The organism is Gaoshiqia sediminis, assembly GCF_025907915.1.
GTDB lineage: Bacteria > Bacteroidota > Bacteroidia > Bacteroidales > Prolixibacteraceae > Gaoshiqia > Gaoshiqia sediminis.
On record NZ_JAPAAF010000038.1, the window covers coordinates 1 to 43,071 of the forward strand.

The following is a 43,071-nucleotide window of genomic DNA, read 5'->3' on the forward strand; positions in this document are numbered from 1 at the left end:
ACATGACGATACGCTATTCGAAACATCGTGCTTCTCTTTTTGTATAAATACAGGCAATGGGGTAAGGAATATTTTCTGTATTTTAACCTATTGCTTGAAAAATAAAATGAGACCATTTATCCGATTGTTGTATGTGCTAATTATTGTTCTTGTTGCGTTGTTACAAGGGACAGGGCAACCTTCCTATCTGTTTCATCATTTGAGTACGGAAGAGGGGCTTTCGAACAGCAATGTCAGAACAATTTTGAAAGACAGTTATGGGTTTTTATGGATAGGTACCGAGTCCGGGTTAAACCGCTATGACGGTTATGGGTTTAAAGTATATACCGAAAACCCGGATGGCGACAACACATTATTGCCAAACGATATCCTTGGGCTACAAGAAGATGGGCTGGGTAACATCTGGATAAACAGTGTTTACGGCTACACTGCATACAACCGGAAAAAAGACAGTTTTGTCACTGATATTGTCAAATTGCTGCAAGGCCTGGGCATGCAGGTAGATCGTAACTACAAGGTATATGTTGACAAAAAACAAGACTTATGGGTATTGAGCGGTCAACGGGCATTTTTCTACGATACCAGCAAAAAAGCATTGAAAGTTTTTGGGATAAAAGTACCTGTAGGTGAAATAGTAACTACAGAACTGAGTGATGATGGGGAATGTTTGTATGGCCTGTTGAAGTCAGGAATTCTGTGGCAGATAAATAAATTCACAGGGGAGCAGACTTTCATTGATTTGCATGAATATTTTAAACCCGAAATCCTTGACCAATACACCCAGATATACGTAGATAGCCGAAGTGGAATTTGGTTGTATTCCTGGAAAACCGATGAGATTATTTACAGGGAGAAAACAACACCGGAGTGGAAAATATTGGTGTTGAGTTCTTCGGTTAAAATCCAGAGCAATGGCGTATTGGATATCGTGGATGATGGAAACGGACGTGTGTGGATAGGAACTGACCATAAGGGATTGTTTATCTTCGACAGGGCCAATGAAAGCATGATTAATCTGTTGCACGATCCGGGAGCGAATTCTTCGATTGCATCAAACAATGTTAGTTGCCTGTTTATGGACAACAACGGGATTATCTGGATGGGGCACAACAAAAAAGGAATTTCATTTTATCATGACAGCTTTGATAAGTTTATAAACATTGTACATCCTGAATGTAAAGATATCAGTACAATATTTGAGGACCGGCAAGGAAATGTCTGGTTAGGCACTGATGGCAATGGATTGTTTCTGGCTGAAAATATACGAAAAGGTGAAATTAGAAAACTGCCCATGCCCAATCATGCGATTGTCTCTTTACTGGAAGACCGGAAAGGCAGGATTTGGATTGGAACATACCTGAGCGGTCTGTTTTGTTATGAAAATGGACATTTTCGCCATTATACTAAAGAAAATAGCAAACTGGCTTCCAACGATATCTGGAATTTAACGGAAGATCGGTACGGAAACCTCTGGATCGGTTCTCTCGGGGGTGGCATTCAATGTCTTCGATCGGATAAGGAAAGTTTTGATTCTCTTATTCATGTTAGTGAAGAAGTGAAACATCCATTATCAGTACATTATGATGGCAACGACAAATTATACGTCGGTACCGTTTTTGGACTCTATCTGATTGACATTACTACAGGTAACCAAACCATGTATATGGGGAATTTTCAGTGGGACCAACAGTACAAACAACTTTTGATAGGCAGTGTATATAAAGACGAGAAAGATAATATATGGCTGGGACACTCAACGGGAATGACCTTATGGGACATAAAGAAAGATACGCTCTATTACCTTGACAAAGAGAGTGGTCTGTGTGACAATATCGTCCGGGGTATTACGGAGGACAGTAATGGTAAAATATGGGTAACAACCAGCAACGGCTTATCTGTTTTTTCAACCGAGCGTGATATTCATGGCTCGATGAATATTACCAACAGAAATTTTTCTACCAAAGACGGACTTAAGTCCAATTATTTTAACAATCATTCTATTTGCCAACTTCAAAATGGCGATATTCTTTTAGGAGGAACAGAGGGATATACCATCGTCAATCCGAATAAACTGGCGGAAAAGGACCAACGTCCTGCCAAGGTAATCTTTACCGGCTTGAGTTTGGCCAATAATGAGATTCGGGTAGATTCCCTTTACAACGGGGTAAAGTTGTTAGAGCATTCTATGGAATATACGTCAAAATTAACGTTTAGCTATAACGATAAGCTGATCGCGTTACATTTCGCTACCGGAGATTTGCTGAATGCTGACAAAGTGAGATATGCTTACAGGATGGATGGCTTCAACGATCAATGGCTTCCAACGCAGGAGAACAAAATTGTATTTTCTTCATTAAACCCGGGCAGCTACAAGCTTTTTATTAAAGCCTGCAACAGTGATGGGGTCTGGAACGACGAAGCGGTTGTTTTGGATATTACTGTTACGCCGCCTTTCTATTTGTCAAATTGGGCAATAACATTCTACATTTTCTTTGTTATTGGCCTTGTCATTTTTATTATTTATCGTACCCGAAAACATCACCATGCCAAGCTCGAACGGCAACGGGGGCAATTAAAGCGCGAACAGGAAGCAAAACTTATCGAGATGAAATTAAGGTTCTTTACCAATATAAGTCACGATTTACGCACGCCACTTACGCTTATCCTCACTCCTTTGCAAACGATATTAAGTGGCGTATTGGACGATGGTTTGCGCAAAAAACTTAACACGGTAAACAAAAATGCTGAACAATTGCTCCAATTGATCAATACGTTGCTTGACTTTCGCAAATTGGATGTGGGTGCCGAAACTTTGCGATTGCAGGCGGGCGATTTTGTGCATTTCATCAGAGAGTTATGTCATCCTTTTCAGGCTTATGCTATCGACCGTCACATGAAATTTACTTTTTCAACCGAAATGGAAATGCTGTCGATGCAATTCGATCCGGATAAAGTACAGAAAATAATCCTGAACCTGCTTTCCAACGCCTTTAAATATACTCCGGATGGTGGAAGTATTAAAATCCGTATTTATCAAGAGGGTGATCGAGTATGTGTCAGCGTGTCGGATACAGGTCAGGGTATTAGTAATGCGGACAAGGAACATATTTTTGAACGGTTCTATCAGGCCTCTCAGAAGCAAGAGAAAACCGGTAGCGGGATCGGCTTGCACATTGTAAGTGAATACGCCCGCATGCATGGAGGAGCTGTTATGGTTACGGATAACGAGCCGCAAGGCAGTGTGTTTACCCTTAAGCTCCCGGTTCAGGAAGTCGGCATTACTGAAGAATTTCCCCCCGAAACGGTACAGTACGAAGAGCCATTCGAACAAGATGGAGATCAGCGCCTTCCCGCAAAGCCTGTCTTGTTGCTGGTTGATGACAACAGGGACTTTTGTGAGTTTATGGCCGATAGCCTGTCGGATGAATACGCCGTATTGTTGGCCTATAATGGGCAGGAAGCCGCGGAACAACTCAGGAAAAACGACGTTAACATTGTTGTAAGTGATGTGATGATGCCCGTTATGAGCGGAACAGAACTTTGCGCTCGGATAAAAAACAACATCGAGTGGTCGCATATCCCGGTGATCTTACTGACTGCCCGTACCGCGGAAGAATACCAGCTTGAAGGTTTGGAATTAGGTGCAGATGACTATCTCACCAAACCTTTCAATTTTAGTTTGCTAAAACTGCGCATTCGTAAGTTCCTGGAATGGACAGAAAAGTGCCACATCTCGTTTAGCCAAAAAATGGATGTTTCCCCGGGTGAAATCACGATCACCCCATTAGATGAGAAACTAATTGAAAAAGCGATCAATGTAGTGGAAGAACATATTAGCGACACGGAATTTTCAGTTGAGGAACTCGGGGCCGCAGTAGGCCTAAGCAGGAGCCACTTATATAAAAAACTGATGAGCATTACAGGCAAAGGCCCGGCCGAGTTTATCCGTACCATTCGGCTTAAACGCGGAAGGCAGCTCTTAGGGAAAAGTCAGTTGCAAATAGCTGAAATTGCGTATGCTGTTGGATTTAACTCACCCAAAAGGTTTTCTATCAATTTTAAGAATGAGTTTGGCATTTCGCCATCAGATTATCTTCGTGGCCAGGAAAATAAGACGGGGACAGATACTGATACTCCACAGTGAACACGATGACCTTTTTTATGGTTGTAAATCTGACTAATTTTAGTGTGTTGAATGAACCAATTACTTAAGAATAGAGAATTACAATTATTTGCTAAAATGAAATTGGGGAGTATAGAGTCGTTTAACTATTTCTTCGATTACTATTACTCCGGGTTATGCCTTTATGCCAACGCGTATATTCGGGATATGAGCGCTTCTGAAGAATTGGTGCAGGATGTGTTTGTACGTTTTTGGGAAAAACGACGGAATATCGAAATAGAAAGCTCAGTCCGGTTTTATTTGTTCAAAACAGTGTACAATCAATGTTTAAACCTGCTGAAACATAAAAAAGTTGAACAGAAATACAGACAACAAAAAATCTCCCATGCCGAAAACCTGTACGAGGAGCAATGGAGCTTGTTTAATGAGTCAGAGCTTCGTCAGGTTTTAGACCAGGCAATTTCAAAATTACCCGAAAGGTGCCGGGAGGTTTTTGAGCTGAGCCGGTTTGAAAATCTGAAAAATAAAGAAATTGCCGAAAAACTTGGGATAACGGAAAAGACCGTTGAGAACCAAATCACCAAAGCATTAAAAATTTTAAGAAAAGAATTGAAGGATTTCCTGCCTTTGTTCCTGATGTATATGTCCTAATCAAGAGTACCTGACTCCACCTTTTTTCAAATTAATTAAAAAAATACTTGCCGGCATGGGGGGTAGCTAAAAGTTAGTTGTCTGTTATTACGAAATGCAGTCAATATGAATAGTGAATATCCCTCGATAGAAAAACTAACTGATTATCTGAATGGAGGATTGTCCATTGAAGAATCTGAGGAAATAAGAGCCTGGTTCGATCAATCAGCCGAGAGAAAAAAAGAATTGGACCACCTGGAAATTATCTGGGGGTTAGCTGAACGGCTGAACCGAATGGAGCAAATAGACAAACAAAAGGCAAAGAAGAAAATAGATTCCCGAATAACCCCTGCTAAAGATCAATGGAAGGTTTTCATACACTATTTTCAGAAAGCAGCGGCAGTTCTCATTTTACCAATCTTGTTGTTAGGTGCCTATCTGTTTTTTCAAAACGGAAATATCCGGTTATCAGAACAGGAATTTGTTGCGGCATACGGAACCCGTTCCGAACTAGTCCTTCCCGATGGCTCTAAAGTTTGGTTAAATTCAGGAAGTAAGCTAAAATACGGGCAGGATTTTAACTTGGATAATCGGAGAGTGTTTTTAACCGGTGAGGCTTTCTTTGAAATTTCGGCTAATAAATCTAAACCTTTTGATGTGGTTACAGGACAGTTTACCGTAAGGGCTGTAGGAACGGAGTTTAATGTTTTCTCGTATGAAGAGAATGAGTTCGAGACTTCACTGGAGGAGGGGCAAACCGAAGTATTCCTGTCGGGTACCAATGATCCTGATGACTCGAAGCTGAAGATGAGGCCAGGTCAACGGGTTGTATTTGATAAACACGAGGAAAGATTGGTCCTTTCAGAGGTGGATGTGAGCCAGTTCTCATCGTGGAGAGATGGGAAATTATCCTTCAAAAATACGCCTGTAAGCGAGGTGATTACGAAAATGGAAAGATGGTTTAATGTTGATATTGAATTAAAAGACACTGAATTATTGAACTACCGTTATACCGCTGTTTTTGAAAATGAGACTGTGTTGCAGGCATTGGAAATGCTCAGCTTCTCCTCTCCCATAAAGTACAAAATAGTTCCTGGCGAAAAGCGACAGGACGGTACCCATGCAAAAAGTAAAATTGAAATCAGTATTCGAAATTAAATCTGCAATTATCTAAAAACATCTTGAAGCCTATGACGAATCACTAAAACTAAGACTAAAAAAAGCAGGAAAGTGTTGGCCCACAATCCTGCTGTAATTTAATCCTTGTTTCCTGATCGTTCAAAAAAAGGAAACAAATACTTATTAATCAAATCAGTTCAAATTTATGGAAAAAAAGTTAATTCTCGCAGGGAGACGAAAATCCCCCGCGATTAAACAATGGATGTTAGTTATGAAGATAACAGTCTTTCTTATCGTCTTTTGTGTTGCTTCGGCGATGGCCGGTAATGGTCATTCCCAGGAAGCAAAGCTCACCGTTCAACTGAGGAATGCAACTCTCGGTGAAATTCTCAATAATATTGAGGACAACACCAATTATTACTTCATGTATAATAATGAGTTGATCGATCTCTCAAAAAAGGTGGACATTGATGTGCAGAACAAATCTCTGGAGGAAGTTCTAACCATGTTGTTTGAGGAAACAGGGATCAAATATAAGATTTACAATCGGCAGGTTGTTTTGTCCCCAACAACTGGAAAAGATACCGATTTTTCTTCCCTGCAGCAGGTACAGAATGTTTCCGGCAAGGTTACCGATTCTTCGGGCGAACCGCTCCCCGGCGTAACGGTTGTTTTAAAAGGCACTACCCAGGGAACAATCACCGATCTGAACGGAAATTACTCACTTCCGAACATCCCCGGGGATGGCGTTTTGGTGTTTTCATTTGTGGGGATGAAAATGACTGAAGTACCAGTTGCAGGTCAGAGTTCAATTGATGTTACCATGCAGGAAGAAGCCATCGGGCTTGAAGAGGTTGTCGCTGTTGGCTATGGGGTCCAAAAGAAAAAATTGGTGACCGGTGCTACTACTCAAGTGAAGGGTGAGGAATTGGCCAAAATGAATACGACAAGCCCATTGCAGGCTTTACAGGGAAAAACTCCCGGCGTGAATATTTCATCTACTTCCGGCCAGCCGGGGGCAGCTATGAAAGTAACTGTTCGTGGTTTAGGTACCATTGGAAATTCACAACCATTGTATATTATTGATGGGGTTGAAGGTGATATTACTACTTTGAATTTATCGGATATTGAATCTATTGATGTTCTAAAAGACGCAGCTTCTGCTGCTATTTATGGTTCGCAGGCAGCAAACGGTGTTATCTTGGTCACAACCAAACAAGGTGGAAAAGGTAAAGGACAAGTTTCGTTTGACGCTTATTATGGCGTTCAGAATGTTGAGCGTAAAGTTCCGTTGTTGAATGCACAGGAATATAAAATGATCATGGACGAACAACAGATTAACTCTGGTCTCGATCCGTTCGATTGGGCAACAAAGGGGGATCTCGCCGATACAGACTGGATGGGACAAATGATAAAAGATAATGCAAAGACCCAAAATTACTCTCTTAATATTAATGGTGGTTCAGATGTTTCAACTTATGCAATGTCATTAAGCTATACTTCACAGGAAGGTGTTGTTGGCGGTTCAGCAGTTTCGAACTATGAACGATACGGATTTCGATTGAATACAGAGCACAAAGTATATAAAGACGTACTCACAGTCGGTGAACATCTGAACTTAAATTTTATTGACAATATAGGTATCAGCGACGGAAATATTTGGGGTAACTCATTGCGTGGCGCTTTTAATGTTTCCCCGTTAGCGCCGGTATATAGTGACAATAATATTTATGACAGTCCTTATAACGATACAAGCAATTCGTTATGGAGTAAGACGGAAGGTAACCCCTATGCATCGATGATGACAAACTATAGTCTGAATAGGAACCAAAAGCTTTTAGGCGATATTTACGCGGAACTTCAACCGGTTAAGAATTTGAGAATAAAATCGATTTTCGGGGTCAATTACAAATCGGGTAATTACCGAAGTTTTAAGCCATTATATCAATTCTCAATTTATTCGTATAATAATGATCATGAGACTGTTAGCCAGAATATGAACAGCGGGCTTACGCTAACCTGGACAAATACTGTTGGTTATGATTTTAAAATAAATGACGATCATGCATTCAATGCATTAGTCGGGACAGAGGCTGTAAAATATGATGGTGTAAGTATGTCGGGCAGTAACTGGAACCTTGTACCGCAGCTGGATGATTTTGAACATGCCTATTTGGATAATGCAACAGGAAAAGCTTATCTAGATACTGACGGAACAACTGTTGTAGAAACACGTTCAGTTGGAGGAAGCCCGGATGTGGAATATCGTCGCCTTTCTTATTTTGGAAGGTTAGGATATAACTACAAGGAAAAATATATATTGAATGCAACATTGAGGGCAGACGGTTCTTCAAAATTTGCTACGGGTAACCACTGGGGATATTTCCCGTCAGTTTCTGCCGGGTGGACAGTTAGCGACGAGTCTTTTATGGCTTCAACAAGTTCCTGGCTCAATCAGTTAAAATTGCGTGCAAGTTGGGGACAAGTTGGTAACCAGAACATCCCTGATTTCAGATATGCTTCGTTGATTAGTACTTCAACAGCGGTTAGTGGTAGCAATCCGGCTGCTTTTTACGTTTTTGGTAATGCAGGGGTAAATACAGCCGGTGCTTATCAAGGGAAGTTATCAAACCAAAAACTGAAGTGGGAAACATCGGAACAGACTGACTTTGGTTTTGATTCCCGCCTTTTGAAGGGGCGTTTGGCAGTAAGCGGGGATTTCTATATTAAATCCACAAAGGATTGGTTGGTACAAGCGCCTGTGCCGGCAACTGCCGGTGCAGAGGCTCCATGGATTAATGGTGGTAGTGTGAAAAACAAGGGAGTTGAACTGTCTGTTAACTGGACCGATCATATTGGTGAATTTAGATACAACCTTGGCGTAAATGGCGCATACAATAAGAATATTGTAGGTGTAATTCCAACATCTGATGGAATGATTCATGGACAGACCAACATGCTTTATGCTAACTCCGAAGAGTTTTATCGTGCAGAAGAAGGACATGCCATTGGCTATTTCTGGGGTTATCAAACCGATGGACTTTTCCAGAATGAAGAGGATATTGCAGCCTGGAGAGCTGCCGGAAAAGGAATTTTGCAGTCTGAAGTTATGGCAGGTGATGTGAAATTTGTTGACCAGAATATGGATGGCGTTATTAATACAGAAGATAAAGTCGATTTAGGTAACGGTATGCCTAAAGTAACAGGTGGTTTTAATATGGGCTTTCAGTATAAAAACTTTGACTTTAGCATGAATGCCACTTTTGCAATGGGGAATAAAATTGTACAATCGTATGGTCAAACCGGGCAACAGTCAAATTATACGACCGCAATTTTGCAGCGCTGGACTGGGGAAGGTACTTCAAACCGTATTCCACGTGTAACTGTAAATAACATTAACTGGGTTTTCTCTGATTTGTATGTACACGACGGGGATTATTTGCGAATAAGCAATATTAACCTGGGCTATGACTTTTCAAAACTCATTAATTTAAGAATGGTCAGCCAGTGCCGTTTATATTGTTCTGTACAGAATGCGTTTACATTTACCAAGTACAATGGTATGGATCCGGAGATTGGATATGGTGTGGAATCTTGGGTTTCCGGTGTTGATTTAGGATACTATCCCCGTCCCAGAACGGTAATGGTTGGAGTTAATCTTAAATTCTAAAAAAAATTAAACGAAAATTATTATGAAGAGATTAAAATTAAATATACTGCTTGCGGGGGTAATGGCCCTGGGCCTTCTTCCGTCATGTTCAGACAGCTTTTTGGATGTGGAGCCTAAAACCCAGCTTCTGGACGCAAACTTTTTCAAAACACAGGCTGACGCTGAAATGGCATTGGTGGGGTGTTACGATGGTTACCAGCTAACAAGCTCAGGTTTCCCGATTTACCTGGTTTCTGAAGTGGCCTCTGATGAATGCTTTGGTGGTACCGGGGCTAACGACGGCAGAGGTTACCAGGTAATTGACCGAATTGATAAAAGTCAATCGCCGGCAGATGTCGACATTTTTAATAATACCTGGATTCAGTATTATAAAAGTATTTTCCGTTGTAACAGACTGTTGCAAAAACTTCCCGATGTCGCAAAATGGGATTCCGGCGATGCTTCAACGGATTCCATTGCAAAGAACCGTATTGCAGGTGAAGCACGTTTCTTACGTGGATTAATGTACTTTGACCTGGTCCGTCTTTTTGAAAGGGTTCCGCTGCTGACAGTACCTACTACTGAATATGTGCCACAGGCAGATCCTTTTGATACTTATAAACAGATCGTTGAGGATCTGAAATTTGCCGTAGCAAATATCCCTGCTGATGCATATCCAAAAGCCCAGGCCGCAACCAATGATGGGCGTGCTACCCGTTATGCAGCCGAAGCATTATTGGCCCGTGTTTACCTTTTTTATACCGGATACTACGGTAAAGATGATCTTGGGGTAACCAAACAAGAAGTGTTGGCCGGGCTTGAAGATGTCATTTCAAGCAACGAATTCGAGCTTGTTCCTGATTATAAAAAGCTGTGGCCTGCCGCAAGTTATGTTCCCAATGTTGAGGATAATACGTTGGATAAATCGGCTTATGCAGGTAAAGGCAACATCGAAGTTGTATTCTCTCAAAAATTCAACGGTACATCAGATTGGAATGGTATGGTCGATGGAAATGGCTGGCTTGTGATGATGGGAATGCGCGGCACAAACTTCTCTCCTTACGGAAAAGGCTGGGGCGCTTGTACCGTAAACCCGCAATTGGTTAATGCTTATGCTTCCGGCGATACCCGTCGTACTGCTTCGATTATCGACCTGGTTGGCGAAGATATCGAAAGTTCTTTCAATATTGACGATCAACGTTCGTACACCGGATACACCGTTAAGAAATATACTCCTACCGTGCTTCCGGATAATAAAACGTTCGATTTAGGCGGTATCAAAGATTTCCAGATTTCGCAGGATCAGGACTACGTTCAAATCCGTTATGCCGATGTACTGCTTATGGCAGCTGAACTTGGTTCGCCAAGCGCTTTGGAGTACTTCAATGCCGTTCACACCCGCGCGGGCTTAGATGCGGTAGCTTCAGTTTCCTTGAGTGATATCATGACGGAACGCAAATTTGAGTTTGCTTTCGAAGGTATCCGGTATTGGGATTTGTTGCGTACCGGGATTGATAATGCAGCCACTGCAATTGCTGCTGCTGCTCAGGATGTTAAGAGTGGCGGTGTTACTGAAAATATCACGTATGACGTGAATGAAATTAAAGCCACCAGAGGGTTTATGCAGATTCCGAATACTCAGATAACGCTTTCGAACGGAACGTTGACTCAAAATTCAGGATGGTAAAAATTAAACTTTAAATGATGATTGTTATGAACAAGATATTAAAACTATTTTCGAGATTGGCTTTGGTGTCAATTGTGTTCGCAGCATGTACGCCTGATGAATATGAGTTGCAGGCACCATTGGCTAAAAGCGAAGTGAAGTTCTCGGTGACGGCGGATCCGCAAAATCCCAATAAACTTTATCTGAAAAGCGAGACCCCAAATGCCCAGCCCTATTGGGTAACCCCGGTCGGTACATCCATTAAATTGAATGAGACCATCGTTATCCCTTTTGGAGGCGATTACACAATTACTTACAGTGTTGAGACTGCCGGAGGTATTGTAACTGCTGATCCTTATACGTTTACTATAACTACGGTAGATGAAGATTATGTAAGTGATCCGATGTGGACTTATCTTACCGGTGGTATCGGCCAATCGAAAACCTGGGTTATGGATTTGGATGCTAACGGTGTAAGTAAGTATTTTACAAGTCCATTTTACTTTGGTGGTACCGGATGGGAATGGGATCCAAATTTTTCAGATATTGGCTGGTCTGGAGTTAGTGCCGGTGATTATGGAACTATGACTTTTGATTTGATTGGGAACGCGAATTTTACCTGTGACAATAAAATGTTCCCTGATTTATCAGGCACCGGTAAGTTTATGTTGTATCCGGGTACGAGCGAGTTGATAACTTACGGCGCACAGGTTATCCACGACAAAGCGCAAGGTGGTGGTGTCGCAAACTGGAATGCAAGAATGACAATCAAAAGTCTTGATGCGGATCACATGCAATTGATTGCGAAGAAAGACCCGAACAATTGGTTAATCTATAACTATATCACAAAGGATTATTACGATTCTCATTAATGTACTTTAGTAGAACTCCTTTTTACTAGTACTATATCCCCCGGGACAAAGCGTTTCCGGGGGATATTTTTTTATCGATCGCTCCCTTTCTTTTTTCCCGCAGGACCTTAACACGAAACTAGTCCCCAAACAAGCGGGAGAAGCGCGTTCTAAGGGGCATTTTCTCATCTGTAAAAATGACCACCAATGACCACCAATGACAAAAAGTTCTAACTCTAACCTTACTGACACTCCTGTTGGTGGCTCCCGAGATCATGTCTGGTTTTCCCGTGACGATGTTGGGCTTAAACCGCTGCTGACTGCTTCGGAAAACACATAGATACCCCCAATGCAATACATGGCGAACCCCCTGCCTTAAATATTGACATTACTTTTGATCGTCTGTAAAAGCCTGATTGACTATGGACTCTAATTTTTTAAACTAATCTATTCATTATGAAATTAAAATCGCGTATACGCATTAAATGGCTGCATGGAGGACTAAGGTGCCTTCTGGCCATAGTGCTGATGAACTTTATTGTGTTGCCCGGTTACGGGCAGAAGGTCCCCATCTCGGGGACGGTTAAATCCGGTTCCGACGGGAGTTCCCTTATTGGTGTTACAATTCGGTTGAAAGGTACAGCCACGGGCACAGTAACCAATGCGCAGGGAACTTATTCACTTGAAGCGGAAAACGGGCAAACGCTTGTTTTTTCGTATATCGGCTTTGAAAGTCAAGAGGTTGAGATTGGAGAAAAAAAAGTGATCAATGTTACCCTAATGGAAGACACAAAGTCTGTTGATGAAGTGGTGGTTATTGGTTACGGTTCGGTAAAACGAAAAGATGTTACCGGTTCGGTATCATCTGTTAAGGCCGAAGACATCAGCCGATCTCAGCCGGTAACCGTTGAACAATCCCTCCAGGGAAGGATACCGGGTATGGTGGTAATGCAGTCGTCCGGGCAGCCGGGTGGCGGAGTTTCCGTGCAAATCCGCGGGGTAACCGGTTTCGGTGGAACCGGTCCGTTGTATGTATTGGACGGGGTGGAACTTCAGGGCATTGCTTCCATTGGAGGCGGAACGAACCCCCTGGCCGGGATAAACCCATCGGATATTGAATCGGTTGACGTGTTGAAAGACGCTTCGGCCACAGCGATTTATGGTGCAAAAGGTACCGATGGCGTCATCATTATTACAACAAAAAGGGGCAGGATAGCGCCGCCAAAAATCTCCTATGAATTTACAACCGGCATTCAACAGTTAACGAAGAAACTTCCGGTGATGAACCTGCGGGAATTCGCAACCTTTGTAAACGAGCGGAATGCCGGTATTGGCTGGGGCTTCGATACCCGGCCCGAGTTGGCTAATCCCGAATATTTGGGCGAGGGTACCGATTGGCAGGACGAACTTTTCCGGAACGCACCTACCTCAACACACACCCTTACCGTGAGTGGTGGCGATACCCGGACCCAATACCTGTTGTCGGGGGCATACCAAAACGAGGAAGGGATTGCCCTGGGATCTAAGTTTGAGCGGCTTTCCTTCCGCTTAAACCTGGATAATAAAACGACGGAGTGGTTAAAAATCGGGACCAACCTGCAGCTTGTGAACATTGATGAGAACATCAACAGCACCACCTCCAGCGTAATCCGCGCTGCATTGGAGCAAACTCCCAACATCGCCGTGCAGAATGCTGATGGCAGTTGGGGAGGATCCGCCAGTACGGTTGGCTGGGTACAACGGCTGGTGAACCCTTACGCGATAGCGAAAATTAATACGGACAAGGCAAACCGGAAACAGGTTTTCGGTTCCCTTTATGCTGAGGTTACCTTTGCCAAAGGCTTGGTGTTGCGAAACGAAGCTTCCGGTAATTTCACCATTGCTACCCACGATGTGTTTCGTCCAACTTACACCATGGGGAACCTGGTAAGATTGACGAATGATGGTTCTTCCCAGTTCAATCAGGGCATGTATACCTCATTAAAGAATTACTTGACTTATTCCCACCTGTTTGCCAATAAGTACAGTTTAACTGCCATGGCAGGGCATGAGTCGTCATTGGACAAATCGGAAATGTTAAGCGCAGAGCGCAGTAATTTTGCATCAAATAATGTGACGGTAGTTAGTGGCGGCGACCCTACTACGGCAAAAAATGCGGGAACGAAAGGACATAATTCCAACGAAGCGTACTTTGGCCGTTTAAACCTGGGAATCAACGATAAATACTTGCTTACCGGTAACATTCGCGAGGATGGCGCTTCCATATATGCAGAAGATAATCGTTGGATTTTGTCTTATTCGGGAGCTTTGGCCTGGAAAATAAATAATGAGGGCTTTTTAAAAGGCGCGAAAGGCGTGAATGAACTGAAACTGCGTTTGGGCTATGGCTTGACAAACAGACAAGCTGGCCGGGCCTATGCATACACGTCAACACTGGCCACAGTCCCTACTGGTGTCAGTACCATATCACAGCTTACCCAGAATATGGCCAGCCCGGATTTGGAATGGGAACAAACCAAAAGTTCCAATATTGGTCTTGACGGAACATTCTTTAACTGGCGGTTGAACTTTTCGGTCGATTTTTACCTAAAGGAAACAGATGGCCTGGCTATGCAGACTTCGCTGCCGATGTACTCGGGAACTGCTGTCGGTTGGAGTCCCGGCAAGCTGGATGCCCCGTGGGTAAACGTGGGATCAATGGAAAACAAAGGGTTTGATTTCAGGATCAGTTCCACCAATATTAAAGGAAGGAATTTTACCTGGAAAACAGACCTGACCGTGTCGCGAAATTTCAACAAGGTCTTAAAACTCAATGCTGACGGGGCCCCGATCATGGGGCAATACAGTAAAACGGTTGTTGGAAGATCGATCGGTGATTTTTATGGTTATATTGTTGAAGGCGTGTTTGCCAACGCGGTTGATGTTTTTGGCGACGAAGCAAAAGGTATTGAGCCTCACGCCCGGCCAGTAAAGAACGACGAAATATTGGATTTCGCGAACGCTTCAGGAAGTATTTGGTATGGCGACCTCATGTTTAAAGATATTAATGGCGACGGTGCTATTGACGAAAATGACCAAACCTATCTTGGATCCCCAATCCCCAAGGTGCAACTGGGGTTAAACAATGCATTCACCTATAAGAATTTTGATTTGAATGTGTTTTTCAATGCAAGCATTGGCAATAAAGTATTTAACCAGTTGCGCGTTACTGCCGAGAATCCGATCTCGAGTTACGGTTATTTCCGGTCGTTAAGTAATTATGCCAGACTTGCGTTAATTGATCCCGAGGGCTCGGATACTGACCCTTACAATGTCATTGTTACTAACCCGGACACGGATATTCCGGGGGTCCGGAATGACCAGACAAACGGTAATTTGAGGTTCTCTGACAAATTTATCGAAGACGGGTCTTTCGTGAGATGTAAGAACATTTCATTGGGATATACCTTTTCCGAGAACCTGCTGAGAAGATTGTCCATCCATTCCTTGCGGGTTTACGCCAATGTGACCAACGCATTTATCATTACGAAGTACTCGGGCATGGACCCGGAAGTCGGATCGTGGGACCCGATCAATGCTGGTATTGACAACGGTTACTACCCTCAGGCACGGAGGTTTACATTTGGATTAAACGTAACATTATCGAAATAAAAAACTAATGATATGAAACTGAAATCAAAAATATTATATCTGGCGCTTGCTGTTGCCGGGTTATTCACATCCTGCAGTGAGGACTTTCTGGATCGTCCCCCACTGTCGGAGATCAGTTCGGAGAACTTTTATCAAACCTTTTCTGATTTGAAGTTGGCAACCGCAGCCCTGTATGCTGGTTCGCCCTGGGCAGAATGGACCTATAGCAGCTATTTGACCATAGGCGACGTGATGAGCGGGAATATGGTACTTGGGTGGAACGATGACGCTATTCAGCTCAATACATTCTCGGTAACCGGATTAAACGGCGCGGTAATCGCAAACTGGAGAAGCATGTACAAGGTCATTGCACATTGTAATACCACTATTAAAGCGATCAATGAAAAGACGCCCGAATCGGTTCCGGAAGCAGAAAAGAACGCAGCCCTTGCCGAAGCAAGATTTATCCGTGGCTATGCCTATTACAACCTGGCCTTGTTATGGGGTGATGTTCCGATCATCGAAGACAATACCGAACTGATCAGTTCTCCGTTGGTTCCCAGACATCAGGTAAACGATGTTTTCCGGTTTGTTGCCGAAGACCTGACATTTGCCGTTAATCATCTGCCCGCCGCGTTTGGTTCAGCCTGGGAACGCGGAAGGGTCACTACCTGGTCGGCTCAAGGTTTGTTGGCCAAAGTTTATTTGTCGTGGTCGGGCCTGAACCCGCAAAATGGCGGACAACGCGACCAGGAACTTTTAGACATCGCGAAATTATTGGCGGGCAGTGTTTGTAAAAACAGCGGCCTGGAATTGATAGAAAATTATGCCGATCTGTTCAAAACAGAGAATAATTACAATGAGGAAGCCTTGTTTGCACTGCGGTGGGACCCCAGTGTTGGTGGGTGGCTTGCTGGGAATATGCTGCAGATCTACTCTTCCGGTGGCCCTGAAATTTCTGCTGAAGGAGCGGCCGGTTGGTTTGGTATTCGGCCTACTTACGATATGTACCTCCAGTACTCAGAGGATGATTCTGTCAGGCGCAAAGCAACCTTCATGCTCAAGGACGATTATTACCCAGAGTTAAACGCTGCCGGAGGCGGGTTTACCTACACCGGAGATTCCGGTATAAAGAAACACGTCATTGGCACCAAGAAGGACAACAACGTTCCAATCATGACGTTGACTTCTTCTGCCGAACACAATGCCCTGTTGCGGCTTGCCGACGTGTACCTGGTGTATGCCGAAGCGATACTTGGCAACAATGCATCAACCTCGGATGCCGATGCGCTGATGTACTTTAATAAAGTCCGTACCCGGGCAGGGCTTGATCCGGTAACTTCGATTGATGCTGATATCTTGCTTAAAGAAAGACGGATCGAGCTGGCTGCCGAAAGTCAGTACTGGGCTGATTTGGTAAGCCTTTCTTACTACAATCCCTCAAAGGCTATCGGTATTTTGAATGGAGGAGCCGGACGACGGGTTACCTTCACGTATAACGCTGGTGTTGCAACGCCAGGGGATCCGTTTGGCGTGATTACGCCGGCGACGGTCAATTCGTTCAGGCTCCCGATACCATCGTCTGAAATAACGGCCAACCCAAAATTATTAGATGCGCCGGTACCTTATTTTTGATTAAATTAAAAAGATACAATTATGAAAAAGATATTATTCAATCGAATTCATTTTTTTGTCCTTTCTTGCTTGGTGCTTGTTGTTATGCAATTAAGCTCTTGTAAAGAAGAGGTTCAGGACGCCGCCCCGGTTATCACAGCCGTGCGTAATTATGCTCCCGCACCTGATGATACGTTAGTAACAGGTATCAACCCGGGACAATGGATTGTAATTCACGGATCCAATCTAGCAGGCGCTGTTGGCATAAGTTTTAACGGCATGGCCGCTGATATACTACCAGAACTGTTTTCGGACAACACCGCTGTTGTACAAGTTCCGGATGCGGTACCATTTTTCAATGTTGCTCCCGATGTGTTGAATACGATAGATTACGTGACCACGGCAGGCTCAACAGTTTATCGATTTGATGTAATTCCGTTGCCGGTTGCCATCACAGGCAATTCGTTGCTCGCACGCAATGTGGTGGGAGATTCGATTTTTGTTTATGGTACTAATTTGTTCTTAGTTGAAAACCTAACCATAGCAGATGTAGAGATAGCGCCGCTAAAAACCGTGAGCGATGGTAGTTCTATCGGATTTGTATTTCCGGTTATTGATGCACCACAACCTTGGGAAGCAGTGGTTGTGGCGAAATCAGGCACTTATACGTTTACGATTTCTGTTGAACCGAAAATTTTGGCTGTCTCTAATGCAAATCCGGCAGAGGGTGATTCGGTAAAAGTGTATGGCATAAATTTGAACGGCGTTTCCAGCGTTAGTTTTGGCGGTGCCTCTATTACGGATTACACCGAAGATCCTGATGGTTTTTATGTTGCTTTTAAAGCGCCTAACCAGTGGAGTTACGCAAGCGGTCCGCTAAGCATTGAGGCTACTTATGGCACGGCTACCACTCCTTATCCAGTTAATACTCAAAATGGGGTTACTGAAGGTCTCTTAGCCAATGTGGAGTGGGGAGACTATTTTAGCTGGGGATGGTGGGGAGATGTTTCCCTTACTGTGAATAATGTTGCAAGTAGTGGTGGTTGGATGACTGTAAGGTCTGATTTTGATGGAACCTTCGGAACAAACAACTCTATGTTTTTGTCGTTTAATACACCTGTATTGGATGGTGGCGCTAGTAAGTACTGCCCCTTAGGTGGTAATATTAACCAATGGGTACCTGAAGCGAATACTACAGATCCTGTTGAAAATTGGGCGCTTCAATTTGAATTAAGTGTGGCTCATCCCTGGAATGGAGGTACGCTTTATTTTAAAACCGAGTTTGCAGGCGAAAGCTATGTAGCCCGTTACGAACCCTGGAAAATTTCTGCTACAAAAACAGTTGATTATGAAACAGACGGTTGGCAAACCGTAACCCTCCCTCTTACTTTATTCAGGCAAAAAGACGCAAACGGCGAGTTAGGATTAGGAGAGCCGCTTGCAAGTTTAAAAATGTTGTTAGGGTCTTCTGGTAACACAAAATATGATCTTACTCTTAAAAATTTCAGTGGTACACCAACTAAAACGGGTTTTTATGGCGCTATTGATAATATAAGGGTAGTAAAAATCAAATAGCATTGTGGATATAACGCAAATAGCAGTTTTATAGCGATCGAATATGACCTACGGGGTGCAATGAAAATTGAATTACCCCGTAGGTGTTAAAAATCAAATTATTATAGTATGAAAAACAGATTTTATCATAAAGCATTGTTTTTTCTCAGTGCACTTGTGCTACTGTTCTCTTGTAAAGATACGGAGACCGTAGATCCTGTACTGACTGTTTCCGAGAAGGAAATTACCATTGTGGCAGAAGGCGGGGAGGCAACGATAACCGTAGACTGTAACGACGAGTGGAATGTCAATAATTCAGCCGCCTGGTTACAGGTGGACTTCACTTCCGGTAGTAGTGGTACCGCTACCATTACAATCACAACAGCGGTTAACAACACCGGGGCCAACCGCTCGGTTATATTGCATATTAACTCGTCAAACGGCCAGTCCCGCCGGGTTAAGGTTATACAGGCGGCTTTAATATACCCAATCTACAACTTAACGCCCAAAGAACCCGATGCTACCGGTATGAGCAGTACTGCAATGGAGCTCGCGGCCAAAATGGGATTGGGCTGGAACATCGGCAACACCATGGAAGCTCCCGGAGGAGAAACGGGTTGGGGCAACCCTGCCATTACCGAAGATTATATTAAGTTTGTAAAACAGCAAGGGTTTAACGCTATCCGCCTCCCGGTTGCATGGGATTGGAATTGGGATAAGGATTATTATGGGGATAATTACCATATTGAAGATCGCGCGAAAGCCCGTATTAAAACCGAATGGCTTGACCGCGTAAAAGAAGTGGTTGGCTACTGTGTGGACAATGACATGTACGTTTTGCTCAACATCCACTGGGATGGCGGATGGCTGGAGAACAACTGCGTCCCGGCAAAAATGGATTCGGTTAATGCTAAACAAAAAGCCTACTGGGAGCAAATTGCCACCGCTTTGCGCGATTTTGATGAGCACCTGATGTTTGCCAGCGCCAACGAACCGAATGCAAGTAACGCCGAGCAAATGGAAGTTTTGCTGTCGTATCATCAGACCTTTGTAAACGCGGTTCGCTCCACCGGTGGACGAAACACCTACAGGTCGCTCGTTATCCAAGGGTCGCATCAGTACCTTGACGCGAGCAAGTTCCCTACGGACCCAACCCCTAATCGCCTGATGTATGAAGAGCACAACTATACCCCGTCACAATTCACTTTTCTCAGCGAAGATGTAAGCTGGGGCAATATGGTTTACTACTGGGGAGAGGGGCATCATTCCACCATTGAGCCCGACCGGAACCCAACCTATGGAGAAGAGGCTGCCCACATTGAATTTTTCCAAAAAATGAAGAGTGAGTTTATTGATAAAGGTATTCCCGTGCTGATGGGAGAGTATGGCGCTTACCGGCGAAATAACAGCGAACATGTTCCCTTGGACCTGGAAACACACGAGGCTTCGGTTGACTATTGGACAACTTTTGTGACCAAACAGGCCATAGCCCATGGTGTGATACCCTTCTGGTGGGATACCGGCGGCGCTTTGGACCGAACCAACTTAACGGTAAAAGACCAACGGACAATAGATGCCATTATGGCAGCTATTGCGGAATAGCTATCCGGCAAATATTTTTGGTTGTACCTTTGCCAGGTATTACTGGGAATGCTTTAATGAATAAAGGTGCTGGCTGGAATTAAAAAGCTGGAAAAAAATTGGCATTTTGAGTAGAGAAAGAGAGTTTGCCGCCGGGTTTCCCGTTGGCAAACTTTTTACTATTTGGTCAATATTCTGATTCGTAACGATTTAAAACTGTGATAATGAATTTGATGAGAATAACTATTTTTTTTGCATGTATGATCTGCTTTTCTATTGCAGGCGCCGCTCAAGGATATCAAAACCCCGTGATCCCGGGTTTTCATCCCGATCCAAGTGTCTGCAAAGCAGGCGATGACTTTTATTTGGTGACCAGTAGTTTTGAGTACTTTCCGGGTGTGCCAATTTTTCACAGTAAGGATTTGGTAAACTGGGAGCAAATCGGGCACTGTTTGACGCGTCCGTCACAATTAGAATTAGAGAAAACCAGGCCTTCGGGTGGCATTTACGCACCGACGATCCGTTATCATGACGGTACATTTTATATGATTACAACAAACGTATCGGATAAAGGCAACTTTATTGTTCATACAGATGATCCCGCAGGCGAATGGTCGGACCCTGTTTGGTTAAAGCAGGGGGGGATTGACCCTTCCTTATATTTTGAAGGCGACAAATGTTACCTCACCTCTAATCCCGGTAATTGTATCTACTTGTCGGAGATTAACCCGATGACGGGTGAACAACTTTCCGAAAGCAGGGCCATTTGGACGGGTACCGGGGGCCGCTATCCTGAGGCCCCGCATATTTACAAAAAGGACGGCTGGTATTACCTGCTGATTTCGGAAGGTGGGACCGAGTATGGACACAAAGTAACGATTGCGCGGAGCAAAAATATTGACGGGCCGTACGAATCGAATCCTGCCAATCCCATTTTAACACACATGAATGTAAATGCTCAAAATAACCCAATCCAGGGCACCGGGCATGCCGATCTCGTTCAGGCCAACGACGGTTCCTGGTGGATCGTGTTCCTCGCTTTTCGTCCGCAGTCCGGGCTTCACCACATGCTGGGCCGGGAAACTTTTCTGGCCCCGGTAAGATGGGACAAGAACGCGTGGCCGGTTGTAAATGGCGATGGAACGGTTGATTTAAACATGGATGTTCCCACGTTGCCGTTGCAGCCATTCCCGCAGGTATCTTACAACACCGAATTCGATGAAGATAAATTGGGGTTTGAATGGAATTATTTAAGAAACCCAAAAAGCGAAAATTATTCATTAAGCGCAAGAAAAGGCTATTTACGCTTAAAGGCAACGCCAGTATCGCTGGACGATCTTGATTCGCCGACTTTTGTTGGCCGCAGGCAGGAGCACATCGACTTAACCGCTACTGTGAAAATGGATCTTTTCGATGCACAAAAAGGAGACGAATCAGGCATCACTGTATTTATGAACAACGAATCCCATTATGACCTGTTTTTAAAGCAAACCGCTACCGGGAAACGTGTATTGGTTTTACGCTACCGTTTGGGGGCATTGTCCCATACCGCTTGTGAGGTCGTAATGCCAAAAGGCAACGTATATCTGCAGGTTCATGGCGATAAAGATTATTATTCATTTGCATATTCGACTGACGGTAAGAATTTCGAAACTTTGGACAAAGTAAATGTACGTTACATCAGTTCTGAAACGGTAGGCGGGTTTACCGGGATTTACCTGGGACTGTATGCAACTTCGGCCAGTAAAACCTCAAAGGCCTATGCCGACTTCGACAAGTTTGTGTATGTGCCCAATGAGTCAGGCCAATAGTGATATTGTGAGACCGGGAGAAAGATCAAGGACAACTACGAAAGAGAAAAGAAACAGCGATTCATAAAAGGGCTGGGAGAAAAATATCGTTTGACCAAAGATGAAAATACGGAAACATTATTCATGAAAAAGCATGGTAAATACCGTTTCTTTTCCAGGCGTTGACTTGACTCTTAAACTGCCGCCATGCAGACGCATGATTTGACGGGAAAGACTGAGCCCAATGCCCGACCCGTGTTCGCGCGTGGTGAAAAACGGGACAAAAATCTCATCGATCAGGTCTTGCGGGATGCCGGGGCCATTGTCTTTCACCGATATTTCAACCTGGCCCTTTCGGTTTTGGAAGGCTGTCAGTTCTATCTCGGCCGGATCGATTTCTCCCAGTGCCTCTTCCGAATTTTTTACCAAATTGATCAATACCTGCGACACCAATTTCTCATCGGCCAGGACTTTTAGTTCGGAATTTTCTGTCTTCACCGAAAACCTGATGTGGCCATCAGGTAAGTTAGCTTTGCGGAGCAGGATTATTTTTTCAAGCAAGTCATTTACCGGTATTAGTGTTTTGTTTGGTTTTGGCAGCCGGGTCAGTTGCCGGTACGATTCAACAAAACTGATCAGTCCTTTTCCTTGTTCACGGATTACGGTGAGTCCGCGAATCGTATTTTGGATCATCTTCTCATTTACCTCGTCTGTTGAAATCGGAACGCCGTCTCTTTGATAGTAATTGCTAAGGCTTTCCGATAACGATGTTACAGGGGCAATGGAGTTCATGATCTCGTGGGTCAGCACCCGGATGAGCTTCAACCACGAATCCAGTTCCTTTTCGTCCAGCTCCTGGTTGATGTCCTGCACCGAGAGCAGGGTTAGCTGCTCGTTTTGGCTGATAAACGGACTTGCTTTGATCAGTAAGGTTGTAGGCCCCCGGCTTCCGGTGAAACTAATCAGTTTTTGCTCGTGTTGCTGGACTTTCTTAAATGCGCTGACCAGTTTTTCATCAATTTTTTCCAACTGCTTGAGGTGGGTGAATTGCTCCATCCCGAATAATCTTTTCAGGCTGCTATTGGCATGTAACACAAATCCTTTTTCATTACAGGTAAAAATACCAGTGCCCACATGCTCAATCAATGCCCTGAAATACTGCTCCTGCCGGTGGGTTTCTATTTTTATTTGTTGAATGTACTGGTTTACCTGGCTCAGTTTCTTATTCAGTTCGTAGATGATCTTGTCGTTTCTTTTGGATGGGAAAGCCTGGCTAAAATCTTCATTTTTGATTGCCTCAAAAAAGTAGTTGATTCGTTCATTAACCTGGTTTTGATAACGAAGAAGATTGCTGATCTGGAAAATCAGCAGAACACCAAAACTGATACTGAAAATAAGGGACACACTTGCAAATACCGACCAGCCCAATCCAAATGCAACAATTGCAATTAGCAGTATCCGGCAAAAAATATTGAAAAGGAATGAATATCTCATCAAAGGCCGAATTTTTTCATTTTATTATATAGCGTTTGCCGGGTAATGCCGAGTTGGTCGGCAGCAGCGCTTACGTTGCCCGGGGTTTTCTCCAAGGCAAGCATGATCAGTCGTTTCTCCATTTCTTCCAGTTTCAGGGTGTCATTCTCTGTTTTATTCCCGCTAACCGGACGCAAAAAGAAATCATCAGCTTTCAGCACGTTGTTTTCGCTTAAAATGACCGCTTTCTCGATACTGTGCTCCAACTCGCGGATATTTCCCGGCCAGTTGTATTTCAGCAGTTTTTCCTGGGCCTGGTTGTTGAACTTTAGCGATGGTTTATCGTATTTGTAAGCATATTTTTTCAGAAAGAAATCTGCCAGTACCAGGATGTCGTTTCCCCGTTCGCGCAATGGCGGGATTTCAATCTGGATCGTGTTGATCCGGTACAGCAAGTCTTCGCGGAATAAGCCTTTTTCAACCAGCTCCGAGAGATTTTTGTTGGTGGCACAAATTAGCCGGATGTCAACCGGGATAGGCTGGTTGGAGCCAATGCGGGTGATTTCGCGGTTTTGCAGGGCGGCCAGCAATTTGGCCTGAAGGTGAAAGGACAGATTGCCGATCTCGTCTAAAAAAAGTGTGCCTTTGTTGGCCACTTCAAATTTCCCGGCGCGGTTTTCCCGGGCATCGGTAAAGGCACCTTTCACATGGCCAAACAGCTCGCTTTCGAACAGCGATTCACTCACGGCCCCCATATCAACACTCACCATCATCTCGCTGCTTCGGTTCGACAAACGGTGAATTTCCCTGGCAACCAGTTCTTTCCCTGTCCCGTTTTCGCCGGTTATCAGGATGTTGGTGTCGGTTTTGGCAACCTTTCGCACGATGGATAAAACCTGCATCAGCTCGGGCGATGATCCGATGATGAACTTTTCATCCTGATTGATCACTTTCTTGAGTTCTTTCTCCCTTAATTTCAAGTTTTTTACCTCCTGGCGTGACATGCTTAGTTGGATGGCCGATTTTACCGTTGCCAACATTTTTGAATTTTCCCATGGTTTCAACACAAAATCGGTAGCGCCTGATTTCAACGCTTTTACCGCCAGTTCAACATCTCCGTAAGCAGTAATCAGCACAACCGAAATTTCCGGGTGGTTTTCTTTAATCTGCTGAAGCCAATATATTCCTTCGTTTCCGGTATTGACACCGGCCTTAAAATTCATATCCAGCAGTACCAAATGATAAGGCGCCTTGCGAAGTTCACTGATTAACAGGTTTGGATTGGATAAACATTCTACTTTGTCGAACTCGGGCGAAAGCAAGATTTCAAGCGCACTCAGTACACTTTTGTTGTCGTCAACTACCAGGATGTTTCCTTTGGGCATTTTTATTTCAAAATTAGCGAGAGCGTGATTCAGAGTCAATGAAGTGTCAATTTTTTTTACGATTTTTTGCCAATTATTTTTACATGTTTTCTGGTTTTGGTTTTTAATGTGCATATATTCAGCTTGTTATTGTTCTGGCAAAGGGTTGGTATAGCTAGTAATTGAAAAGACAGATTAACCAACATTTAAACAGGACAAGAATATGAAAACAGAAGTCGAAAACAGAGAGAGGTCGGTAGAATACGCAATTGTTATTCGAATGCTGACTGTAATAGCAAGTATTGTTTTGGTAAGCTATACTGTAAGCGCACAAGAACTTTGGGAACAATTACTGACTCACAACAGCTTTGGGGAAATAGCCATTTTAATGGCTGAGGAACATGAAACTGCATTAACTGTTAGCCTCGGAGAGTTGAACCCAGAAAAACCAACGACAAATTTAGCTGCAAGTTTTTTCAGGGAACCGGTAGTTGATGAATGCCTCGAGCTGGAAAGCTGGATGACCGATGACGTGTACTTTGGAGCCTGTAATTTCATGTTTCAAATCGAACCGGAACCGGCTCTTGACATTGAAAGTTGGATGACCGATGAAGCTTATTTTGGAAATCCATACGCAGATGAGGCAGACAGAGAACTGGAGTTGGAAGCCTGGATGACCAACGATAGCTACTGGACCGCGAAACAACATGGTAACTGATGAATCAATAACCGCTAAATCGTTCAAGGATGTCAATGAATTAGACAAAAGGTTGTCAAATAATTTTACAACTCCTTGTCTTTTTGAGTTACTAAAATGCTCAATGTTAGTGAATTGAAATTTTGGCATTGAATTGGAGAACGGTTTTGTAACAGAAATCAAGAAGATGAAACAAACATATATCATATTATTGCACGTATTCATGATAGCCGTTGCCGGTTCAATCCATGCCCAGGAAAGCTGGACGCTGAATCAATGCATCGAATATGCACTTAACAACAACCTGGATCATCGGTTGTACGAACTGGACGAACAGATGGCAAAAGTGGATGCAACACAATCGAAATTGAATTTGCTGCCTTCGCTTTCAATATCTTCCTCGGCCGGTACCAGTTATGGCCGCTCTATCGATCCAAATACCAACGGCGTGATCAATACCGAGTTCTTCAACAACAGCAACAGCTTAAATTCATCGATTGGTTTATTCAACGGGTTTACTCAACAGAACAGGATTGCATATTCGAAGTTCAGGTTGCAGGCTTCCCGGTATCAAAGAGTTAATTTCCAGGATGATCTGGCATTCGGTATTTCAATGGCTTATTATGATGTGGTATATTTTGAGGGTGTTGTCGAGATTGTACGAGAGCAACTCAAGTTGTCGGAATTTAACTTGAAGAAAACAGAAACACAAATAGCAACAGGATTGAAAGCCAAAACCGATTTGGCCGAAATGCAGGCAACCTACGAAAGAGAAAAGCTCAGCCTCATTCAGTCTGAAAACAATTTAGAAGAAGCAAAACTGAATCTTGGCCGGCAAATGAACTTGCCGGCCGGGCAGTTGATCCGCATCGTGAGTGATGCAGGGGAGCCAGTTGATACCCAAAATCTTCGGTTGTCGTCTGACTCTCTTTTTGCTTCGTTTGTTCAGATTTCGCCCTATGTGAAAATGTCTGAAGCAAACCTTGACGCTGCCGGAAAAAATATAGCCATGGTCCGTGGTCAATATTTTCCTTCTGTTTATTTAAGAGCTTCGGTAAATACAGGTTATTCCGATACTTACCGCGATCAGGACGGGAAAACCTTTTCATTTTCCGATCAGATCGATAATAACATGAGCCAGTATGTAGGGGCATCTGTCACGATCCCCATTTTTGGGCGCAACCAGGTACGAAGTGAGGTCCGTAAAGCCAAATTGTACCGGGACGATGCACTTGCCGAGGTCGAAAAATCCAAACAAGCAGTGTATTACGAATTGATTAACAATACCCGCGAATTGCAGGCCCTGTTTGCTGAATATGTTCAAACCAAAAAACAAGTTGAAGCGGATGAGTTGGCCTACCAGGTTGCCCGTCGGAAATATGATGAAGGATTGATTGATGTGATTGAATTGCTTGCTGTAAAAAGTCGTTTAAGCGAAGCGCAAGGGCATCTTCTCCTTACCGGATTGCAGTGGAAAATTAAAGACAAGGTACTCGAATTCTATAAGGGAATTAGGTTCTGGGAATAATTTTACCCAACCCAATCGTTACAATAAAATCAATAAATACAGCATTTTAAAAAACAGTTTCGTATGTCAATGGACAGAGTCATAGAAAAGAAAAAAGGAATTAAACTTAAGTACATTTTTGGGGGAGTTGGAGTGCTTGTCCTGGTGTTTTTGGTATATACTATATTCTTCACGGAACACCAGTCGGTTTACCGCGCAGAAAAAGACAAGCTGACCGTGAGTACCGTGGAGGATGGTCTGTTTAATGATTATATCACCGTAATTGGCCAGGTTGAACCCATCACGACCATTTATCTGGATGCCATTGAGGGTGGTCGGGTTGAAGAACGTTTAATTGAAGAAGGCGCCATGGTGGAAAAGGGCGATGTGATCCTGAAATTGGAGAACAAACAACTTTATCAAACCATCCTGAACAGCGAAGCCGCACTGGCCGAGAAAGAAAACTACCTCCGAAACACGCGGATCGGGTTTGAAACAGAACTCATTCAGTCGCGCAAAAATTTGCTGGACAATACTTACCGGCTCACTCGTAAAAAGAGGACATTTGAGCAATACGAAAAATTGTTCAGCGAAGAACTGATTTCGAAAGAAGATCACCTGCAGGCAAAAGAAGATTATGAATATGAAGTGAAAATGCTGGAAATTAACAAACTAAAATCCCGGAATGATTCGATGATCCGGGTTACATCGATGAAAACACTTGAAACCGACCTGCAAAAAATGCGTCAAATGCTGGAACTGGTTAGGGAAAGATTGGATAATCTGAATGTGAAAGCACCTGTTGACGGACAGTTGGGCATGTTGGATGCTGAGGTTGGACAATCCATCAACCAGGGACAGCGCATTGGGATGGTTCATGTATTGACAAACTATAAAGTGAACGCCAAAATTGACGAACATTACATCGACCGCGTCCGGCGCGATCTGAAGGCCACTTTCGATCGGAATGCGACCAGTTACCGGCTGAATGTGAAGAAAGTATATCCCGAGGTGAGGGAAGGACAGTTTAAAATAGATATGGTTTTTGAAGGAGAAAAGCCTGACAATATCCGGGCCGGACAAACTTACCATGTCAAATTGGAACTGGGCCAGTCCGAAAAAGCAGTTTTGTTACCGCGCGGTGGCTTTTTTCAAAGTACCGGTGGCCAATGGGTTTTTGTGCTCAGCGAAAACGGGACCGAAGCTACCCGCCGCCCTGTCCGGATAGGAAAGCAGAATCCGCAATATTACGAAGTGCTTGAAGGGCTACAGCCAGGAGAACAGGTCATAACGTCGAGTTATGAATTATTTGGCAATAACGATAAAATTGTGTTTAAATAATCGATTCTTTTAACCGAAAATCACTTCAGGAGAAACTGATCAGGTAACAAGACAATAAAACTAAAAAACGCAAAAGGAAGGTATTAAAATGATAAAAACAGTCAATTTAACCAAAGTATTTCGCACGGAAGAAATTGAAACCAGTGCGTTGAATCAAGTGAGCCTTCATGTGCAGAAAGGCGAGTTTGTAGCCATAATGGGGCCGTCAGGTTGTGGCAAGTCTACCTTGCTCAACATTATCGGCTTGCTCGATAACCCTTCGGATGGCGACTATTATTTCGATGGGAAAGAAGTTGGCCGACTGAAAGAGCGGAACCGAACCCAGCTTCGAAAAGGGAACATTGGCTTTGTGTTCCAAAGTTTTAACCTGATTGATGAGTTAAATGTGTATGAAAATGTTGAGCTGCCACTCATCTACCTGAAGATGAGTACCAGGGAAAGGAAAGACCGGGTTGAAACGGTGTTGGAGCGGATGAAGATCAGCCATCGCCGTAAACACTTTCCGCAGCAACTTTCCGGCGGGCAGCAGCAACGCGTAGCTATTGCCCGGGCTGTGGTTGCCAATCCCAAGTTGATCCTGGCTGATGAGCCAACCGGTAACCTCGACTCCAAAAACGGATTGGAAGTGATGAACCTGCTCACGGAACTCAACCGCGAAGGGACTACAATCGTCATGGTGACCCACTCGTTGCATGACTCCGAATTTGCCCATCGCGTGGTGAACTTGTTCGACGGCCAGATCATCACCGAAGAAGTGAAACGTCAAATGGCCGATATGCTGCTTTAATAGGCACGAGCTTAAATCAAAAAATGGAAGCGATGTTCCGGACAATTATAAAAATATCGGTGCGCAATCTGTTGAAACACAAAGTTTATTTATTGGTTAATGTGTTTGGGCTTGCATTGGGTTTTACGGCATTTATTCTTATCGGCTTGTTTATTCAGTTTGAGCTGAGTTGGGACAAAACAAACGAACATTATGACCGTCTTTACCGGGTGCAACGGCATTATTCCAAAACCAGGTATGCTATGGACGGGAACGATATTTCTCCCCACAGCCGGGCCATTACCGCGCAACTGTTGGAAAATCAATTCCCGGAATTTGAGAAGGTGACCGTGATTCGGGAGAATGGCGGAAAATTTCTGTCCGCAGTTGCCGACCGGCAAATTTACGTGGATGGTGGTATTTGTGCCGACAGTTGCTATCTCGATGTCTTCACATATCAGTTTATTGACGGAACCCGGAACGGTGCTTTGGGTGAACCTTTTTCTATATTGTTGTCAAAGACGTTGGCCGACAAACTATTCCCCGGTGAAAGGGCAATGGGAAGGACCGTAACGATTGAGAAGAAATTCGATTTAAAGGTGGTTGGAGTTTATGAAGATCTGCCTGAAAATACCACTATCCGCCCCGATTATATTGTATCTTTTTCAACCCTGGCACATACCGACAGGATAACCAGAAGAGATATCCGTACGGGTGATTGTATGACCTTTGCGTTACTTAAGCCCGGTGTGGAATATAAAAGCGCCGAAAGTAAAATCAAATCGGTTTTCGCCGGGTACCGGGGAGTTGAATTTGAAGAACTCCAACTGTGTCCGATGAAAAAAGTTTATCTGGATTTTAACGGCAACGGTCATTATTATGTCGTGTTGGTTTTGTATGGCTTAATCGGCGTATTTATCCTGATCATGTCGGCCTTTAACTACATCAATTTAAATACCGCCAATGCTGCCACACGAGGAAAGGAAGTGGCCGTGAAGAAAGTAAGCGGAAGTAGCCGGGGTACGCTTATCGTGCAATTCCTGGGTGAAACCATGCTGATCTCTCTGCTTGCACTTGGTTTGGCATTTTTGCTGGTTGTGGTTTTTCTTCCTGTTTTTGCTGACATTTCGGGAAGACAGCTTGAATTTATCTGGGCAACAGATTGGGAATTTGCTGCGCTTTCCGTGCTGATTTCATTGAGTGTGGGCATCTTGTCGGGCATTTATCCGGCCCTGATTTTATCTTCAAACAAGATTGTATCCTTATTTAAAGGCGATTTGTACAGCCATCATCATGAAAAATTTAACCTGAAAAAAATACTGGTTACGACACAGTTTGCTATTTCTGTTTTCCTTATTTCGATAACGATTTCCTTTTCGTTGCAAATCCGTTTCCTACTAAGCAAGGACCTTGGTTTTAACAAAGAAAACATGATTTATACCAAGATGTCGGTTTCCAAAAGCGGAACAAGTTTCAGCCAGCTTCGTGACCGGATTTTACAGCATCCCGAAATTTTCGATGCCTCCATGTCGAAGCATATCCCTTTTGTGAGTTTTGGGGGTGGGATGACCAACTGGGAGGGCGGTGACCAGGAAGAAAAAATCAGTTGCCGGTTCAATACGGTGAGTTATGATTTTGTGAGGAATATGGGCATTTTCCTCATTGCCGGACGCGACTTTTCCCGCGATTTCCCGGGAGATATCGGCAATGCCTGCCTGATCAACGAATCGGCGGCCAAATGTTTTGACTGGGACGATCCGATCGGAAAAAGACTGAAAGATAACCGACTGTCAGTTGTCGGGGTGGTCAGCGATTTTATCTATAAAGATATGCACAATGGCATTGAACCCTCCATCCTGATATTGGCCTCCGAAGAAATTACCGGAACCTGGACTTTTGCATTCCGGGTCGACCCAAATAAATACCAACAAGCGAAAGCAATTTTAGAACACGAATTTTCATTGGCTTTCCCGAATGATCCATTTGAGTTTAACGAATTATTAATGGCATTTGAAAATGAAAACACGTTTCAGATATATCGTGCTATCAACCGGACCATTTTATTTTTCACCCTATTCAATATTTTCCTTGCCATAATCGGTTTGTTGGGCCTGGTTTCGTTCACTGTTTTCCGCCGGACAAAAGAAATTGGGGTGCGCAAAATCAACGGGAGTTCATCATTGAATATCTTTTGCATGTTGAGCTATGAGTATTTTATTTTGGCGTTTTACGCGATGGTAATCGCCATTCCTGCATCCTGGTGGGTGTACGAATGGATTCCAAGCGCTTATAAATTACATATTCAAGCCTGGGTGTTTGCTTTGGGCGGCGGAATCCTGATGATTATTATTTTGCTAACAACCAGTTACCAAACAATTCTGGCCGCAACACGAAATCCGGTGGAGGCGCTGCGGTACGAATAAAAAATCAAGAGTATGAATTTTATTTATCATACAAAAACGGCATTCAGGGCAATCATACATAATTGGAAACCCACCATTTTACTGGTTATTTCAATGAGCATAGGTCTGGTTACATTTATCCTGGTTTCGGCCTATGTTACGTATGAGCAAGTTTATGACAAGGACTTTCCCGATTCGGAAAATATTTTCAGGATTGTAACGGATGTATATTCACACGGTGAACTCATAATATCGAAGCCGGAATGCGAACGCGCACTTGGAACCGTCTTAACGGAAAACTTTCCGGAAGTGCTTGACGCAGGTTTTTTGGCGGGGACCAACAATCCTCAATACAAAATCGGGGAGAACATTTTTAATGACCAACATGTGTATCATGCCTCACCCAGATTTCTGGATATTTTCTCCATCCGGCTCTTGCAGGGAAATCCGTCAGAGGTATTGCGTCAACCCTACACGGTACTCTTATCCGAAGCGACAGCCAGAAAGTATTTTGGCAATGAAAATCCGGTTGGGAAAACAATTCTGAAATATCCGGCTTTTGAGTACCGGGTGGAAGGGGTTTTCCGGGATATTTCTGAGCAGGCCCATTTTCGGGCAAACATGCTTTTGTCCTTTCATGATCAAATGCACTTGCCTCCCCCGGTAAAAGATCTGTGGGGCGAAACCGTTTTTTATACTTATCTGAAAATTAAGCCGGGAACTGACCTGTCCGATTTGGAAAACAAAATGAACCAACTGGTTTTGTCTCACAAAAAGGGTGATTTCGAAGAAAGCAATTTACTGCATCAATATCATCTGCAGGCATTACACGATATCCACCTGCATTCGCATTTGAGCGATGAGCTGCAACCCAATGCGCATGCCAGCTATGTATATTTATTGCTGGTTATCAGTCTTCTGGTTGTTGTGGCAGCAGGATTGAATTACGTTCATTTTTCATTTGCAAAATCGCTGAATAATGCAGTTAACACTGCCTTGAGGAAAGTAGTAGGGGCCTCCTGTTCCACACTTGTATGGCAATCGTTTTTAGAGTCATTAATTATTCATGTGGCATCGATAGCGGTAGCTTTGGTGGTTTGTTTTTTACTCGCCCCGTATATTCAGCATCAGTTTCAAATAACGGTTGATTTTTCTTTCCGCAACCAACTGTTTTGGATCGGACTGGCAGTTATTCTTTCGCTCAGTGCGATTGCCAACGGAATTATTTCGGGACTATTAATCGGACGGTACAACAGCCTGGAACTATTCCGGCTAAAATATACACCGTTGGCTTCGGGTATTTCTTTTCGTCAACTATTTGTGGCAGTTCAGTTTGTCATCGTCATTTTCATTATAGTGGCTATTCTTGGAATCAATAAACAGCTCATTTTTTTGAAAGAGAAAGGCACAGGAATGAATATTGAAAATACCTTGGTTGTTAAAATTCCGCAAAACATGCGCAGGACTTCCTCCCGGATAAATAACTTGGATGTGTTTGAACAGGAAATGATTCGGAACCCTAATGTCCAGGGAATTACACAGAGTAGCCGGATTCCGGGCGAGTTGCCAGCATTTAACTTCAGTTTTTCAGAAAAAGGTACGGGTAGGAGCGGAAAGGCAGCGGTGTTAGTCACCGGCCTTGATTATTTTAAGATATTCCAGATTTCGTTTCTTGCAGGTGAAGATTTGGGAGCAAGCACTAATAGAAACGCAGGATGTATAATTAATCAGTCGTGCCTTGCCGCTCTGGGTTATAACAACCCGGAGGGAGCAGTTGGCAAAATCCTGAACCTGCAGGATGAAAGCGGTTTCCAAAATCTGGAGCTGGTAGTCAAAGGTGTATGTGCCGATTTTAATTTCCGGGGTATGCGGGAAAAGCCAGGTCCAATGATCTTTTTCGACTGGACGGAAAACATGGTATGGGGCAATTATCTGGTTAAACTCCATAGCAACAACCAGGCTTCTGTCATTCCGTTTATTCATGAAAAGTTTAGGGCTACCTTTCCGAATTTTCCTTTTGAATACTTGGTTTTGGAAGATTTTTACAATCAGCAGTTCTATCGTGAAAAGCATTTGCTGATAATGCTGCAGGCCTTTGTTTTGGTGGCTATTGTAATCAGCACAATCAATTTGTTTGCGATGGCTTGGTTTATCGCTATTGCCCGTACTAAGGAAATCGGCATCCGCAAAGTGAACGGCGCGCGGGTAACCGAAGTGATTTTAATGCTGAACCGCGATTTTGTGAAATGGGTCGCTATTGCCTTTGTAATTGCTATCCCCTTGGCATACTTTGCCATGAAAAAGTGGCTCGAAAACTTTGCGTACAAAACCGAACTTAGCTGGTGGATTTTTGCTTTGGCTGGTTTGTTGGCTCTGGGAATTGCTTTGCTGACGGTGAGCTGGCAAAGCTGGAAAGCGGCGACGAGAAATCCGGTGGAGGCGCTGCGATATGAATAACAAGTTCGTTAACATCTAGGTTGTAAACCTGAACTTCCTGAAAATCTTCTTCCGAAATCAACGAAAACACAAAGTTGTTTCGGGTATAATTTTAACAGCCATACTGGTGTCCATCCCGGTTTCCTGGTATGGGTATAAAAACTGGTTTTTGTCAAATTACATTCACCGGATTGAATTTAGTTGGTGGTTTTTTCTACTTCCGGTTCTGGTTCTTTCTTCAGTGATTGCCATTGTTGTTATTCTTTTGGCAACCCGTGTGCTTCGGGCCAATCTGAATGAGGTGCTTCAATGTGAATGAATGGGTAGATAAGTAGATAAGGATGTAATTTCGATCAGGTGCCGTTCTTCGGGTACTACACCGTATTTAACCTGAAACAAACCGAGGGGATTGATGAAAGCAAAATTCCGGCAACAGACGCTTGTGATCACGATTTTGACACGATTGCCCAGGCTGAAGAGTTAATAGAGTGCTGGACCGATTTACCCGAGATCAGGCTCGATCAGTCTCATGCCTTCTATTGACCAGCAGGAGACTATATTGGGATGAACAACCCACGTAATTTCTTTCATGATGAACAATTCTACTCAGTTTTTTACCATGAGCAGAAGGAATTAGTGGCTGAATCAGGAGCAGCTTATCTGTGCTACCTGACCGGAATCCAACAGGCACCCATTGATTACAATGCTGCTTCCTGAATGGCGGCTGTAGGGGGAACCAATCCCAATCCATTCTTCGAAACAGCGCGAGTCAAAAAACACTAATTTCGGAAGCCGCCCGACTCCAAGAATTCGATCTTTACCAAATGTATTTATATGATTTGCAAACCGAGGCAGGTGAAACCTATTCCGTAGTGATTAAATAATTGATTCTGAAATTCTTCTAGCTGGAGAACTTCAGCCTCGCTTTTGCCAGTGCCAAAACTCTTGATTACCCAGTACCGGACATGGCTTTTATCGATGACCTGTACTCTAATGGATCCCGTCTTTGTTCGCTTACATCGAACAGAAATGAGCACAGAATAGCGGAGGGACACCCAAAATATTTTTATAGCTGTAATCGGCTTATTATCAGTGTTATGAATGACGTTAGAGAAAATGAGGAAAACAGGAAACAGGCCATCTCGATAAAACAATTGAGATGGCCTGTTTGATTTGAACCCTTTAGTGGAATTAATTGTGGTTTAGAGAATTGCAAATCTTTTTATTGATTTCACGCAGCCGATCTACTTCCAGCTTAATCACTTTCCGGTCGTAGGTCATCAGCCCGTTTATTTCACCCTCAACATCCGTTGTTTGCGTGTAAACGGCAGCTGAGAACCCGGCTTTGATGAGTTTCAGTAGTTCTTCGCCATATTTTACGTATTCATCGGTTACTTCTTTTGAGTTTTTAAACTGAACATAGCCCCAGTTACGATCGGTTGCCCAAAGGTGACCTTCCAAGGCAAGTCCGATTCCTCCGTATTCGCCCAAAACGGTTGCCCGTTGTGCATCATACAAAAACATGTTTGGTCCCGGATAGTGGTGCAGGTCTAGCATGTCTCCAACCTGGTAGTGGTTTCCTCCGCTGGCCGGGTTTACAATCCGGCTTGGGTCGTATGCTTTTGTCCATTCCACAATTTCGGCGGTTTTAAACTGTCCCCACGCTTCGTTAAACGGCACCCAGCATACTACCGATGGATTGGAATACAGGTAATCCATAATGCCTTTCCACTCTGCCCGGTAATTGGCTTCGGATTCGGCACTGCGGATAAGTTCGTTCCCGTTGAAATAGTTGCGTGGTTGCCACTGAGGAGAGCGGCCCCCATTGGGCATATCCTGCCAAACCAGAATTCCCAGCTGGTCGCAGTGAGTGTACCAGCGGGCCGGCTCAACTTTTACGTGCTTGCGGATCATGTTGTACCCGAACTCTTTGGTCTTGACGATATCGTATTTCAGGGCTTCATCCGAGGGAGCTGTGTATAAACCATCGGGCCACCAGCCTTGATCGAGTGGTCCAAACTGGAACAGATCGTTGTTGTTCAATTGCAACCGGACAATGCCGTTGCCATCCCGTTTAGTAGAGATTTTCCGCATGGCGAAATAACTTTCAACCGCATCCGTCACTTTCCCAGCCGAAACTAATGACACTTTGATGTCATACAGGAAGGGAGAATCGGGGCTCCAAAGTTTGGCATCGGGCAGGGCAATCACAGTTTTTTGGCCGGTAGCGGATTTCGCAGTGGCAATCTTTGAATTGCCGTCAAATACCTGAACTTCGTAATAGTCTGCCTCGTTTGTTCCGCACGTTTGCACATCGATGGTTACCTGGTTATTGTCGATGTCGGCTGTAGAGCGGATGTTGTTGATGTGTTTTCCGGCTACCGGTTCCAACCAAACGGTTTGCCATATACCCGTTACCGGCGTGTACCAAATTCCTTCAGGGCGACTGACTTGTTTCCCACGGGGTTGATACCCTTTATCTGATGGGTCCCACACTTTCACTACCAGTTTTTGTTCCCCTGATTTTTTAAGGAAAGGAGTAATGTCGAACGAAAAAGGTATATAGCCTCCTTCGTGTGAGCCAATTTTGATGTCGTTTAGCCAGATATCCGACCGCCAGTCAACAGCACCGAAATGGAGCAGGATGTTTTTGTTTTTCCAGTCTGTGGGAACGGTGAAACTGCGTTTATACCAGAGTTCGTTCGCATCGGTAACTGTTTTTTGCACACCCGACAAGCTGGATTCAACAGCGAATGGTACCAGGATATTTCCGTCAAAGGCTGCAGGTTCTGCTGATCCTGTTTTAACAATGGCATATTCCCAAAGTCCGTTCAGGTTTTTCCAATCACCGCGTTCTAGCATAGGACGCGGGTATTCCGGGAGCACGTTGTTCACATCGATTTGTTCGGCCCATTCCGTTTTAATTTTTTCTCCGGCGGGTTGCCACTGCGCAAAAACTCCGGATAGGATCAGGCTGAATACACTCAGTAGTACTGATTTTTTCATGTTAAATGGTTTACTATTAATTAAATTGTATTGTGCTACTTCTAAAAGATAGCCCTTTTCACTCACCTATTATTACAACTTAATTATCCTTTTTGCTCATGCTGCATGCTGAATTTGGAACAGACAAGATTATTTCATTATCTTTTTTATATTTGTTCGTTTGTTGTAAATTCAAGTAAAACAGTGTTTTATGAAATATGGATGAGTTGTATTTTTGCATTATCGTCCAAAAAGAACTTGTGTTGATTAAAAAAATGCAACAGTCGGGTGAGTGTTTCTAGAAGGAAAAATGTATAACCTATACATCAGGTTTATCCATGGGGTGCTGGGTGTGTGGATGATTTCATTTTATGAAGGAACGATTGACTGGTGCTCATTGGGGAAGATAAAATTTTCTGTTGCTCGATAGTTTTCATTGATAAGGTTTTAGAAAATATGATTAGTTTAGATGCCAATGCAATTGTTCCGGAATAAATCGGCTTTGCATTGGTTTTCTTTTCTTGAAATAGACGGATTACCTGATTTGGGGCAAAAAAATAATAGTTTGGAATTTTAACAATTCATGAATACAGAATTTAAAAGATTGGTTTTGGTGTTATTCCTGGGAATGCTTGCAGGATGCGGACTAATAACGGACAAAAGTTCTGAAGGCTATCAAAACCCTGTTTTGCCGGGTGATAATCCAAATCCTTCAGTGGTGTTAATTGGTGATACTTATTATGCTTCTGCTACTAGTAATGAGTGGTCGCCGCTATTCCCTATTTATAAATCAGACGATTTAAATAATTGGAAGCTTGTTTCCTATGTCTTTCCGGGAGGAGCACCTGATTGGGCACAGCAGAATTTTTTTGCACCGGAGCTTTCGTACGACGAGAAACAAGGAAAGTTGTATGTCTATTATACGGGGCGTGATAAATCAAACCATAAAATAACCATAGCCGTAGCCAGCGCCGATTCACCGGAAGGGCCTTTTACAGATCATGGCCCTTTGATGATCTCCGACAATATAGAAACCATAGATGCTTTTGAAATAAGAGATGATAATGGTGATTTGTACCTGATTTGGAAAGAGGTGTATTTTCCCGGGAAACCTTCTGTTATTTACGCGCAACCCATAACTGAGGATCGAAGACGGGTTTATGGACAAAAACAAGAACTGATACGAAATGACCAGGAATGGGAAGAAGCTATTGTTGAAGGCCCATGTATTTTCAAGCGAGACGATTTTTTCTATTTATTTTATTCAGCCGGAAATTGTTGTGATATAGCCTGTAACTATAAAATTGGAGTTGCCCGTTCGAAAAATTTGCTGGGCCCTTGGGAGAAGTACGAAGCAAACCCGATTTTAAGTGATAATGAAACCTGGAAATGTCCGGGTACAGGCGATGTATTTAAACAAGGGCGTAATTATTTCTTTCTTTTTCACTCCTATAAAACTATTGGTGGAGATTACATTGGTCGGGAAGGTTTATTGGAGAAAATCTATTGGACCGACGATGATTGGCCATACTTTATGTTTAAAAGTAAATTGGATTCAGAAAATCACCGGATAGATTATTTCGATGATTTTTCGAAGGCATTGAATCCTTGCTGGCAGTGGAGAGCCACTCAAACACTGAGTTATGCAACAGGAGAAAATGGGTTGATGTTGGCTGCTTCTACCGAGAACGATCTGCTTGGTAACTTGCTTGCACAGCCTGTAAAATCTATGGATTTTGAAGTAACAGCCACGCTCGATTTAAGTAACAGTGGACAGGATGTAAACGGCGGCATTTTGTTGATTGGTGCAACCCATAATGGCTTTGGAGCACCTATGGCCGGCTTGGGAATTACAGCCGGTCACGATCTAATTGAGGTTTGGATCACATCGGGAAATGAAAAACATATATTCGAAGCGGTACCTGCCGATCCCTATGGCGACTTAATCAAACTAAGGATGAATGTAAAAAAGGGAGATCGGTTACAATTTTCGGTATCAGACGGAAAGAAATGGGATGTCATTGCTGATTCTATTGATGCCTCTGGCTATGTTCCCTGGGGTATGGGATTTCGGTGGGGAGTCGTTTCAAAGGGCGAGACCAACGAATTTATTAACATCCAAAATGTGGAACTTAGAAACTATTAAATGATACAGGGCTAGCTCGGTATGATATAGACTTTTAACGCAATGTGTGCTGGCCAAATTCGATATGAAAAGATAACTGCTATTAGCTAAACACAAACGAGAAGATTGAGGATTGAATTAAAAAATATAGACAGAAAATTAATCCGAAAGCTAAAGGTTGGCGACCGAAATGCCTTTCAGGTAATATTTGAGGCTTATAGTGAGCCTCTTTTGCACTTTGCCTACAGTTATCTGAAAGATTCAAATGACACGGAAGAAATTGTTCAGGATGTTTTTCTTCACCTTTGGGAAATCAAATCTGAAGTTGATGAGGAAAAGTCATTGAAAAGTTTTCTTTATAAAATGACTGTCAATAGAGTGTTTAATCATCTAAAACATCAAATTGTCCGTCAAAAATATGAAAGCTATATGATGAATCTTACCCCGTCATTTAGTGAAAATCCGGAAGAGAAACTACACAAAAAGGAGTTGGATGAACGTATTCAGGAGTTGTTGGAATTATTGCCGGAACAGAAGAGAAAGATATTTATAATGAGCCGGATGAAAGGGATTTCTAATGCAGAAATTTCAGAAAAGCTGGGGATATCCTTGCGTACTGTTGAAAACCAGGTTTACCGGGCCACGAAATTTATAAAAGATCATCTTAAAGACGACTACTTGCTAGTGTTAGTTTACTGTTTTAGTTTTATTAATGGAGTTTTGTAATTTTTTTTTTGACGAAGAGAAAAAAGTACTAAATGGTGTGAGTAGCTTTGTCTGACACATTGTATTGTAAGTGAAATGAGCGATAAACGAAATATAGAAAAGCGATTTAAGCAATTACTTGTAAAATTTCAGTCAGGAGATTTTACAGCATCCGAGTTGGAGGAATTGCAGCAGCTGGTTAAAAATGAGTTAGCGGTTTCTGTGATTGAAGAAGCAATGTACAGTGAGCTGGAAGTTCAGGATTTTTCTGAATACCCTACCTTTGATAAAGGTGAGCTGTTTCAGAGTATAGAACACCAACTGGATGTGGTTTTGCCCGGTTCTGCTTCGTCAGGTCATAAGTTGCAGCTTTTCGCTCTTTTAGTGCGCGTTGCGGCTGTTTTGATCCTGGTATTTGCTGTCAGTGGATTAACTGCCTACTTTATAAATGAAAGGCATTCAGTAGAGAAACAGTTGATTTCTTCAAGCGAAATTGTTGCTCCTCAAGGTGCTATGACACAAGTTATTTTGCCCGATAGCTCTGTGGTTTGGTTAAATGCCGGTAGCAGACTTACTTACTCGACCAATTTTAACCTGGATAACCGATTGGTTCATTTAGAAGGCGAGGGATACTTTCAGGTTGCAAAAAATAATGAACTTCCTTTTGTTGTCGACGCCTACGGATTCTTAGTTGAAGGTGGCCAAACCGAGTTTAATGTGAAGGCTTATCGTGATGAACCAACCATCGAAGCCATTTTGGTTGAAGGAAAAGTATGGTTGAATCATCGGACTGAAACAATTGCCAGTGATGTTTCACTTGGACGCAAGTATAAAGCAACTTTTTATAAACAGTCTGATGGGGCAGCTTCAAGTAACAGGCAACCACGTTTGGTAATTAGTCCGAATGTGGATCCCAAACCGTTGATTTCTTGGAAGAATGACCAGTTTATCCATCAAAAAAGTGAAGTGTTGGACAAGCTGCTGATTCAAAGGGGAAATGATTTGGTTATCCTATATGATCTGCATGATAAACATTTAATTCGCGCTGATCAGATGATTGGAATTGAAAGACTGAATCTGAATTTAATTTAAAGTGGATATTAGAACATTAACTGAAGAAAAAATTAAGTGTTAATACTTGTGATTAAATTGAAAGGGTGTGAATTCCACGGATTCAACTCCGTATAAAATACACAACTGAGGGACAATATTTAGATATCTGTTGAATATCAGGTTGTTGTCTGGTTTAGAGGAGATTTACTAGTGTCATTGAGGGTGTTGCTGTTTAAATACGGTAACATCCTTTTTTTTGAGTAGTGATGAGTAAATCTTTATGCCAAAATGTATTGAGCATAGATAATTTACGCGCAGGGATGGAATCGCTCGCTCTTAATTACCGGATTCCTCTCCATGTAATATGTCATTTGATATTTAGAATCAAAAATCAAATCAATTTATTAGATTATAAATCAACTGAAAGATGAAGAAAAGGTTTTATTTTGTTTTTATGTTGCTATTGGCTGGGATCGCATTTTCATTTTGTTCTCAACTCAAAGTTGCAACTAAAGTATCCACCACTACTACCTCAGAACTACGGGCTCCGGCCTATCCGTTAATTACTATCGATCCGTACACCAGTGCCTGGTCAACTACCGATCAGCTTTACGGCAGCCCCGTGAAACACTGGACCGGGAAAACCCATTCGCTGATTGGCGCAGTGCGTGTTGACGGCCAGGTTTACCGCTTTCTCGGCCAGGTTGATGTTCCCTGGATGCCTGTTGTCCCGATGGCCAATTACGAACCCTGGGACGGGCAGTTTGCCTTGAAAGAGCCTTCTGCAGGCTGGGAAAAGCCGGGGTTCAACGACAGCCAGTGGCAAACCGGTAAAGGCGCTTTCGGTACGCCGGATATGCCTTCCTTGGGAACGCGCTGGGTAACCAAAGATATTTGGGTGAGACGTCAGTTTGAGATTCCTGCAAATTTGCCGGCAAACGATATTTACCTGATTTATTCGCACGACGATATTTTTGAGTTGTATTTGAACGGGACTCAATTGGTAAAAACCGCTTACGAATGGCACAACAATGTGGTGCTGAAGATTGACCGCAGTTTGTTGGTTGAAGGTGGAAAGAATGTATTTGCTGCTCATTGCCACAACCGCACCGGCGGTGGTTATGTCGATTTCGGATTGTTCCAGGAAGGAGATCAAAAAGAGATTTTCGCTCAAACCGCTTCCCAAACGCGGGTAGGCCTTTCAGCCACTCAAACGCATTACGATTTTACCTGCGGCCCGGTTGATCTGAAAGTTCAGTTTGTATCGCCCTTGCTGCCGGATGATCTGGATTTGCTGTCGCGTCCGGTAAACTACATCAATTACGAAGTGGTTTCAAACGACGGCCAGGCACACGAAGTGCAGGTTTACGTTGAGGCCACCCCCGAGTGGGCCGTGAACGAAGTCAGCCAGGAAGTACAGGTGACCCAAGGCGAAACCGGCAACATCAGCTATGTTAAGGCCGGTACCACCGAACAACCCATTCTGCAAAAGAAAGGCGACAACATCCGCATCGACTGGGGCTATGCCTACCTGGCGGCCAACAAAGGCACAACCAACACGATGGCCATCGGCAATTATTTCGATATGAAATCGGAATTTGCAGGCAGTGGAAAGGTCAGCGGAGTCAGCAGCATGACCACCAAGCCCGTGCGCGAAATGCCGGCGATGGTTTGTGTAGATGACCTGGGCCAGGTATCGGGCAAACCCGCATCGGGCTATGTGATGATTGCTTACGACGATATTGAGTCGATCCAGTATTTTGGCAACAACCTGAAAGGCTGGTGGGCCAACGAAGGTGAGGTGACAATTGATGCCGCCCTGCAGGCCGCCTCGGACGAATACGAACAAATCATGAACCGTTGTGCCGGATTCGACAATCAATTGTGGGAAGAAACCCTGGCCGCGGGCGGAAAGAACTATGCCGACCTGTGCGTGCTGGCCTTCCGCCAGTCGATTGCCGCCCATAAGCTGGTGAAGGACAGCGAAGGCAACATCCTGTTTTTGTCGAA

The 43,071-nt window shown here is 43.5% G+C and carries 25 protein-coding genes; 22 read left to right on the forward strand and 3 right to left on the reverse strand.

Features of this window, described 5'->3' with window-relative positions; translation table 11 throughout:
• Positions 1–106 precede the first annotated feature (106 nt).
• The 11 genes from N2K84_RS17160 to N2K84_RS17210 all read left to right on the forward strand — a co-directional run bounded on the left by N2K84_RS17160 (position 107) and on the right by N2K84_RS17210 (position 22,228).
• The gene (locus tag N2K84_RS17160; protein WP_282593062.1) at positions 107–4,144 is read left to right on the forward strand and encodes a hybrid sensor histidine kinase/response regulator; all 4,038 of its coding nucleotides are present in this window, start codon (positions 107–109) and stop codon (positions 4,142–4,144) included.
• Between the two features lie 96 nt (positions 4,145–4,240).
• Entirely contained in the window at positions 4,241–4,774 is a 534-nt protein-coding gene (locus N2K84_RS17165) for an RNA polymerase sigma-70 factor (RefSeq protein WP_282593063.1), read from the forward strand.
• Positions 4,775–4,879: 105 nt separating this feature from the next.
• Positions 4,880–5,911, forward strand: a complete 1,032-nt coding sequence (locus tag N2K84_RS17170) for a FecR family protein (protein ID WP_282593064.1) — start codon at positions 4,880–4,882, stop codon at positions 5,909–5,911.
• A gap of 166 nt (positions 5,912–6,077) precedes the next feature.
• On the forward strand, positions 6,078–9,542 hold the full coding sequence (locus N2K84_RS17175; RefSeq protein ID WP_282593065.1) for a TonB-dependent receptor: 3,465 nt from the start codon (positions 6,078–6,080) through the stop codon (positions 9,540–9,542).
• Positions 9,543–9,564: 22 nt separating this feature from the next.
• Entirely contained in the window at positions 9,565–11,208 is a 1,644-nt protein-coding gene (locus N2K84_RS17180; RefSeq protein WP_282593066.1) for a RagB/SusD family nutrient uptake outer membrane protein, read from the forward strand.
• A 26-nt stretch (positions 11,209–11,234) separates the two neighbouring features.
• The gene (locus tag N2K84_RS17185; RefSeq protein ID WP_282593067.1) at positions 11,235–12,059 is read left to right on the forward strand and encodes a hypothetical protein; all 825 of its coding nucleotides are present in this window, start codon (positions 11,235–11,237) and stop codon (positions 12,057–12,059) included.
• A 435-nt stretch (positions 12,060–12,494) separates the two neighbouring features.
• A complete protein-coding gene (locus tag N2K84_RS17190) occupies positions 12,495–15,689 on the forward strand; it encodes a SusC/RagA family TonB-linked outer membrane protein (RefSeq protein WP_282593068.1) in 3,195 nt (1,064 codons plus the stop codon).
• 12 nt (positions 15,690–15,701) lie between these two features.
• On the forward strand, positions 15,702–17,303 hold the full coding sequence (locus N2K84_RS17195; RefSeq protein ID WP_282593069.1) for a RagB/SusD family nutrient uptake outer membrane protein: 1,602 nt from the start codon (positions 15,702–15,704) through the stop codon (positions 17,301–17,303).
• A 21-nt stretch (positions 17,304–17,324) separates the two neighbouring features.
• On the forward strand, positions 17,325–18,857 hold the full coding sequence (locus tag N2K84_RS17200) for a glycan-binding surface protein (RefSeq protein ID WP_282593070.1): 1,533 nt from the start codon (positions 17,325–17,327) through the stop codon (positions 18,855–18,857).
• Positions 18,858–18,965: 108 nt separating this feature from the next.
• Positions 18,966–20,438, forward strand: coding sequence for a cellulase family glycosylhydrolase (locus tag N2K84_RS17205; protein ID WP_282593071.1), 1,473 nt, complete (start codon positions 18,966–18,968; stop codon positions 20,436–20,438).
• Between the two features lie 203 nt (positions 20,439–20,641).
• On the forward strand, positions 20,642–22,228 hold the full coding sequence (locus tag N2K84_RS17210; RefSeq protein ID WP_282593072.1) for a glycoside hydrolase family 43 protein: 1,587 nt from the start codon (positions 20,642–20,644) through the stop codon (positions 22,226–22,228).
• Positions 22,229–22,345: 117 nt separating this feature from the next.
• On the opposite strand, the gene N2K84_RS17215 is transcribed toward N2K84_RS17210, so the two are convergent.
• Both N2K84_RS17215 and N2K84_RS17220 read right to left on the reverse strand, forming a co-directional pair.
• Positions 22,346–23,701, reverse strand: coding sequence for a sensor histidine kinase (locus tag N2K84_RS17215; protein WP_282593073.1), 1,356 nt, complete (start codon positions 23,699–23,701; stop codon positions 22,346–22,348).
• Positions 23,701–25,065, reverse strand: coding sequence for a sigma-54-dependent transcriptional regulator (locus N2K84_RS17220; protein WP_282593074.1), 1,365 nt, complete (start codon positions 25,063–25,065; stop codon positions 23,701–23,703). Before N2K84_RS17220 ends, N2K84_RS17215 begins: the two co-directional genes overlap by 1 nt.
• Before the next feature lie 202 nt (positions 25,066–25,267).
• On the opposite strand from N2K84_RS17220, the gene N2K84_RS17225 reads away from it, so the two are divergent.
• The 7 genes from N2K84_RS17225 (at position 25,268) to N2K84_RS17255 (ending at position 34,736) form a co-directional block, all read left to right on the forward strand.
• Positions 25,268–25,762, forward strand: coding sequence for a hypothetical protein (locus N2K84_RS17225; RefSeq protein ID WP_282593075.1), 495 nt, complete (start codon positions 25,268–25,270; stop codon positions 25,760–25,762).
• Between the two features lie 166 nt (positions 25,763–25,928).
• Entirely contained in the window at positions 25,929–27,269 is a 1,341-nt protein-coding gene (locus tag N2K84_RS17230; protein WP_282593076.1) for a TolC family protein, read from the forward strand.
• Between the two features lie 63 nt (positions 27,270–27,332).
• Positions 27,333–28,589 (forward strand): efflux RND transporter periplasmic adaptor subunit, encoded by a 1,257-nt coding sequence (locus N2K84_RS17235; RefSeq protein WP_282593077.1) that lies wholly within the window; start codon positions 27,333–27,335, stop codon positions 28,587–28,589.
• Positions 28,590–28,677: 88 nt separating this feature from the next.
• Positions 28,678–29,376, forward strand: a complete 699-nt coding sequence (locus N2K84_RS17240; RefSeq protein ID WP_282593078.1) for an ABC transporter ATP-binding protein — start codon at positions 28,678–28,680, stop codon at positions 29,374–29,376.
• A gap of 32 nt (positions 29,377–29,408) precedes the next feature.
• The gene (locus N2K84_RS17245) at positions 29,409–31,778 is read left to right on the forward strand and encodes an ABC transporter permease (protein WP_282593079.1); all 2,370 of its coding nucleotides are present in this window, start codon (positions 29,409–29,411) and stop codon (positions 31,776–31,778) included.
• A 12-nt stretch (positions 31,779–31,790) separates the two neighbouring features.
• The gene (locus tag N2K84_RS17250) at positions 31,791–34,214 is read left to right on the forward strand and encodes an ABC transporter permease (RefSeq protein WP_282593080.1); all 2,424 of its coding nucleotides are present in this window, start codon (positions 31,791–31,793) and stop codon (positions 34,212–34,214) included.
• 336 nt (positions 34,215–34,550) lie between these two features.
• Positions 34,551–34,736 (forward strand): hypothetical protein, encoded by a 186-nt coding sequence (locus N2K84_RS17255; protein ID WP_282593081.1) that lies wholly within the window; start codon positions 34,551–34,553, stop codon positions 34,734–34,736.
• A 648-nt stretch (positions 34,737–35,384) separates the two neighbouring features.
• On the opposite strand, the gene N2K84_RS17260 is transcribed toward N2K84_RS17255, so the two are convergent.
• Positions 35,385–37,199, reverse strand: coding sequence for a glycoside hydrolase family 2 protein (locus N2K84_RS17260; RefSeq protein WP_282593082.1), 1,815 nt, complete (start codon positions 37,197–37,199; stop codon positions 35,385–35,387).
• A 562-nt stretch (positions 37,200–37,761) separates the two neighbouring features.
• Here N2K84_RS17260 and N2K84_RS17265 point away from each other — a divergent pair.
• The 4 genes from N2K84_RS17265 to N2K84_RS17280 form a co-directional block, all read left to right on the forward strand.
• Positions 37,762–39,324: a family 43 glycosylhydrolase gene (locus tag N2K84_RS17265; RefSeq protein WP_282593083.1), complete on the forward strand. Its 1,563-nt coding sequence runs from the start codon at positions 37,762–37,764 to the stop codon at positions 39,322–39,324.
• Between the two features lie 105 nt (positions 39,325–39,429).
• Positions 39,430–40,029: an RNA polymerase sigma-70 factor gene (locus N2K84_RS17270; RefSeq protein WP_282593084.1), complete on the forward strand. Its 600-nt coding sequence runs from the start codon at positions 39,430–39,432 to the stop codon at positions 40,027–40,029.
• A 75-nt stretch (positions 40,030–40,104) separates the two neighbouring features.
• The gene (locus N2K84_RS17275; RefSeq protein WP_282593085.1) at positions 40,105–41,100 is read left to right on the forward strand and encodes a FecR family protein; all 996 of its coding nucleotides are present in this window, start codon (positions 40,105–40,107) and stop codon (positions 41,098–41,100) included.
• Positions 41,101–41,488: 388 nt separating this feature from the next.
• Positions 41,489–43,071 (forward strand): DUF5127 domain-containing protein (locus tag N2K84_RS17280; RefSeq protein WP_282593086.1); only part of this gene is annotated, 1,583 nt, incomplete at its 3' end.

What these genes read in the sequence shown, in the direction of transcription:
- N2K84_RS17160 (WP_282593062.1), top strand. Translation starts at nt 107, where the DNA reads ATGAGACCATTTATCCGATTGTTGTATGTGCTAATTATTGTTCTTGTT.
- N2K84_RS17165 (WP_282593063.1), top strand. Translation starts at nt 4,241, where the DNA reads ATGAAATTGGGGAGTATAGAGTCGTTTAACTATTTCTTCGATTACTAT.
- N2K84_RS17170 (WP_282593064.1), top strand. Translation starts at nt 4,880, where the DNA reads ATGAATAGTGAATATCCCTCGATAGAAAAACTAACTGATTATCTGAAT.
- N2K84_RS17175 (WP_282593065.1), top strand. Translation starts at nt 6,078, where the DNA reads ATGGAAAAAAAGTTAATTCTCGCAGGGAGACGAAAATCCCCCGCGATT.
- N2K84_RS17180 (WP_282593066.1), top strand. Translation starts at nt 9,565, where the DNA reads ATGAAGAGATTAAAATTAAATATACTGCTTGCGGGGGTAATGGCCCTG.
- N2K84_RS17185 (WP_282593067.1), top strand. Translation starts at nt 11,235, where the DNA reads ATGAACAAGATATTAAAACTATTTTCGAGATTGGCTTTGGTGTCAATT.
- N2K84_RS17190 (WP_282593068.1), top strand. Translation starts at nt 12,495, where the DNA reads ATGAAATTAAAATCGCGTATACGCATTAAATGGCTGCATGGAGGACTA.
- N2K84_RS17195 (WP_282593069.1), top strand. Translation starts at nt 15,702, where the DNA reads ATGAAACTGAAATCAAAAATATTATATCTGGCGCTTGCTGTTGCCGGG.
- N2K84_RS17200 (WP_282593070.1), top strand. Translation starts at nt 17,325, where the DNA reads ATGAAAAAGATATTATTCAATCGAATTCATTTTTTTGTCCTTTCTTGC.
- N2K84_RS17205 (WP_282593071.1), top strand. Translation starts at nt 18,966, where the DNA reads ATGAAAAACAGATTTTATCATAAAGCATTGTTTTTTCTCAGTGCACTT.
- N2K84_RS17210 (WP_282593072.1), top strand. Translation starts at nt 20,642, where the DNA reads ATGAATTTGATGAGAATAACTATTTTTTTTGCATGTATGATCTGCTTT.
- N2K84_RS17215 (WP_282593073.1), bottom strand. Translation starts at nt 23,701, where the DNA reads ATGAGATATTCATTCCTTTTCAATATTTTTTGCCGGATACTGCTAATT.
- N2K84_RS17220 (WP_282593074.1), bottom strand. Translation starts at nt 25,065, where the DNA reads ATGCCCAAAGGAAACATCCTGGTAGTTGACGACAACAAAAGTGTACTG.
- N2K84_RS17225 (WP_282593075.1), top strand. Translation starts at nt 25,268, where the DNA reads ATGAAAACAGAAGTCGAAAACAGAGAGAGGTCGGTAGAATACGCAATT.
- N2K84_RS17230 (WP_282593076.1), top strand. Translation starts at nt 25,929, where the DNA reads ATGAAACAAACATATATCATATTATTGCACGTATTCATGATAGCCGTT.
- N2K84_RS17235 (WP_282593077.1), top strand. Translation starts at nt 27,333, where the DNA reads ATGTCAATGGACAGAGTCATAGAAAAGAAAAAAGGAATTAAACTTAAG.
- N2K84_RS17240 (WP_282593078.1), top strand. Translation starts at nt 28,678, where the DNA reads ATGATAAAAACAGTCAATTTAACCAAAGTATTTCGCACGGAAGAAATT.
- N2K84_RS17245 (WP_282593079.1), top strand. Translation starts at nt 29,409, where the DNA reads ATGTTCCGGACAATTATAAAAATATCGGTGCGCAATCTGTTGAAACAC.
- N2K84_RS17250 (WP_282593080.1), top strand. Translation starts at nt 31,791, where the DNA reads ATGAATTTTATTTATCATACAAAAACGGCATTCAGGGCAATCATACAT.
- N2K84_RS17260 (WP_282593082.1), bottom strand. Translation starts at nt 37,199, where the DNA reads ATGAAAAAATCAGTACTACTGAGTGTATTCAGCCTGATCCTATCCGGA.
- N2K84_RS17265 (WP_282593083.1), top strand. Translation starts at nt 37,762, where the DNA reads ATGAATACAGAATTTAAAAGATTGGTTTTGGTGTTATTCCTGGGAATG.
- N2K84_RS17275 (WP_282593085.1), top strand. Translation starts at nt 40,105, where the DNA reads ATGAGCGATAAACGAAATATAGAAAAGCGATTTAAGCAATTACTTGTA.